Raw genomic sequence first — 56702 nt, forward strand, 5'->3', positions numbered from 1 at the left:
CGACTCGCCCAAGGCAAAAGCAAACGCGACATCATCCGCTGCCTCAAACGAGCCGTCGCCCGCGAAATGTTCCAGCTACTCACACAGAAAATCAGCAGTTGACACTCATAGGAGCATCACGGGTGGCAACGCCGCACCCCGCGTGCCTACCGCTCGGCGGCCCTGACAGGTGAGAAGGTGGATCGACCACACCCGCCGTTGACCGCTGGAGGACACTTCCGTGTTGCGCCGTTCCGTGACGACGTCTCGACCGATTCTGCTCGTATTCGGCGCACTCGCAGCGCTGACCGTCGCCGGCTGCGGCAGCAATGTCACCGGAACACCCGCCGCCAGCGACGCCGGAGCATCCCCGGCGCCCGGTAGTTCGGCGGGCGCGGACTCCGATCTGAATGCTCTGCTGATCGACCCGTCGCAGTTCCCGGCCCCGTACGAGGCCATCGTGCTCCCGCCCCAGGCCATCAGCCAGGCCTCTCCCGACCTGACGGGAATTCCCGCGGGCGCGGAGGTGGCGCCCGCCGGGTGCAAGCCGGCAGATCCGACGTCCGCGGCGCTGATCGTCGGCACCGACAACGCGAACCGCGCGACCATCTCGGTCGAGCTCACCTCCGTCGACGAGCCGCTGTCGGACCGCGAAGATCAGTTGACTCGGTGTGCCGAGGTCGAGGCCACCAAATCCGGTGCCACGTCGACCATTCGTTCGACGATCACACCCGCGCCCCCGATCGACGCGGACGAGACTCTGGCCGTGAAGCAGACGGTGTCGTCGGGATCGGGAACCGAATCGATCACGCAGTCCATGCTGACGTTGATGGCTCAGGTGGACGGAACGCGCATCGCCGCGACCTACATGTCGTTCGACGACTCCACTCCCGATGCGGCCACGCTGGACGAACTGTTCACCGCAGCCGTGCAGAAGGTCAAGGCAGGCTGATCGCGAGGGCGGTCTGTCCACAAGTTCGCTCGATCCACAGGGTTTCGCTCAGCCCCAGGTGACGGGCTGATCCCGTTCGGCCGGTGGTCCAGGCTCGTGCCCATGACGACACACTCCGACGACCGACCCGCCTCTTCCGTCACCGTCCGCCTCGACGCGCCAGGGGAGCTGATTGCTGCTCTGCCTGCGATGCTCGGATTCGTCCCGCAGCGCTCGCTTGTGCTGATCTGCCTCCGCATCGACGACGGGGGCACGATCACCGCGGGCACCGTCATGCGGCACGACCTCGACGTCCCGGAATGCCGCCGGTTCGCGGGCACGACCCTCTACGTGATCCCGGACAGGATGCTCGAGGTGATCGACCGGTTCGCCACGCAGTGCGAACGCGAGGACGTGCTCGACGCCATTGCCGTCGTCGTCGACGATCGAGGTGCGGCGACGATGTCGGGCCCGGTAGGCGACGCGCGTTACGAAGTGTTGGCGCAGTGCGTGATCGACGATTTCGGTGCCCGGGGAACCGACGTGCTTCGGGTGTTGTTCACGCCGGAGATCGCGGCAGGGGCGGAATGGGCGTCGTTGGACGGCATGGAGGAATGGGGGCGAGTGGGGGACCCGCGGACGTCACCGGTCGCGCTCGCCTACGCGATGGAGGGACGCTTCGTACAGCCGTCACGCGAGCGGCTGGCCGACGCGGTGCAGCCGGTCGACGACGAGACCAGCCGGCGGGTAGCGGATTTGATGCCCCAGGCGCGGGGTGAACGGCACGACTCGGACGGAACCCATCTCTCGCGGATTCTCGACATCCTCGACCGGGCGCACACGCATTCACCCGACGCCGCGCCTGTGCTGGACATCACGGCCGACACCGCGGCGACCATCGGAGCTGCTCTTGGCCGTCTTCCCGTGCGCGACAGCCTGCTCGCGCTCGTGCTCACCGAGATGGCCCACGTCGCCGAGATGTTGTGGGCGACGTTGACGCGTGTCCTCCCGGCGCCCGAACGCGCAACGGCCGCATGCCTTCTCGCGTTCAGCGCGTACTCGCGCGGGGACGGTGCCATGGCAGTGATAGCACTCGAGGTCGCGTTGGACGCCGACCCCGAGCACTCACTCGCCCGGCTGCTCGACCGATCGCTCTCCGCGGGCGCGGGCCCTGCGCTGATCCGTGAAGTTGCACTCAGCGGCTATGCGACAGCCGACAAGTGCGGCGTGCGCCTGCCGTTGCCGCTCGCCGCTCCCTGAGAAACCGTGTCAACGGCCGCTTGTCGCGGCGTGCGACCGATCGCCGAGCTCCTGCAGGAACGTCCAGGCATCGGACACGATGACGTCCAGATCGGTGAACTGTGGCTTCCACCCCAGATCGGCGATCGCTCGATCGCTCGACGCGATGAGGACGGCCGGATCGCCTGCGCGTCGCGGTGCTTCCTCCACCGGAATGTCCAGGCCGGTCACGCGTTTGCACGCCTCGATGACTTCCTTGACCGAGAATCCGGTTCCGCTGCCCAGGTTGTAGATCCGGTGCGTTCCTGCGGCCGACGATTCGAGCGCCAGGATGTGGGCCTCGGCCAGGTCGGCGACATGGATGTAGTCGCGCACCGCCGTGCCGTCGGGAGTCGGCCAGTCGGTGCCGAACACCGAGATCTTGGCGCGCTGGCCCAGTGCGGTCTGCAGCACCAACGGGATCAGATGGGTTTCCACGACGCGGTTCTCGCCGAATCCGGCGTACGCGCCCGCGACGTTGAAGTACCGGAGACTCGTCGCAGCGAGATCGTACGCGTGCGCGTACGACGTGATCGCATGGTCGATCGCCAGCTTCGTCGCACCGTACGGGTTGGTCGGGGCGGTGGGCATCGCTTCGGTGATCGGGGTCTGCTCCGGCTCGCCGTACGTTGCCGCCGTCGAGGAGAAGACGAGTCGGGGAGTGCCCGATTCACGCATCGCGTCCAGCAGCGCCAGAGTGGTCACGACGTTGCCGGTCCAGTACTTGTCCGGCGCGACGACGGACTCGCCGACGAGTGACTGTGCAGCGAAATGGAGAACACCGTCGAACTCCGCGCCGGTGAGGACGGACGCTGCCACGTCCTTGATGTCTGCTTCGACGAACGTGGCCTGTGGCGGCACCGCGTCGCGGTTGCCGGTGATCAGATTGTCCACGACAACCACTTCGTGGCCACGTTCGATCAACACCGCGGCGCACACACTGCCGACGTAGCCGGCGCCGCCGGTCACCAAAAGTTTCACTGTCCGCTCCTCGTCGGGCCGGCGGCCGGTCGTCGAGACAGGCCCCGGTACCCGACTGGAGGGATCTAGACCTGCTTGACCTGAACCGCGTGGGCCATTTCGTCCGAAATATCGATGCCTTCGTGACCGGGAACGGTGATCGTGACCGTTCCCGCCTTCGCCTCGACTGTAACCCGTGCATCAGGGACCACGCCTGCATCACGCAGCTGTGAGATCACTTCGGGATCCGACTGCACGTGCTCGGCCAGTCGACGTACGACGACGGCCGTCGCCTGTCCGTGGGGGAGATCGGTCAGCCGAATCAAGTCCTCGTGCTGCGCCGCCGGCTGTCCGAGACCCAGTTCTTCCAGCCCGGGAATCGGGTTGCCGTACGGAGACGTGGTGGGGTTGTTCAGCACGGTGACGAGGCGTCGTTCGACTTCCTCGCTCATCACGTGCTCCCACCGGCACGCCTCGGCGTGCACGTCCTCCCAGCGAAGTCCGATGACATCGACCAGCAGTCGCTCGGCCAGGCGATGCTTGCGCATCACCGACACCGCGAGGCTGCGGCCCTTCTCCGTCAGCTCGAGGTGGCGATCGCCCGCAACCGAGAGCAGCCCGTCGCGTTCCATACGGGCAACTGTCTGACTGACGGTGGGACCGCTCTGCTCGAGGCGCTCGGCGATACGTGCCCGCAGCGGCACGACGCCTTCTTCTTCCAAGTCGTAGATCGTCCGGAGGTACATCTCCGTGGTGTCGACCAGATCCTTCACACTCAACCCCTTCGTCTCGGGCGATTCTACCGTTGTCGAGCTCGAATCGGCGTCGTAGGTCGACCGCCCGCGTGCCCCGTTCGGGTACCCGTCGGTAACCGCGGGGCGACGCGCGCCGTTGCTCGCGCCGCCCCATGACGACAAGTAGCGTTGTCGTCATGGCAGACCTGGCGGCCGGACCGCCTCCGAGCACCGCGGCGGCCCAGGACGACATCGTCGTCTGGAGCCCCGATTACCTCTCGTATCGGTGGAGTGACGACCACCCGATGAATCCCACTCGCCTCGATCTGACGATGTCGCTGGCACGCAGCATCGGGGTGCTCGACGGAATCGAGCCCGTCGAACCGACGGCCGCGAGCGACAGCGAACTGCTGCGAATCCATACCCCTGCGTACATCGAAGCGGTCAAGAACGCTCCCGAAAAGGGACCGTCGATCGTCCATCCCGATGCGGTCGAGCACGGTCTCGGTTCCGACGACAATCCGGTGTTCCGACAGATGCACGAGGCCAGCGCGATGCTTGCCGGCGGAACGCTGGCGGCCGCGAGGGAGATCGCGTCGGGCAGAGCCCGTCGGGCCGTGAGCATCGGTGGCGGTATGCACCACGCGATGCCGGACTGGGCATCGGGATTCTGTGTCTACAACGACGCCGCGATCGCGATTTCCTGGCTGCTGGACAACGGGTTCGATCGCATCGCGTACATCGACGTCGACGCCCATCACGGTGACGGCGTCCAGCACGCGTTCGTCGACGACCCGCGGGTGCTGACGGTGTCGCTGCATCAACATCCTGCAACGCTGTGGCCGAACACCGGGTGGTCCACCGAAGTCGGAACGGGTGCCGCCGAGGGCACGTCGATCAACGTTCCTCTGCTGCCGAACACCGGAGACAGGCTGTGGCTGAGGGCATTTCACGCCGTCGTGCCGGGGGCTGTCGCGGCGTTCCGTCCTCAGATCATCGTCAGCCAGTGTGGCGTCGACAGTCATCGCGAGGATCCGCTGGCCGATCTCGCGCTCACCGTCGACGGTCAGAACGCGGCGTTCCTGGCGATGCGCGATCTGGCCGACAAGCACGCAGACGGGCGATGGATCGCTGTCGGCGGAGGCGGTTACGGTCTGGTCCGCGTCGTCCCTCGCGCGTGGACCTATCTGATCGCCGCAGCGCTCGGACGCCCGGTCGATGCCGGGCTCGCGCTGCCCGATTCGTGGCGGGAGCGGGTTCGGGCGATGGCACCGAGCATCGATCTGCCCCAGGTCATGGGCGACGGAGGCGACGTCGACTACCCGGCATGGGACGGCCCGGGGGGTGCGGCAACCGGATCGACGGAAGCGTCGGATCGAGCTCTCGAACGCGTCGACTCCGCGATTCTGGCAACCCGTCGAGCAGCGTTCCCGTTGCTCGGACTCGACCCGGAGGACCCTCGTGACTGACTCCACGGAAACCACGGAGACAGAACCCACCGCGAAGGAACGTGAACGGCTGAAGGCCGAGACGTCGTTTCCGAAGCATTGGGTTGCCGACGTGCTGGCCTCCGACGGCGGCGTCGTGCACCTGCGTCCGATCGTGCCGTCCGACGCCGATGCGCTGGTGGCGTTCCACGGCAGGCTGTCCGAACGAACCAGATACCTGCGGTACTTCGGTCCGTACCCGACGATGCCGCAACGGGATGTCCTGAACTTCACGACCGTCGATCACCGAGATCGCGTCGCGTTCGTGGCAATTCTCGGCGACGACATCATCGCCGTCGGCCGATACGAGCGGCTGCCGGAGGGCGACGGCAATTCCGCCGAGGTCGCGTTCGTCGTCGCCGACTCCCACCAGGGACGCGGGCTCGGTCCGATACTCCTCGAGCACCTGGCCGGTGCGGCGGCCGAGAACGGCGTCGGCATGTTCGTCGCCGAGGTGCTGGCCGAGAACCGCAACATGGTGACGGTGTTCCGTGAGGCGGGCTATCAGGTCAGCCGGAGCTTCGAAGGTGGTGTTCTACGGCTGGAATTCGCGATCGATCCCAGCGAAGCCCTTCTGTCGGTCCGCAATTCGCGGGAGCGCGCCGCTGAGGCGCGAAGCGTACGAAACGTGTTGAGCCCCAGCTCTGTTGCGGTCATCGGAGCATCGACGGACAGTTCGAAGGTCGGCAACGCGGTCCTGACGAACTTACTGTCGGCCGGTTTCACCGGTCCGGTCTATCCGGTGAACGCCGACCACCGATCGGTGCGTGGAGTGCGGGCGTATCCGACGGTGCACGACATCCCCGATTCGGTCGATCTCGCGATCGCGGCCGTGCCCGCCGAGGCGATCGACGAGGTGCTCGACGACTGCCTGGACAAGGGCGTCAAAGCGCTCGTCGTGGTGTCGTCCGGTTTCGGTGAGACGGGTTCGGCAGGCCAGGAGAAGGAACGTCGACTCGTGCGCGCCGCACGTGCCCACGGGATGCGCCTGATCGGCCCGAACGCGCTCGGCGTCGCGAACACCGATCTCGACTTCTCGCTGAACGCGACGCTGGCGCCGCACCTGCCGACGCCGGGACGCGTCGGCTTCTTCTGTCAGTCCGGAGCGCTGGGCATCGCCATTCTGGACCAGGCGGCCAAACGCCGGTTGGGGTTGTCGACGTTCGTCTCGGCGGGCAACAGGGCCGACGTCTCCGGTAACGACCTGCTGCAGTTCTGGGACTCCGATCCTGCGACCGAGGTCGTGCTGCTCTACCTGGAGAGTTTCGGTAATCCACGCAAGTTCACGCGAATCGCGCGGCGCGTTGCTCGGAACAAACCGATCGTCGCCGTGAAGAGCGGACGGGGTGCGGTGCCACCCGCGCTCGCGACCGGACCCGACATCGACGACACCATCGTGAAGGCGCTCTTCGAGCAGGCAGGCGTCATCCAGGTCGACACCATCGCGCAGTTGTTCGACTGTGCGGTGCTGTTCGGCTATCAGCCGCTGCCGACGGGCCCGCGGGTCGCGGTCGTCGGAAACTCGACTGCTCTTGGCGTGCTCGCCGTCGACGCCGCGCGGGCCGACGGTCTCCACGCCGGTGCGGCGATCGACGTGGGCCCGCAGGCAGGCCCGGACGAGTTCGCCGCGGCCGTGTCGAAAGCTCTCGCGGCCGACGACGTCGATTCGGTGATCGTCGTGTTCGTGCCGCCGGTCGCGGTCACGGTCGAGCCGTTCGCCGAGGCGCTCGGAGCGGCCGTGCGCGGCGCCGACAAGCCCGTCCTCACCACGTTCCTGGCGACCGAGGGAATTCCGGACGTGCTCGCGGTACGCGGGGACGAGGGTCATCCCATCCGCGGTTCGGTGCCCTCGTACTCCAGCCCCGAGCGTGCCGTCACGGCGCTGGCGAAGGCATGGCGTTATGCGTCGTGGCGCAGCCGTCCGGCGTCCGCACCGGTACGGCCGAACGGAGTCGATGCAGAACGCGCGGCGTCCCTCGTCCGCGGCTGGACCGGGCAGGACCGCTGGCTGTCCGATTTCGAGACCGCCGAGTTGTTGGCCTGCTACGGCATCGACGTCGTCGACTTCCGTGCCGTGACCGACGAAGCCGAGGCGGCAGCGGCCGCCGAGGAGCTCGGCTACCCGGTCGCGGTCAAGGCGACGGGCGAGCAGTGGCGTCACCGACCGGATCTCGGGGGAGTGCGCCTCGATCTCGCGAGCAGCGACGCGGTGCGTGCTGCGTATCGTTCGCTCGCCGCGGACTCGGGAGAGCCGTTGCTGCACGTGCAGAAGATGGCGGCGAAGGGAATCGGCTGTGTCGTGCGCGTGCAGGACGATCCGTCGTTCGGATCGCTGATCTCGTTCGGTCTGGCCGGGGTGATCTCGGATCTGCTGGGTGACCGCGCGTACCGGGTTCTGCCGCTGACCGAGGACGAATCCGTCCAGCTGATCGATGCCCCGAAAGCAGCGCCTCTCCTGTCCGGGTATCGAAATGCGGTGCCCGTCAACAAGAGTGCGCTGGTGGACCTGGTGCAGCGGGTGTCGGCGATGGCCGACGACATCCCCGAGATCAGGGAACTGGCCTGCGAACCGGTTCTGGCGTCGGCGCACGGAGCGCAGATCACCGATGCACGATTGCGTCTGGGGCCCGTGCCGTCACGAAACGATCTGGGTCCCAGGCGACTTCGGTAGAGACAAAACGAGCGGAGGCCGGGTCGACTTTCCCAAGAGGGGGAGAGAAAGCGACCCGGCCACCGCCTACGATGGAGCGCGCGGGAAACTGCACCGCTGCTCCACCAGTTCGGAGCCGACCCAGCCGAGGATCAGCTGGCGTACGACCTCAGCTTCTCGGCGCGGTCGCCCTGTCGCAGCTTGACCATCACCTCGCGCTCGATCTGACGCACACGCTCGCGCGACAGGCCGAAGAGCTTGCCGATCTGGTCGAGTGTGCGGGGCTGTCCGTCGTCGAGACCGTAACGGAGACGAATGACCTGCTGTTCACGCTCGTCCAGCGTCGCAAGGACGGTACGAACGTCGCTGTGCAGGAGGCCCGCGATGACGGCGTTCTCCGCCGACGTCGCCTCGGAGTCCTCGATGAAGTCGCCCAAGGGTGCTTCCTCGTCGCTGCCGACGGGCATGTCGAGGCTCACCGGGTCACGGCTGTGGTCCAGCAGATCGGCGATCTTCTCGACGGGAATACCCGACTCGTTCGACAGCTCCTCGTCGGTCGCCTCGCGGCCGAGCTGCTGGTGGAGTTCGCGCTTGATACGAGCCAGCTTGTTGACCTGCTCCACGAGGTGGACAGGGAGGCGAATGGTGCGGCTCTGGTCGGCCATGCCGCGAGTGATGGCCTGGCGGATCCACCAGGTCGCGTACGTCGAGAACTTGAATCCCTTGGCGTAGTCGAACTTCTCCATCGCGCGGATCAGTCCGAGGTTGCCTTCCTGGATCAGATCGAGGAGCGGCATGCCGCGGCCGGTGTAGCGCTTGGCGAGCGACACCACGAGACGAAGGTTGGCCTCGAGCAGATGGCTGCGCGCCGCACTGCCGTCACGCACGATGATCGCCAGATTGCGCTTCTTCGCAGCTGTCAGTCGCTTCGAGTTCTCCAGCACGTTCTTCGCGTACAGCCCCGCTTCGATTCGCTTGGCCAGGTCCACTTCCTCGTCCGCGGTCAACAGCGCGGTCCGGCCGATGCCGTTCAGGTAGACGCGAACGAGATCTGCTGCCGGGCTCTGCGCGTCGAGATCGGCGTCGGTGGGACGTGGGCGGGTCGTGGTGCTGGGGCTTGTCATGACTTGCCTCCTGATCGGTGGTGTCTCATAGGGATCAACGTCCGGTCGAGTTCGAAAAGTTCCCACCGCACCAACGCGTGATACCCGCTTGACCAGGCTTTATCCCCCCGACCCCCTGAGAAGTTGCTGAGAAGGCCCAGCACGGAACCTCAGGCGGGAACCAGTCCGGACGGCAGCACGAGGCCGTGCCTGACCAATCCCGTCGTCAGTTCGAGCGCCCCTGCCATGAGCGGCTCGAAATCCAGCCCGTGTGCGGCGGCGAGCAGGGCGACGAGTTCGTTCAACGGCATCCCGTCTGCCCGCATTCCCGCGAGCAGCATCGCGCCGACCTCGTCGATCTCGTGCTGCCAGTTCGGGCCGTTGCCGCGATGAACGCGGATGACCTCGGTGTGCCAACCCTCGTCGCCGGGCAGCGACACGTGTTCGAGGGCCGTCGCAGGATCGAGCTCGAACACCGAGTCGGCCGGATCGTTCTCCCGAAGCCACGTCAGTCGGTCGAAATATGCGATCGCCTCGTTGCCGAGCGGATCCTCGAACGCGTGCCGCAGATCCTCGGCGAGAACGTCGGTCGGTAGTTCCGTCTTGCGCAGGTAGACGAAGCCGAACCCGATGCCCCGGACGTCGGCCGCGGCGAAGTGGTCGAGCCACGATTGGGCGAGCGCCGCATTGGCCTCGTCGCGGGGATCGAGGCCGCCGTCGCGCATCCATGTGCCGACATACAGGGCAGGATCGGCGACGTCACGCTGCAGAATCCATGCGTCGACGCCGTGATCGGGCAACCACGACGCCACCCGTGCGCGCCAGTCCTCGCCGTCGACGTGCACCCACGACGCCAGGATGGCCGCGGTGCCTCCCGGCTTCAGGTACTTCGGCGCCTCGCCGATCATCAATCGCGACGCGCCGTCGAGATCGAGGCCGGAGTCGCGGTAGGTGTGCTCGACGGTGCCGCGACCGACGACGAAGGGCGGATTGGCCACGATGCGGTCGAACGTACGGCCCGCGACCGGTTCGAACCAGGAGCCCTCGATCAGTTCCAGAGACAGACCGTTCAGGGCAGCGGTCGCCGCAGCCAGTTGCACCGAGCGTGGACTGATGTCGGTGCCGGTCACCGTCTCGGCGTAGTCGGCCGCGTGCACGGCCTGAACCCCACAGCCCGTCCCGACGTCGAGAACCTCGGCAGCGGGCGTCGTCGGCGTGCCGCGCAACAACGACAGCGACGCCTGTCCGACGCCGAGAACGTGGTCGGGTGCAGTCGGTGCCGGGCGCATGCTGCCGTCGGGGTCGGACACGATCCAGCGGGAACCGTGGCCCGCGTCGAGCGGTCGGACGTCCAGCAGAGTTCGGACCGTGCCGTCCACGACGCGCGTGAGAAGTCCGGCATCGACTGCGTCGTCCAGGTCGACAGGTGCCAGGGCCCGCGCGGCGTCCTCCTCGACGACGTCGTCCACGAGGAGGAAAAGGCGGACCAGAACTCCGAGATCACCACCGTCCATGCTGGCGCGTCGCACCGGGACGGGTTCGCTGCGGCCGAGAGCGGCATGCGCGTCGTCGCCCAACATGTCGAGCAGCGAATCGGCGTCGTAGCCGGTTCGTTCGAAAGCGGTCCGTAGCGCCGGGCAGATCGAGAGCAGAGTTGCAGTCACGAGCCCAGTCTTTCAGCTGGGTCGTGACCTGTGCGAGGCGTGGGTTCAGTCGTCGTGCTGATCGATGACGTGATGCGCGCGGGCTTCGACCTGAGGTCTGCTCACGCGTCGGCCGTCGTATCTGCTGACTTCGTCCTTGGTGCGGGGTGGGCGGTCGTTCGCGATGAGAACCGCCATCCACGGCAGGGGGATCGACACTCCGACGATCGCCATGGCGATCCACGGGTTGGCCCAGATGCCGTACGAGATGGCGGCCAGCACGAGCGCGGGTATGCGGAACGACATGATGAACATGTACTTGCGCACTCGGGCGCGGTGCTGCTCTTCGACCGAACTCTTGGCTTCGGTGATCAGTACGGGGTTACGGGCCGAGCCGCTCTCGCTCGAGCCGGAAAACCCCGGTGTTCTCGTCATACCTCCACTGTGGCACTCGTGCCGCAGGATTGCACACGTGTTCTTGGCCTCGCCGAAGATGCGTGCGCCGTCGCGCGTGCGGAATAATCTTTCAGCATGAGCACACAGACCAAGGAACGTCCCGATATCGCACCCGACGACACCACGGACGACGACGCGCCCAAAGTCTTCCACTACGTCAAGAAGAACAAGATCGCCGAGAGCGCTGTGATGGGTACCCACGTCGTCGCGTTGTGCGGTGAGGTGTTTCCGGTCACCAAGTCGGCCAAGCCCGGTTCGCCGGTATGCCCCGACTGCAAGAAGATCTACGACGGCTTGAAGAAGGGCGACTGACCGGCCTGGTCTCCGCGCCTCGCCGAGTCGTTCTGCGTCGAATTCTTCCGGGCCGGACTCTTCTGGGGCGCACTGTTCTGGGTTGCATTGTTATGGGTCGCCGGCGTCGGCTCGGCTTCACGCTCGGCCCGGGCTGCGGGTGAATCGGTCGCAGCGCCGGGCTTGTTGCGGTCGCCGGCGATTCGGATCGGTCCGGTCGCGAGTCGCCGTGCGACGGCCGTCACCGGGTTCGACTCCTCGAAGGCGGCCTGGGCGGCGAGCCATTCCTTCATCTGTTCCAGGCGTGTCGCTCGCGCGGGAAAGAACTCCTGGATGGTCGCGTTGAACTCTGCTCCGAGCACGATCGCGAAGCCCAGAAAGAACGCGAACAGCAGCAGCGCGATCGGCGTCGCCAACGCGCCGTAGGTGTAGCCGGTGCCGGTCACCCAGGTCAGGTAGAACCGCAGCACCGCGCTGGCGATCATGAAGAACACGCCTGCCAGCAACGCGCCGCCCAGCAGACGGTGCCACGGTAGGGACTTGTGCAGCGCGACCTTGTACAGCGTCGTCAATCCCGCGATCAACAGCAGTCCGACGGCGGGGTAGTAGAGAAAGTCGATCAGTTCGCTCCCGATCTCGAACCACGACGCGGGCAGGATTCTCTGCACGAACGTCGGCCCGAGTGCGACGAGGGGGAGCACGAACACGGCGACGATCAGGAAACCGACGTAGAGCAGCAACGCGAAGATGCGTTGCCAGACGGGGTTACGAGCATCCTGCTGCCCGTGGGCCTCGACGATCGAGTCCACGAACGTCGAGATCGCCGACGAGCCCGCCCACAGTGACAGCAGGAATCCGGCGGACACGATCTCGCCGCGTCCCTGCTGCAGAATGTCCTGCACGGTCGGCTCGATGATTCCGTCGACAACCGAGTCGCTGAACACACTCGCGCTGAACGTGATGATCTTGGATTCGATGATGTCGATCGTGTTGGGCCCGAACCAGCCTGCGACGAACCCGAGGCTGCCGAGGACGCCGAGCAGCAGCGGCGGGAGCGAGAGCGTCTGCCAGAACGCCGCGGTAGCCGCCTTGCTGAAGATCGAGTCGTCCCAAGCCTTGCTCGCTGTGCGGAGGACCACAGTCCAGGCGACATGAAACGGCCGCCGCTTCGACAGCTCGCCCGTACGTCGTTCGCCTGCAGATTCGCTCATGATCTCTCCAGCATTCCTGACGACACGCCCGAATGCCCGTCTGGGGCGGTCCGTGTCGCCCACCGAGTCGATCGATGTGGCTCGTTACGATTCGGGTTCGGTCGGTGCCGACAGATAGGCTCCACCGCGGACATTGCACAGCTACGGCTTCTTCTTCCCATTGCCAGTGAGGACTCGATCGATGCCAGGAACAGGCGGCCAATGAGCGCAGAGACCACCGACGCCGACACACCCTCCGGGGCCACCCTCGGAACCGGGACTTCGCCGGGCGGAGCGCCGCTGCGTGCTTGGCAGAGGCGCGCACTGACGAAGTATCTGATGGCGTCACCGAAAGACTTCCTCGCGGTCGCGACGCCGGGTGCAGGCAAGACGACGTTCGCGCTCCGTGTCGCGTCGGAACTGCTCGCGCACCGCACCGTCGATCAGGTCACCGTCGTTGCGCCGACCGAGCATCTCAAGCACCAGTGGGCAGAGTCCGCGGCCAGGGCGGGCATCGCGCTCGATTCGAACTTCTCGAACTCCACCGGCCAGACGTCGAGCGACTACCACGGTGTCGTCGTGACGTACGCGCAGATCGCGTCGCACCCGTTCAAGCATCGCGTTCGCACCGAGGCCAGGCGCACGCTCGTCATCCTCGACGAGATTCACCACGGCGGCGACGCCAAGAGCTGGGGCGAGGGCATCCGCGAGGCGTTCTCGGATGCGACCCGTCGCCTCGCGCTGACGGGAACCCCGTTCCGAAGCGACGACAGTCCGATCCCGTTCGTGACGTACGAGCCGGACTCCGACGGGCTCATGCGCTCACGCGCCGACCATTCCTACGGCTACTCCGATGCGTTGCGGGACGGTGTCGTCCGTCCCGTCGTGTTCCTCGCGTACTCGGGCGAGGCGCGGTGGCGGGACAGCGCGGGGGAGGAGTTCACCGCGCGCCTCGGTGAACCGCTGAACGCCGAGCAGACGGCGCGCGCGTGGCGCACCGCTCTCGATCCGCAAGGCGACTGGATGCCGGCGGTGTTGCTGGCCGCGAACACCAGGCTCGGTCAGCTCCGCGCCGGAGGAGTGCCCGACGCGGGCGGACTCGTGATCGCCACCGACCAGACCGTCGCGCGCGCGTACGCCAAGCTGCTCGAGGTCATCACCGGCGAGACACCGTGCATCGTTCTGTCGGACGACCCGACGTCGTCGTCTCGCATCGCCGAGTTCGGCAAGAGCAACCAGAAATGGATGGTCGCGGTCCGCATGGTGTCCGAGGGCGTCGACGTTCCGCGTCTCGCCGTCGGTGTGTACGCGACGAGCGCGTCGACCCCGCTGTACTTCGCCCAGGCGATCGGTCGATTCGTGCGTTCGCGACGGCCCGGTGAGACCGCGAGTGTCTTCTTGCCGTCCGTCCCCGTCTTGTTGGACCTCGCGAGCCAGCTCGAGGCGCAGCGCGACCACATCCTGGGCAAGCCGCACCGCGAGAAGGACGGTCTCGACGACGACCTGCTGGCCGACGCGAACAAGCAGAAGGACGAGCCGGGCGAGGACGAGAAGGCGTACACGGCGCTCGGCGCCGACGCTGAACTCGATCAGGTCATCTACGACGGCTCGTCGTTCGGCACGGCCACGTTCTCGGGTAGTGACGAGGAAGCGGACTATCTCGGCCTCCCGGGGCTTCTGGACGCGCAGCAGATGCGCGACCTGCTCCGGCAGCGACAGCAGGAACAGCTCGACAAGACTCCTGCTGCACCGACGCCTGCGGTGCCGCCTCCCGCCGCAGCGGAGCGTGTCTCCTCTGCCGGTCAGCTGGCCGGTCTGCGGCGTGAACTGAACAGTTTGGTCGCGGTGTACCACCACCGCACCGGAAAACCGCACGGCGTCATCCACGGCGATCTACGACGCATCTGCGGCGGCCCTCCCACTGCGATGGCGACGGCCGAGCAGCTCGGGGAACGAATCGCGCAGCTGCGGAAGATGTAAGGCGCGTACACGATCGACGACACACGAAGAACGGGTGGCTCCGATTGGAGCCACCCGTTCTTCGTTGTTCATATGTTGGTGTCGAAAGCTACCGAGGCGAGCCGGTTACACCGCAGAGTCCGTTTCGGTCATCACCGTTGCGTTCATTTCACGCAGACGGTCTTCGTGCTCCTTGGCGTGGTGGTTGCAGAACAGGAGTTCTCCACCGGTCGAGAGCACAACACGTGCACGAGCCCCTGCACCGCACCGGTCGCACCGGTCGGCTGCTGTCAATTGTGGGCTGGTCAATGTTCCGGGCATGACTCCTCCGTACTGGCTTTCGGTGTTACCCGAGTGCCTGGGGCCGGTCCGCCGCGTCGGTATGGCGCGGTCCGTACACTCTGTCAGACGTTTGGGCTTCATGCGTTGTTCCCGAGGGTGTTTCTTTGTGTTGTCACTAACACGAAACTGGCTCGGCTGCTGCTGGTGACAGGTATGTCCACCGGTTCGTGTTCGCTCACAGCTGACCTTCCGCGCGCGTGTGCGGCCCTCGTAGGATCGAGGCGTGAGCAAATCCGGTGGTGTCCTGCTGCACATGTGCAGCTACGAAGAGTGGTTGTCGGCGCGGGCCGCGGGCAGCCGGCGTCCGGCCGATTTCGACGACGTCGGATTCGTCCACCTGTCGACGCCGGAGCAGGTCCACTTGCCTGCGAACCGTCTGTTCGCCGGACGCAAGGATCTGGTCCTGCTGGTCCTCGACCCCGAACGACTGGGATCACCCGTGCGATGGGAACCCGGCGTGCCGAGCGATCCCGACTCCATGCTGTTCCCGCACCTGTACGGTCCGCTTCCGGCCGGTGCGGTGACCTCGGTACGCGACTACGCGCCCGGCAGCGACGGCTCGTTCACGCCGCCCGCACTCTGACTGCCACCGACAAGACACCGCCGCCCCGCGAGCGGGACGGCGGTGTCGCGAACGGTGTGTGTCAGTCGAGGTAGTCGCGCAGAACCTGCGACCGGGACGGGTGGCGCAGCTTCGACATGGTCTTCGACTCGATCTGACGGATGCGCTCACGCGTGACGCCGTAGACCTGGCCGATCTCGTCGAGCGTGCGCGGCTGGCCGTCGGTGAGACCGAAGCGCAGACGCACGACGCCGGCTTCACGCTCGGACAGCGTCTCGAGTACCGACTGCAGCTGATCCTGCAGCAGCGTGAACGAGACGGCGTCCACGGCGACGACGGCTTCGGAGTCCTCGATGAAATCGCCGAGTTGGCTGTCGCCCTCGTCGCCGATGGTCTGGTCGAGGGAGATGGGCTCACGCGCGTACTGCTGGATTTCCAGCACCTTCTCCGGCGTGATGTCCATTTCCTTGGCCAACTCCTCGGGAGTGGGCTCGCGGCCCAAATCCTGCAGGAGCTCACGCTGGATGCGACCGAGCTTGTTGATGACCTCGACCATGTGCACCGGGATGCGGATGGTACGGGCCTGGTCGGCCATGGCGCGGGTGATGGCCTGACGGATCCACCAGGTGGCGTACGTGGAGAACTTGTAGCCCTTGGTGTAGTCGAACTTCTCGACCGCGCGAATCAGACCGAGGTTGCCTTCCTGGATCAGGTCGAGGAAGGCCATGCCGCGGCCGGTGTAGCGCTTGGCGAGCGAGACGACGAGACGAAGGTTCGCTTCGAGCAGGTGGTTCTTGGCGCGGTTGCCGTCACGGCAGATCCACGTGAAGTCGCGTCGCGCAGCGACGGGGAGCTTTTCGCCCTTCTCGGCGAACTCGCGCATCTTCTCGGTGGCGAACAGCCCGGCCTCGATGCGCTTGGCGAGCTCGACCTCTTCCTCGGCGTTGAGGAGGGCAACCTTGCCGATCTGCTTGAGGTAGGCGCGAACGGAGTCGGCCGACGCGGTGAGCTCGGCGTCCTTGCGTGCCTGTCGAAGAGCCTCGGATTCTTCTTCGTCCCAGACGAAGTCTCCCGATGCCTTGTCCTCGGCGGTGGGCTCGGACGTTCCGTCGTCTTCGCTGTCGTCGTCAGCCGCAACGACGTCGACGACGTCGTTGGCCGCGGCGGCGATGTCGCCGTCGGAGATGTCGATGTCGTCGATGCCGGGGGCGTCCTCGTCACCGTCGGTCGTCTGAGCGGGGTCTGCAGCCTTCTTGGCTGCGGCCTTCTTCGCCGGCGCCTTCTTGGCTGCGGCGCGCTTGGCGGGAGCCTTCTTGGCTGCTGCCTTCTTCGCCGGTGCCTTGGCCGGTCGGACAGTTCCGTTCGGCGCCTCCGCAGCAGGTGCAGGGGTCGCAGACTCTGTTTCTGAATCCACGGTCTGACGGATATCGGTGGCTGCCACGTACGCCCTTTCGTGACGGTGTCGTGCGGCGTCACGCCAGAGTTGTTTCCGGCGGAGAGGTCTTGTCGATTGTGCCGGCGTGCAGACCGGCATCAACCATTGTAACGACCCGCGGAGAGTTTGTTACCGAGCGTGGCCCTGCAACGCGGCTGTGTCGGCTGCCAGAGCTGCGCCGACGATGCCTGCGGTGTTCAACAATGTGGCCGCCACCACCGGAGTTCTGTTCGTCAGGTGCGGAATCCACTTCTCGGACTTGCGGCTGATTCCGCCGCCGGCGATGAACAGATCGGGCCACAGAAGCGCCTCGAACGTTTCGAGGACTTTGGACACTTCCTTGGCCCATTCCTTGTACGAGAGGTCCTTGCGTTCCTTGACCGACGACGCGGCGCGGTGCTCTGCCTCCTTACCGTCGACCTCGAGGTGACCGAGCTCGGTGTTGGGGAGGAGCACGCCGTTGTGCAGCACGGCCGATCCGATTCCGGTGCCGAACGTGAGCAGGATGACGACGCCGCTCTTGTCCTTGCCGCCGCCGTACTTGTCCTCGGCCACACCCGCGGCGTCGGCGTCGTTGAGGACGGTGATGTTCGGATGCCCGATCGCGCGGGCGAACAACGCCTTGGCGTCGGTGTCGATCCAGCCCTTGTCGATGTTCGCTGCCGAGCGCGCGATGCCTGCGGTCACGACGGCCGGGAGTGTGACGCCGACCGGACCCGACCAATCGAAGTACTTCACGATCTCCGCGACGACGCCCGCGACGGCCTCCGGCGTGGACGGCTGGGGGGTCTCGATCTTGTACCGGTCGCCGACGAGTTCACCCGTCACGAGATCGACGATGCCGCCCTTGATGCCGCTACCGCCGACGTCCACTCCGAAGCCGAGCCGCTGAGTGCCGTCGGTGGACTGTGGTCCCGAACCTGCCTGTGTCATGTGGCGCATGCTCCTGGTGTCGTGGGAACTGAGAAGGCGTGGACGTACCCTCCGAGAAGGATAGTGGGCGGACGGTGCATTGCGCGTTCGGAACGTCGAGGCGCGCCCGCGCGGGTGGTGCGCGGCGCATCTCGTGTGATCCGATAGACCCGTGTCCACTCCAGGTAATTCGTCCGAAGCGTCCCCGAATCCCGATGCGGCTCTGACGTCGTCACTACTGGACGTGGCGGTGGAGGTCGCGCGCGCCGCGGCCACTCACGTGCGGGTGCGACGTCCCGAGGTCTTCGGCCCGAACGCGCGACAGTCGGGTGTCGGCGGGCACGAGGAGTCCGTACAGACCAAGAGCACACCGACCGATCCCGTCACGGTCGTCGACACCGAGACCGAACAGTTGCTGCGTGGACTGCTGGCGGAACGGCGAAGCGGCGACGCGATTCTGGGGGAGGAGGGCGGCGGTCGAACCGATTCGGTCGCGGGTGTGCGCTGGATCCTCGATCCGATCGACGGGACCGTCAACTTCCTGTACGGGCTTCCCGCGTATGCGATTTCGGTCGCAGCGCAGATCGACGGCGTCAGCGTCGTAGGAGTCGTCGTCGACGTCGCACGTGACATCGTCTACACCGCGGCACGAGGCCGGGGAGCCTTCGCCACCACGTCGGACGGGACCGCGACGAGACTGGCGTGCAACCCGATCGAGGACGTCTCACTTGCGTTGGTGGCCACCGGTTTCGGGTACTCCTCGTCCCGGCGTACGGCGCAGGGCCGCATGATCGGACAGTTGCTTCCCCGGGTCCGGGACATCAGGCGTGTCGGGTCGGCGGCACTCGATCTGTGCATGGTCGCGTCGGGGGCGGTCGACGCTCACTTCGAGCACGGACTGAGTCCGTGGGACTGGGCCGCCGGGTCGTTGATCGCAGAAGAAGCGGGTGCCGTTCTTCGGTTGCCGTCGCCGAGTTCGTCGAGCGCCGAGGGTGCTGTCACCGTCGCTGTCGCAGCCGGGATCGACGCCGAATTCCTTGCGCTCCTGGGTGAAGTGGGAGCGCTGGCGCCGATCCCGACGGACTGACCCGAGCCGGACCGCCGGACGCGGTGTCGGTCAGCAGGTCGCTTGTCGAGCTGCGTCCAGAAGATCGATGTCGAGGGGCGCGGCGGGTGTACCGGGAGTGACTCCGGCCAGCGACTGCAGAACCGACTCCGCGTCCGAATTCGGCTGCAGATCCTTGAAATACGTTCCGAGGGCGAGGTCGACGGTGTCGTCGCCGCGTCCGTCTTCGATCAATTCGGCGCACGGTGCGACGAGCGAGACTGCGCTCGCGGCGGCAATTCCGTTCTGGCCGAACCGAATTTGGCCCTGGCACTGCATGTTCTGGTCCGTGTACACCGGATCGTTGCCGACCTGGATGTCGGGCGCGCTCGCGAACCCGTAGTCGCTCAGTTCTGCCGCGACGGTTGCGGCCTGGCCGGATTCGCCGTTCGCGTTGAAGACTCTGACGCGCGTGGCCGACAGCGCCGCAGGTTCGGTGTCCTCGAGAGTCGAGCGGTCCACGCGCTCACCGAGTTCGGCGGGCACGGTTCCATCCGCAGCCGGCGTCGTCGACGGCGCGTTGCATTCCACCGTCGCGGTGACCGCCTCGCCCGCGGTGAAGACGCGTATCCAGGTGAACACGCCCAGCAGGGCGAGAGCGAGCAGCACGACGAGGATGGGCATTGCGCGCCTACGGCGGAACGGCCGTCCGCGATCGTCGACCGAACTACCCTCGGTGATCAGAGAAACCACGGTGTGGATACGCCTTTCCGTCGTCCGGTTCGAAATGCGGCGCTACCGGCGACCGGTCCCAGCGCGCTCGCTCACTGTAGTTGCCTCCCGAACGGACGGCTGCGTCTGTCGGCAAGTCGTCGGCGAAATTCACTCGGGCCGGGGTGGGAATGAGTCGGTGGCTCGTGTTGTTCATGCCCGGTGCACGACCGATTTCGGCGCTTTCGGCGGTTCGGTTTCGTCAAACGGCAAAGCTTCGGCTATTGTCTGGCGGCCCCGGTGGTTTCAGACCAGAGACGCATCGGTGCGAATCGGGATCGTCGCGTAGGTGTCGAAGAGGGTTTCGAGCCGAGATCGATCGGGCATTACCCGGTGTTTTCGGGCACCTTACGAGGTTCTCGTGCGTTCAACACGAACAAGGACGGTGGGAGCAACGCAAACGCCTCCTCACAGCCGGCGACCGAGCTAGGACGTCGTCAGCAGCAACCACCGGAAATCAAGCAAGAAGACGAGGGGTTAGAGGAACAATGGCAACCGACTACGACGCACCGAGAAGAACAGAATCCGACGACGTCTCCGAGGACTCTCTCGAAGAACTGAAGGCACGTCGCAACGAGGCGCAGTCCGCGGTCGTCGACGTGGACGAGTCCGACACGGCGGAATCGTTCGAACTCCCAGGTGCAGACCTGTCCGGAGAAGAACTGTCCGTGCGAGTCGTCCCGAAGCAGGCCGACGAGTTCACGTGCTCGAGCTGCTTCCTGGTCCATCACCGGAGCAGGCTGGCCAGCGACGCGAACGGCGTGCTCGTGTGCCGAGACTGCGCTGCTTGATCGCTGAGCAGCAGGCGTAGCACGTACTGGAATCGACGCCGAGATCGCCTAGTGGCGATCTCCGGGGGTGGGCGCGGCCAGTGCAGCTACCAGATCGTCAGGTCGTTTCGAACTGACCAACCAGTAGGGGGTGGGGTCGTCGGGATCATCGAGAACTACCAGGACCATCGGTTTGACCCAAGTGCGGTGCTGAACGAAGGCAAGTGGATCCAATTGCCTTCCCAGTGCCGCACTTTTTGCCGTTCCAGGCACCACGGCGACCCGGTCGACGACGTCGAGCGGTAAGTGAGCACGCCCGGCGTGCAGCTCCCGAGTGCCGTCCGCGTCGACGACGACCTCGATCTTCATCCGGCTGAGCCAGTAGAGGGCCCACAGCGGGAACGGCAGCAACAGAACGTAGGGGAGCCACGCGCGCAGCCCCGGGGCACCCATGTGCACCTCGGCGGCCAGCAGCGCTGCGACGGCCAGACCGACGGGCCACCACCACAGCGGGACCCACAGTTTCTCCGAATACACGACGGTGCGTGTGTCGGCGTGAGAAGAGTCCGCGGTCGGTTCGAGGTCGGGCTGGCGATCGTGAGGCACGCCTTCCAGACTACGTGGCCAAGGGAAAGGTGCCGCATGCCGTGCAGCGCGTCACGGGCCGTACGGCGTAGTCTCGGACCACGTGAGCGACGATGCACGACGTGACGACCATCAGGCGAATTCGCCGAACCCGCCGGTGATTGCGCTGAAACGACTCGACGAGGGACTGCCGTTGCCGACGCGAGCCCACGAGGGCGACGCGGGAGTGGACCTGCACATCACCGCGGACGCGAGCATCGCGCCGGGCGAGCGTCGTGTCGTCGGAACCGGCATCGCCGTGGCGCTTCCGCTGGGTACCGTCGGACTCGTTCATCCCCGTTCGGGGCTCGCCGCACGTTCGGGTCTGTCCATCGTGAACGCGCCCGGCACCATCGACGCGGGCTATCGCGGAGAGATCAAGGTCTGCCTGATCAACCTCGATCCGCGTGAGACCATTCACCTGGTCCGCGGTGACCGCATCGCGCAGCTACTGGTGCAGCGCGTCGAACTCTGCACGTTCGAAGAGGTCGATTCGCTCGACGACACGACGCGCGGGAGCGGCGGATACGGTTCGAGCGGAGGCCACGCCAGTCTGGTCGACTCGGCGGTTGCCGGAGCGACGAGCACCATGACGAAGCAAGAAGAGGACTGATCATGTTCGGACGGCGTAAGAAGAACGCAGCCACCGACGACTCGCGTGTGAGCGGCGTCGCAGACGACACGGCGGCCGACGCCTCGGCGCCCGACGCCGACGACACCGAGCGCGCGAACGTCGACCCCACGGTCGGACCGTTCGACCTGACCGAGGTCGACGACAGCCGTGACGCACTCGTGGAAACCCGTCTCGACCTCGGCTCGGTGCTGATTCCTCTGCCCGAGGGTGGTCAGCTGCAGGTCGAGATGAACCGGTCCGGCGCGCCGCAGGCCGTGCACGTCGTCACGCAGCACGGCCGCATCACCATCGCCGCCTACGCCGCTCCGAAGTCGCCGGGACAGTGGCGCGAGGTGACAGGCGACCTCGCGACGTCGCTACGAGCGGACAAAGCAGACGTCAGCATCGAGACCGGCCCGTGGGGGCGTGAGCTGCACGCCGTCACGACGAACGCCGACCTCCGTTTCATCGGCGTCGACGGCTACCGCTGGATGGTGCGCTGTGTGCTCGCCGGGCCCGCCGGAGCGGTCGGCAGCGACGCCCCGCTCGTCGCGATTGCCCGGAACGTGTTGTCGCAGACGATCGTCGATCGTGGCAGCGATCCGCATCCGGTGCGCACCCCGCTTCCGGTGGTTCTGCCCGCGGCTCTGACGGCTCAGCTCGCGGCGGCTCAGCAGCAGCAGGCCCAGCAGGCCGCGGATCGGCAAGCGCCGGGCCAACCGACGGGACAGGCGGCCCCTCAGCCGGCTGCACCCACTGCGCCGACCGAGGGGCCGCGCCGCGGCACGTCGGGATCGGCCATGCAACAGCTCGGCTGAACTCGGCTTTCGGCTCACGTCAGGAGCGATGAGAGCGCCGACACGGTCCTGATCCCGAGAATGCCTGCGTCGCGACCGATGTCGTCGAGCGTGATGGTGGCGAGCGACGACGTCGGGAGCGCGGTGTGCCACGTGTCGGCGACGGCACGCGGGTGGACCGGGTCGTCGACGGCCGCGACGATGGCCGTCGGAACGAACGTACGACGCAGGTCGTCGATCGTGGGAGCGGCGTAGCTCGCGGCCTCGTTCAGTGCAAGCGGCAGATCCGGCCACTGCGACGCCCACGAACGGGTGAGCGTGGCGGAGAGCCACCCGGGTGTCGACGCGACCATCGCCGCGGTCACGTCGTCGAGGCCCGATTCGCCCAGGCGAGCCGACGTGAAGCGGGCGCTCAGCGCTGCAGGCGCATCGCCGGGTTCGCCGAGCCACGGCGGCAACGCGGCGAGCACGCCGACGATCGACTCCGGGTGACGGCGAGCCCAGGACAGTGCGACAGCAGCACCTATCGAGATGCCGCCGACGATGATTCGACCGTGGCGTCGAGCTGCGTCGTCGAGTGCGTCCTCGTATCCCGCGACGACGCGTCGAGGGTCGGGATCGACCGCCGACGTCACAGTGCCCATCGTCTCGAGGGCAGGGGAGAAGGCGTCGCGCGCGAAGACGGCGTCCGATCCCGTTCCGGGAAGAACGACGGCGTGTGTGGCCCATGTCATTCCGTCGATTGTGCCGGTAGAGCCGGCACCCCGGACAGCGGGACCGTGAGTCGTCACATGCAGGGCGAGGCCGGTTGGCCACAGCAGGTTCGCGGGTCTACAGTGGCCGATGTACAGGCCTTTACGCGACCGACCCGGTCGCAGAATGCTCCAGGAGCTCACCATGGCACCCGCTGCCGCAGGATATTTCCGCCGACTCACGCGGAAGCTGACCGAGGACGTCGACCAGCTCGACGCCGAAGAGATGGCTGAGACGTCGGAAGCGTCGGGAGCACGCCGGGCATGTGATTGCTCGCGCGGCGAGGAAGTCACGATGCTGGGTCGCCTTCGCAGCGTCGAGACGTGCTCCAAGGCTGCGAACGCCAACGTCGAAGCCGAATTCTTCGACGGCACCGCCCCCGTCACGCTGGTGTGGATCGGCCGCCGCAAGATCGCAGGCATCGAGCCCGGCAAGACGGTGATGATCAAGGGCCGCGTCGGAGAGCGCGACGGTCGCAAGATCGTCTACAACCCCTACTACGAACTACGCGACGAATCCTGATTCACCGCGTATGGCACTCTCGACGTCGTGACCGACAGAGACGGTAAAGCACCCGACGCCCCGGAAGTACAGCAGACACCGGAGGTCGATGCGCCGCCCGTGCCGACGAACGCGGCTGCGAAGAAGGAGACCGTCCTCGAGCAGATGGGCGGACTGTCCGGGCTGGTGTCCTCGACTCTGCCGGTCATCGTGTTCGTCCCGGCGAACAGCCTGTTCGACCTGACGGTGGCGATCTGGACTGCTCTCGCCGTCGCACTCGGCGTCACGATCTGGCGGCTCGCCAAGCGCACCCCGATCCAGCCGGCCATCTCCGGTTTCTTCGGCGTCGGTATCTGCGCCTTCATCGCGTATCGCACCGGAGACGCCAAGGGCTACTTCCTGTTCGGCATCTACACCAGCCTCGTCTACGGCGCGGTGTTCGTGCTGTCGATCGTCGCGCGGTGGCCACTCGTCGGCGTCGTGTGGGGATACCTCAACGGTGGGGGCACGTCCTGGCGATCGAACCGACGGTCGGTGTACGCCTACGACATCGCGACGCTCGCCTGGGCGGTCGTCTTCGGTGCGCGGTACCTCGTGCAGTCGCAGCTCTACGATTCGGACCAGACCGGCTGGCTCGCGGTCGCCCGTATCGGAATGGGATGGCCGCTCACCGGCGTCGCGCTGCTCGTCACGTTCTGGGCTGTGCGACGCGCGGATCGTACGTCGGCTGCGTGATTCAGGTCGTCTGGACCAGTCCGACCGCTGCACGCAGCTCGGCCTCGACCTCGACGGACGCGACGAACAGCAGTTCGTCGCCGCCTTCGAGCGGGTCGTCCTGTTGGGGGACGATCACCCGCCCTCCGCGCAGAATCGTCACCAGCGCAGCGTCTCTCGGCAACGACAGCTTCTTGACGGGCTTGCCCGCGAGGGGTGTGTTCTCGGGAAGCGTGACCTCGACGAGGTTCGCCTGACCCTTGCGGAACGTCATGAGGTGCACCAGATCTCCGACCGACACCGCTTCCTCGACGAGGGAGGCGAGCATTCGCGGGGTGGACACCGCGACGTCGACGCCCCACGACGAGTCGAACAGCCATTCGTTGCGCGGATCGTTCACGCGTGCGACGACGCGGTTGACCCCGAATTCGGTCTTCGCCAACAGGCTCAGGACGAGGTTCGCCTTGTCGTCACCGGTAGCGGCGATCACGACGTCGTAGGTCTCGAGCGCCGACGCCTCGAGCAGTCTCAGCTCGCACGCGTCGGCGAGCACCCACTCGGCCTCGGGGATGGCGTCGGGGTCGAGGTGGTCGAGCTTGCGCTCGAGGAGCATGACCGTGTGGTCGCTGCGAATCAGCTCGCGGGCAATGGATCTGCCGACGGCGCCGGCTCCTGCGATTGCGACTCTCATGGGTTCCCGTTCGTTCTCGAGGCGGATGTGGCCAGCGTACGACTAGTCGTCCGACGGCGGCGGGTTGCTTGCCAGGGCAATGGCCTCGGCCACCGTCCCGGACACCGCCGCGACGTAGATCTCGTCGTCGGCCTGGATGATCGTCTTCCGGTCCGGGAGGAGTCCGGTCCCGAACCGGATGATGAACGCGACGCGTGAGCGCGTCGCTTCCTCGAGCAGCGACAGCTTCTTGCCGACCCAACCGTCGTCGATCTCGAGGAGAACCACCGCGACGTTGCCGGACGGATCACGCCACTTCGTGGTCGGGTCGTCACGCAACAAGTTGTGCAGGAACCGGTCCGTGGCCCACGGAACAGTGGCCACCGTCGGGATACCGAGACGCTCGTAGACCGCGGCGCGTTTCGCGTCGTAGATCCGGGCGACGACCTTGTCCACGCCGAACGTCTCCCGCGCCACACGCGCCGCGATGATGTTCGAGTTGTCGCCCGACGAAACGGCGGCGAACGCTTCGGCTTTCTCGATGCCTGCTTTCACCAGCACATCACGGTCGAATCCCATACCGACGACCCGCACACCGTCGAACGTCGGGTCGAGCCGGAGGAACGCATTCTCGTCACGGTCGATGATCGCCACGTCGTGGCCGATCCGCTGGAGCGCGCCGGCCAGTGATGCGCCGACGCGGCCGCACCCCATCACCACTACGTACACCGCTGCTGCTCCCCTCGGATCACGACTGCCCGTCGATGCGCGTTCGCATCGGCCTGCACCAACGTATCGGGCCGCGCGTCGCGAATCGAGCGGAGGTGGCATCGAATTCGAGTTTCGATGCTCCTGGTACTCGCTTACTCGGCACGAGCGCCTAGGCTCTCACCGTGCCCAAGCTTTCGACCGCCGCGAAGCGGCTCGTGCTCGGCAGGCCGTTCCGCAGCGACAAGCTCGGTCACACGCTCCTTCCGAAGCGCATCGCACTACCCGTGTTCGCCTCCGACGCGATGTCGTCCGTTGCGTACGCGCCCGAGGAAATCTTCCTGGTGCTGTCGGTTGCCGGAATCTCGGCCTATGCCTTCACCCCGTGGATCGGCCTTGCCGTCTGCATCGTCATGGCCGTCGTCGTCGCGAGCTACCGACAGAACGTCCACGCGTACCCGTCGGGTGGCGGCGATTACGAGGTGGCCACCACCAACCTCGGGCCGAACGCCGGGCTGACCGTCGGCAGCGCGCTCCTCGTCGACTACGTGCTCACGGTGGCCGTCTCGATCTCGGCGGCCGCGTCGAACATCGGGTCCGCCGTTCCGTTCGTCGCGCAGCACAAGGTGCTGTTCGCGGTCGTCGCGATCGTGCTCATCACCGCGATCAACCTTCGCGGCATCCGTGAGTCGGGTGCGGCGTTCGCGATCCCGACCTACGCGTTCATGATCGGCATGGTCCTGATGCTGGCGTGGGGTCTGGTCCGTGTGTTCGTTCTCGGTGAGGACCTGCAGGCCGAGTCCGCGTCCTTCGAGCTGAAGGCCGAGGATTCGCATCTGTACGGGATCGCGTTCGCGTTCCTGATCGCGCGGGCGTTCTCGTCGGGTTGTGCGGCGCTGACCGGTGTCGAGGCGATCAGCAACGGCGTTCCCGCGTTCCGGAAGCCGAAATCACGCAACGCGGCGACGACGTTGCTCATGCTCGGTGTCATCGGCATCACGCTGCTGATGGGCATCATCGTTCTGGCCGAGAAGATCGGCATCAAGTACGCCCTCGACCCGCATGAGCAGCTGATCGGTGCGCCCGCGGACTACCACCAGAAGACGCTCATCGCGCAGCTCGCCGAGACCGTCTTCCAGGGCTTCCCGATCGGGTTCTTCTTCATCACCATCGTCACCGCCCTGATCCTCGTGCTCGCCGCCAACACCGCGTTCAACGGCTTCCCGGTTCTGGGATCCGTCCTCGCACAGGACCGTTACCTTCCACGGCAGCTGCACACGCGCGGTGATCGCCTCGCGTTCAGCAACGGAATCCTGTTCCTGTCCGGTGCCGCCATCGCCTTCGTCGTCGTCTTCGGCGCCGAGGTGACCAAGCTCATCCAGCTGTACATCGTCGGCGTGTTCGTGTCGTTCACGTTGAGCCAGACCGGCATGATCCGGCACTGGACGCGGTTGCTTCGCACCGAGCAGGACCCCGATGTTCGACGCCACATGTTCCGCTCCCGCATCGTCAACGGTGTCGGTCTCGCGATGACGGGCGCGGTGCTGGTGATCGTGCTGATCACCAAGTTCGCCGCGGGAGCGTGGATCGCCATCGTCGCGATGGTCGCGATCTTCGCGTTGATGCGGATGATCCGTCGCCACTACGACACGGTCGCCCGCGAGCTCGAGAACGAGGAGTGGGACGGCGTACTGCCGAGCCGCACGCACTCGATCGTGCTGGTGAGCAAGCTGCACATGCCGACGCTGCGTGCACTCGCCTATGCACGGGCCACCCGCCCGGACACGTTGGAGGCCGTGACGGTCAACGTCGACGAGGCCGACACGCGCACTCTGGTCCGCGAGTGGGAGGACAGTGACGTCACCGTCCCGCTCAAGGTCGTGGAGTCGCCGTACCGCGAGATCACGAAGCCGGTGCTCGACTACGTCAAGCGAGTACGCCGTGACTCGCCGCGTGACGTCGTCACGGTGTTCATTCCCGAGTACGTCGTCGGACACTGGTGGGAGCAGATTCTGCACAACCAGAGTGCGCTGCGACTCAAGAGCCGCCTGCTGTTCCAGCCGGGCGTGATGGTCACCAGCGTGCCGTGGCAGCTGCATTCGTCCGAGAAGGCGAAGCGCGAGTCGATCGAGAACGCGCCGGGAGCGTCCCGTCGCGGCTACGAACCCCCGAACGCGTCGTGACGGGACAGATGTCGATGACGGAGAACTGGTTCGGCCGCACGATCGAGGTCACCCTGGGACCACCCGGGCACGGCGGGTTCTGCGTCGCCCGCCACGACGGGCGCGTGATGTTCGTCCGGCACGGACTGCCGGGCGAAGTCGTCCGAGCCAAGGTCACCGAGGATCGAGGCGGATCGTTCTGCCGCGCGGACGCCGTCGAGATCGTTTCGCCGTCGCCGGACCGGATCCCGCAGGTCTGCCCCATCTCCGGACCCGGTGGTTCGGGCTGTTGCGACTACTCGCACGCCACTGTCGACGCCGGTCGGGCGATGAAGGCTGCTGTCGTCGCCGAGCAACTGCGTCGAATCGCGGGTATCGATCGCGACGTCACCGTGGAGGGTCTCCCTGGTGACGACGACGGCACCCGGTGGCGTACGCGAGTGCGGTTGGGTGTCGACGGCGCAGGCCGCGCCGGTTTTCACCGGTTCCGTAGCTCGACGCTGGTGACCGATCTCGGCTGCCCACAGGTGGTTGCGGGTGCACTCGACGGTCTCGACGCCGAACGATGGCGTCCGGGAAGCGAACTCGCCGTCGCGGTCGACGGGGACGATGTGCGCCACGTCGTCGAGGTCGCTCCTGCTGCGGTGTCACGTACAGGTCGTCGATCGCCGGGTCGTCGCGGCGCTGCGGCACGTCGGGCAGCCGCGTCGCGACCACGTCCGGAGAAAGTCGTCGAGGGAACCGGGCGTCCGCACGAGTACGTCTCGGGGCGGCAGTGGGAACTCGACGCCACCGGGTTCTGGCAGGCCCATCGGAACGCCGCACAGGTCTACAGCGACGTCGTGTCCGAGTGGGCCGACGCTGCCGCGGGCTCGGTGGCCTGGGATCTCTACGGGGGAGTCGGGGTGTTCGCGGCGAGCGTCGCCGACGCAGTCGGTCCGTCGGGCCGGGTCGCCAGTGTCGAATTCTCCCGTCGCGCAGCCGCGGACGGTGCTGCGGCACTTGCCGATTCACCGCAGATCGAATTCGTTCCCGGCCGGGTCGAACGCGTCGTCGCGTCGCTTCCGTCTCCATCCGTCGTCGTCCTCGACCCGCCGAGATCGGGCGCGGACAAGGACGTGGTGTCGGCGATCGAAGCGACGGACGCCCACCGGGTGGTCCACATCGGTTGCGACCCAGCATCGTTCGCCCGTGACACTGCGCTGTATCGAGCCGCGGGTTTCGAGTTCGCGGACATGCGGGCGTTCGACGCGTTCCCCCTCAGCCATCACGTGGAATGCATCGGATTGTTCGTTCGCTGACGAAAATCGTGGCACCCCCACGGCGACACCGGGTGTCGTAGCGTGGGCGGGTGCTGTCCAGAATGCGAACTTCGTCCCTGTCCACCCTCGCCGTAGCGGTTCTCGCCGTCGGCGCGGTGGTCTCGTGCTCGTCGTCGGAGGTCGGTGAGTCGCCCGATACGACGGGTGCGTCCGCCGAGGGTGCTTTCCCGGTGACGATCGACACCAAGTTCGGCGAGGTGACCGTCGAATCGAAGCCCCAGCGCGTCGTGGCTCTCGGCTGGGCCGACGCGGAAACCGCTCTCGCGCTCGGTGTCCAGCCCGTCGGTGCGAGCGACTGGCTTGCGTTCGGGGGAGACGGGGTCGGCCCGTGGGCCGAGGGCTTGTACGACGCGTCGCCCGAGATCATCGGCACCCAGGAGCCGTCCTACGAGGCCGTCGCCGCGCTCGAACCCGACGTCATTCTCGATACCAAGAGTTCCGGCGACCAGGACAGATACGACCGGCTGTCGCAGATCGCGCCGACCATCGCACTGCCCGAGGGTGCCGACAACTATCTGACCTCGCTCGATCAACAGGTCACCATGGTGTCGGCGGCACTGGGCGAGTCGGCGACAGGAGCCGAGCTGTTGTCCGAGGTCGAGGCGAATTTCGCCGCGGCTGTCGAGCAGAATCCGGAATTCGTCGGCAAGACGATTACCGTCGGCGCGTACAGCGGAACCGGTTACGGCGCATACGTTTCCGACAGCACGCGCATGCAGTTCATGAAGAAGCTCGGGTTCGTGTCCAATCCGACGATCGATGCGCTACCGCCGCAGGGGTTCTCGGTGCCCATCTCCGACGAGGAGCTCGGCCTGCTCGACGCGGACCTCGTCGTGATCTTTCCGATTCAGACGTCGCCGTCCGACGTCACCGACAATCCGCTGTTCCGGGCGATACCGGCAGTGCAGGACGGTCGGTCGCTGGTGTTCGACGACCCCGTCGTCGCGAAGTCGTACTCGACCAGTTCGGTGCTGTCGCTGCAGTACGCGGTGGAGCAGGTCGTTCCGCTGCTCGCCGACAGACTCCAGCAGTAGGCATCAGGGCAGGACGACGGCGAGCTGTGCGCGCTCCGGATACGCCGGAGCGAGGATTCGCTGGGCGCCGCAGGGGCAGTGCTGGTAGCTGATGCGGCCCTCGCTGGTGTCGTGTCGGCTCGTGGTGGTCCAGGTGTGGTCGTGTGTGGTCATACGCCCACTGTGCTGTAATGGTCTTATGCACATCAACCCTTACGGAACGTATGCGGTGCAATTGGGCGTCGACCTCTACAACACGCCGCCTGAATCGGCCGCCGAACTCGGACGGCGCTGCGTCGACGGAGGGCTCGTCGTCGACACCGAACCGACCGACGCCGATCTCGCCGACGCGATGCAGTTCCTCCGTGAATGGGCAACCGTCGTCGACGCGACGACCGACGAGGCACGCGCGGACATCGTCAACGGAATGCTCGCCCGCGCATCGGCCTATCCACGCCTCACCGACCACGCGGGCGACGGGTGGCACATGCATTACCGTGATCCGAACATCCCGCTCGGCGCAGTCATCAGGGCGCTCGTGAGTGTGGGTACCGCACTGCACCTGACGACGCGCGGAATGACGCGGCTGGGACGCTGTGCCGCAGAGGGCTGTTCGAACATCTTCGCCGACGTCTCGCGCACCGGACGCCAACGTTATTGCGGTACAGCGTGTTCCAACCGCGACGCGGTTCGGCGCCACCGCGCACGAGCCGCGTCGCGTGCCTGACGTCAGGTCTTGCGGTTGTAGAGACGCATCGTCAGCGGCCCGAAGATCACCAGGAAGCCGGCGCACATCACCGCGGTGACCAACAGCTTCGAGGAGTCGGGTTCGCCTGCCATCAGGGACCGAATCGACGTGACGAGGAAGCTGACCGGGTTGACCTCGACGAAAGCGCGCAGCCAGCCCGGCATCGTCTGCGGATCGACGAAGATGTTGCTGGCGAATGTCAGCGGGAACAGGATGAACATCGAGACGCCCATGACGGCGGCCTCCGTCCGGACGATCATCGCGATCATCGTCCACACCCACGAGAGGCAGAACGAGAACACCAGCAACAGCACGACCGACGCGACGACGCCCACGACTCCACCCTCGGGCCGGAAACCGATGATCAGGCCGAGAATCAACACGATGACCGACGCCAGCGAATAGCGCACGACGTCACCGAACAGGGCGCCGACGAGCGGCGACGGACGCCAGATGGGCAGCGATCGGAAGCGGTCGAAGACGCCCTTCTCGATGTCCTTGTTGATGGTGACGCCGGTGTACATGGTGATCATGACGACCGTCTGCACCAGGATGCCGGGCAGCAGAAACTGGATGTAGGCGCTCGTCGAGCCGGCCAGTGCCCCGCCGAACAGGTACGTGAACAGCAGCGTGAACATGATCGGGAACATCGTCACGTCGAACAGCTGCTCGGGAACGTGCTTGATCTTCAGCAGCGCGCGCCACCCGAACGACAGCGACGTGGACAGAGCGGACGGCCTCGCGGGTCGGGGACCCGATGCCCGAAGGACGTCGGACACCGCGTCGGTCGACGCCGCGATCTCGGTGGGGGAAGTGGTCATGACGCACGCTCCGTGGTGTCGGTGGTGTGTCCGGTCAGGGCGAGGAAGACCTCGTCGAGACTCGGTTGGCCGATGGCGAACGACGCGATGCCGATTCCCGCTTCTTCGAACGCGGGCAGAGCCGATGCGACCGACGACGTCGAGTCGAGACGCGCCGACAGAGCCGCAGGATCTGCTTCCTCGACGACCTGCTCACGCAGAATCGTGCGCAGGATCCTCGCCGCGGAGTCACGCTGCAGGGGATCGGAGACGCGTACGTGCAGCGATCCCGCGCCGACGGACGCCTTCAGTTCGCTCGTGGTGCCCTCGGCGATGACCTGTCCGCGATCGATGACCGCGATGCGGCCTGCGAGCTGGTCGGCCTCGTCGAGATACTGGGTGGTCAGCAGGACCGTCGTGCCGCCCGCGACGAGTGCGCGCACGATCTCCCACACCTGATTTCGGCTGCGGGGGTCGAGGCCGGTGGTGGGCTCGTCGAGAAAGATCAGTTCGGGGGTGACGATGATGCTCGCCGCGATGTCGATACGCCGACGCATACCGCCGGAGTAGGTCTTCACCTGTCGCCCACCGGCATCGGCGATGCCGAAGGCCGACAACAGCTCGTCCGAGCGCGAGCGGGCGGCCGGGCGAGAATAGCCGTACAGGCGTGCGAGCAGCACCAGGTTCTCGGTGCCGGTGAGGTCCTCGTCGAGCGACGCGAACTGCCCGGTGAGGGACACTTTGCTGCGCACCGCGTCGGGCTCGGCGGCGATGTCGTGACCGAGTACCCGCGCGGTGCCACCGTCGATCGGCAGCAGGGTCGCGAGCATCCGAATGGTCGTCGTCTTGCCTGCCCCGTTCGGGCCGAGCACGCCGTACACCCCGCCCGACGGGACCCGTAGGTCTATTCCATCCACGGCGACGTTGTCGCCGAAGCGTTTGATCAGGCCTGACGTCTCGATTGCCGCCTCGTGTCCCATTCGTCCAAGATTGTCCGAGTTCACGCAGTTCCGCAAATGAATTTCCCGGTCGGCCATCCATTTCGTGACATGTACCGAATGTGTTGTGCGGCGGGAAAACGCGGAGGTTTCGGTGTGAAGGCAATATGAGCACTACTCTCTTGATCAATGAACGCGATCAGAGTCGAAGCAGTTGGGACCTCGTTCCGGTGAGCAGCAACCCGAGCCAGGGTTCGCCGTATCAGGGAATACCAGGCTCAGAAGAGAACCCGTCGACACCCGAGGGCGGCGACGGCCCCGCCTGTGCCGTGCCAAGCGCGCAGCTACGCAATCTGCGCGCGGACGAGGCCGAACGTCTACGTCGACTGATGGTCGCCGTCGCCGCTGGAGATCAGCGCGCCTTCGGCGAGTTGTACGACGCCACATCGGCTCGGGTGTACGGCATGGTGCTGCGGGTTCTGCGCGACCCGGGGTACAGCGAGGAGACGACGCAGGAGGTCTTCCTGCAGATCTGGCGGTCGGCGCCGAACTACGACCCGGCCCAGGGGAGTCCGCTCGCCTGGATCATGACGCTGGCGCATCGACGTGCCGTCGACCGCGTCAGGTCCGAGCAGTCGGGAACCGATCGTGAGGCGGCGTACGGGGCGATCAGCCAGTCCTCGGAACACGACGAGGTGCTCGAGGCGGTGACGCAGCGACTCGAATCCGAGGCCGTGGTTGCGTGCCTCGACACACTGACCGATACGCAGCGCGAGTCGGTACGAATGGCTTACTACAGCGGATGGACCTACCGCGAGGTGGCCGAGCGGCTCGGAGTGGCCGTGCCCACCATCAAATCGCGAATAAGAGATGGACTGATCAAGTTGAAGACATGTCTGGGGGTGACACCCTCATGAGCGACGCATCCCGACAACGGCTGCTCGGCGCGGCGGAGGTGTACGCCCTGCACGCGGTCAGCGAGGCCGAGCACGCCGAGATCGAGAACGACCTGCGGTCCGTCGACGACACGGCGCGCGTTCAGTTCAACATCCTCGTCAGCGAGATTCAGGAAACGCTGGCTCTGGTGTCGGTGCTCGACGCCGTCGAACCCCCGGCGGAGCTGAGAACCCGTGTGCTGGACGAGATTCCGAACACTCCGCAGGCGGCGCCGACTCCGCGCGAGAAGTCGAACGTGACGAGCATGGCAGGCCATCGCGAACGTCGAAAGTCCAAGTGGCGCACCACGGTGATGGCCGCTGCGGCAGCGGTGGTCGTCGCGGTCGGCGGCGTCGTCGTGGCTACCCAGGTGCTGCAGAACGAGCCGACGCCGACGCAGGCCGAGCAGATCGTCGCGGCCCCGGATGCGCGCGAGGCCGTCGCCGAATTCCCCGGTGGCGGAACGGCAACCGTCTCGTATTCGCGCGAGTCCGATTCGGTCGTCGTGAAGCTCGACGGCGTTCCGGCTCCCGAGCCGGGCAAGGACTACCAGATGTGGTTCGTGGACGGGACCCCGCGATCGGTGGGTCTGGTGACTGCGGATCAGTTGTCCGGCGACGGAGACACCGTCATCGACGGCATGGGTGCGTCGACCAACTTCGCGTTCTCGCTCGAGCCTGCGGGTGGTTCACCGCAGCCGACCGAGGTGCTGACGATGGTGTCGCTGACGGCCTAGACCGCACGAGAGAGTTCGGCGTCGGGAATCATCTCCCGACGCCGAACTGTCCCAACGACTTGATGGCGATGTTCATCTGGGCGTACGCACCCGCGGCGAGGTTGCCCAGCACGGCCAGTTTCGTCGCGGGTGCGTCCACGGTGAGCGCGTGGAAATCGGCGACGGTCACGACGGCGACGGTCAGGTCGGTGTCGGCGCGGAAATTCAGCAGAAACGGTGTGTTCGCCAACAGAGGCATTTCTCCGAAACTCATGCCGGGGGACAGCGTCGAGATCCGCTGATGGAATCCGTCGGGTGTGTCGTAGGTGGAGCTGACTTCCCCGACGAGAACGAGGAACAGACCGGCAGCGGGGTCGCCCGCCCGCACGATGACGTCGCCCGCTGCGTAGTGCCTGGTGTCGGTCACTGCCTCGACCCGCGCGTACTGCTCCTCGGTGAGTCCGGCCAACACCGGATGTTCGACGGCCGAGATCCTCACGGGCTGCCGCGGGCCCACGCAGTATCGGTCGAGCACCAGTTCCTCGGCCCATCCGATGCCCGAGCCGATGTCTCCGAACACTCGTCCACCGGGATCCTTCGGATCGATGCTGGACGATGCATGACCCAGGACGCCTCGTGGGTCGACGAACGCCGCGTGACAACGCTTGGCGGCGAGCTGGGTGCGCAGGTCGTCGAACATGCTGCGCGCGATGTCGCTGACGTCGTCGACGCCCCGGACGTCGAGCACGAGTGCGTCGAGGTCCTCGTCCAACGTTCCGATCTCACGCACCGCGGTCTCCGCGCCCGAGAACAGCAGATCGCCGTGCAGTTCGTACACCCGCGCGCGGTGACCGAACTTCGCCAGCGCGTCCTGCTCGATGTCGCTTCTCCGTTTACGCGACGGGGCCTCGGCGACGGTGTAGCGCCCACGGACCGCCGACGCCGCGGCGCGGGGCACGTGCAGGAAGTGCAGCTCCAGCGTGCGAGAGAGCTGACGGCACGCGGCCACCCCGCGGACGCTGTTGCCGTGTCCGTCCAGGCGCGGCGAGTAGACGGCGATGCCCATCTGACCCGGCAGGACCGCAAGTACCCCGCCGCCGACCCCGCTCTTCGCGGGCAAACCGACTTTGGCGACCCAGTCGCCTGCGCCGTCGTACATTCCGCAGGTCGTCATGACGCTGAGCACTCGCTCGACAAGAACGGGGGACAGGGCGCGTTCACCCGTTCGCGGATTGACGCCGTTGTTGGCCATGGTCGCGGCCATCATCGCCAGGTCGGCGGCGGTGACGTCGATGGAACACTGACGGAAGTACAGGTCGACGGCCTCGTCCGGGTCGCCGGCGATGATGTCGAACGACCGGAGCATGTATCCGATCGCGCGGTTCCGATGACCGGTTCTCGCCTCGGACCTGTACACGGCGTCGTTGAACGTCAGTTCGCGTCCCGCGTACCGCGAATAGGCCTTTCTGATGCGTTCGAAGCGCTGCTCGGCAGTCCGACCGTGGATCAGCGATGCCGAAGTGATGGCGCCGGCGTTGATCATCGGATTTCGTGGACGTTCGGTAACGGGGTCGAGGCTGATCTCGTTGAACGGTTCGCCGGACGGCTCGATGTCGATCTTCGCGGCGACCGCGTCCTCCCCGTTGTCGGCGAGCGCGAGACCGTACGTGAACGGCTTCGAGATGGACTGAATGGTGAACGGCGCGCGCGTGTCGCCGATTTCGTAGACGTACCCGTCACTCGTGGCCAGCGCGATTCCGAAGCCGTCGGGGGACACCGCGGCCAGTTCGGGTATGTAATCGGCCACGGCGCCCGAGATTTCGTCGCGGCACGCCTCGTGGATGCGGTGCAGAATGTCGTCGACCACGGTCGTCATGAGGCAACCCTATGCTGCAGCTACGGGATTCGATGTGACCACGGACGCGCCATCCGTGGTTGGGCGCACCGAGCAGACCACAGTATTGTCGATTGGAACGTGTTGTCGAGGGCTTCGCTCGCGACAGGCTACGTAGACTGTGCTGATCGTGACTCGCAAGAGTCCGGCCGAAGGGAGCGATCTCGGTGGGTGTCCTAGCTCGTGTTCAGACGCCCGAGGACCTGCGCCGTCTGGCCCCGTCCGAGGTTGCCGACCTGGCCGGCGAAATTCGCGATTTCCTCGTCGAGAAGGTGTCCGCCACAGGAGGCCATCTCGGCCCGAACCTCGGCGTCGTCGAACTGACACTAGCCGTGCACCGCACCTTCGATTCGCCGAACGACCCGATCATCTTCGACACCGGTCATCAGGCGTATGTCCACAAGATGATCACCGGTCGCGCGGGAGCGTTCGACTCCCTGCGCAAACAGGGCGGGCTGTCCGGCTACCCGGCTCGTTCGGAGAGCGAGCACGACTGGGTCGAGTCCTCGCACGCGTCGGCATCGTTGTCGTACGCCGACGGTCTCGCCAAGGCGTTCCAGTTGACCGGGCAGAACGATCGTCACGTCGTCGCCGTCGTCGGCGACGGCGCACTCACCGGCGGAATGTGCTGGGAGGCACTGAACAACATCGCAGCGGGCAAGGATCGCTCGCTCGTCATCGTCGTCAACGACAACGGCCGCTCCTACGCGCCCACGATCGGCGGGCTCGCCGAGCACCTCGCGGCCCTCCGACTCCAGCCCGGCTACGAGAAAGTCCTCGACAACGGTCGACGGATCGTGCGCAGGATTCCGTTGGTCGGAAAGACGGCGTACGCGATGCTGCACGGCATGAAAGCCGGTGTGAAGGACGCGATCAGCCCTCAGGTCATGTTCACCGACCTCGGGATCAAGTATCTCGGGCCGGTCGACGGTCACGACGAGCCTGCACTCGAGGCCGCACTGCGACGAGCCAAGGCGTACGGCGGGCCCGTCATCGTGCACGCTGTCACCCGCAAGGGGATGGGCTACGCGCACGCCGAGAATCACGTTGCCGACCAGATGCACGCCACCGGCGTCATCGACCCGCTCACAGGTCTCGCGCGGTCGAAAGCAGGGCCGGACTGGACGTCGGTGTTCTCACAGGAACTCATCGATCGGGCCGCGGTGCGCGAGGACGTCGTGGCCATCACCGCGGCGATGGCAGGCCCGACGGGACTTGCCGCCTTCGGAGAGGCCTATCCCGACCGTTTGTTCGACGTCGGCATCGCGGAGCAGCATGCCGTCACCTCGGCGGCGGGTCTCGCGCTCGGTGGACTGCATCCGGTCGTCGCGGTCTATTCGACGTTCCTCAACCGTGCCTTCGACCAGCTGCTCATGGACGTGGCGCTGCTGAAGCTTCCGGTGACACTCGTGCTCGACCGTGCGGGTGTCACCGGTGCGGACGGGGCGAGCCACAACGGTATGTGGGACATGTCGCTCCTCGGTATCGTGCCCGGCATGCGCGTCGCGGCGCCCCGTGACGGCGCCACGTTGCGGGAGGAACTCGGCGAAGCCCTTGCGATCGACGACGGTCCGACCGCTCTGCGATTCCCGAAAGGTTCGGTCACCGAGGACGTTCCGGCGATTCGCCGGCTGGACGGCGTGGTCGACGTGCTCGCCGAGCCGGAAACGGACGACCGTGACGTTCTGATCGTTGCGGTCGGAGCGTTCGCCGGCTTGGCGCTCGACGCAGCGAAGAAGCTGACGGCACAGGGACTTTCGGTTGCCGTCGTCGATCCGCGCTGGGTGCTTCCGGTCCCGGACTCGCTGACGGCGCTCGCCGCCGATTACCGCCTCGTCGTCACGCTCGAGGACTCGGGTGTGCACGGCGGTGTCGGATCGAGCGTATCCGCAGCTATCCGAGCCGCAGGAGTCGACACGGTCTGCCGCGACATCGGTGTGCCGCAACGCTTTCTGGATCACGCCTCTCGCGAGCAGATTCACCGCGAACTGGGTCTCACGTCCGAGGACGTCGCTCAGAACATCGTCGACTGGGCCAAGACGGTCTGATCACCCGAGCGTCGCGTCGAGCCAGTCGAACATGCGTTGATCGGTCAGTAGTCGGGCCATCGGCTGGCAGTGATAGTTGGCGCCCTCGGCCGCGGTGAAGTCGCACAGATGCACCGGGGCGACGACGGCGTCGGCCAGTTGCTTCGGCTGGCCCGGCCAGAACTGTTCGTCCTCGGGGTTCGCCACGAACAATGGGGTGTCGATCTTGCCGAGCAGACCGTTCATGGTGTACCTGCGTACTTCCATCACGGTGTCGAAGTAGCCGTCGCGCAGGTACGGTCTGGCGCGGAAATTCCATTCGCGTGCAGTCTCTTTCGAGACTTTCATTCCCATCGCCATGTCGCGGTCGAATGCCGAGCGGTTACCGTCGTCGAGCATGCGGATCATGTTCTTCGGGAAGTGATCCGTCCACGAGGTGGCGACGTCGACGACGCCCGGATCGAGTATCGCTGCCGCGAAACGGTGTTCGAACGCGAGCGCCCGCGGTACCCAGAACCCTCCCTGGCTCAGCCCGTACAGCGCCAGCTTGTCCGCGTCGACGTCGGGACGGCCGACGAGGGCGTCGACGACCGGCGTCACGACGGCTTCCCAGTCGGGTCGGAACCCGATGCCGCGTTCGAACAGCATCGACTGTTGTCCGGGTCCGTCGAACACGAGCACGTTGTACCCGCGCGCCAGCGCGCCCGCCGCCCCCGACGACCACAGCGCACTCATCGACCCGTCGCTGCCGTTGACCATGACGAACGTCTTCCGGCGACCGTCACCCGGTGCGTGGAAGAAATAGCCGGGCATGTGCCCGTCCTCGTACGGAATCTCGATGCGGTCCACCGAGTACGACGTCGTGTCCACGAAACGATCCCACGCCGAGCGATGCTGCCGGAACGTCGGCAGCAACTGGTCGTCGCTGCCCAGTCCCGCGATCGAATTGACTGCGACGGCGAAATACGTCGACGCGCGCAGATACGCCTGTGCCGCGCTGACGTCGTGGCCGGACTCGGCCGAACGGTCGGCGAGAGCCTTCACACGCGTTCCGAGTGCGACCCAGGCGTCGAACCAGGCGTCGTGGTCGTTGTCGCGGACGTGCGCGATCGCGGACATGACCTCACCGGCGTCGGTCGCACCGAACGCGGCTGCGCCGAGCGCGATGCGGACTTCGAAGTCGAAATCGTCGTTGCGGTAGAACCCGGCGGTGAACGCCTGATGGGGATGCGTCAGGAACGATGGTGTGCGGGGCATGGTGTCACGATGCCTGTCGGCGGGTGCGGCATCGGCGCACACTCCGAAAAATCACCCTCCGAAATCACCCCGCGCCGGTGTCCATTCGGACACCCGGACATCCTCGACGAGGTGCGCGCGCGCGAACGGATCGTGGGCGAACAAGCGTCTGACGGCGTCGGCGTCGTCGGCCTGCACGATGAATGTCGCTCCGGCGTGGTCAGCCGTCGGCCCGGACGATCGAACGACCTTGCGGCGAACGAGTTCGGTCAGCCACGCGCGATGATCGGTGCGGTGGTCGTCGCGGCCGGCGGACGATTCGTCGGTGTACGAGTACTCGACGACGAACATTCCCATGACATCTCACTCCCTTCGGAGTGCTTCTCGATTCACTACAGGACCATGTCCTCGAGTTCCATACCCTTCGTCTCGCGAATCTTGAACCTGACGAAGAAGAACGACAGGAGCGCGAAGAACGCGAAGAAGGAATAGATGAAACCGAGGCCGATGGATTGCGACAGCGGTGGAAACGCAAGTGTGATGGCGAAATTCGCGATCCAGTTCGCTGCGGTACTGAGGCCGAGGGCCACAGCACGAATGTTGTTGGGGAACATCTCTCCGAGCATCACCCACATGATCGGACCCCACGTGGCGGCGAAGAAGATGACGAACAAGTTGGCGCCGGCCAACGCGACGACGCCCCACGGTTCCGGGAGGGTCAGATCGTCGCCGGATCCCACCGCCTGAGAGAACGACACCGCCGCGAGTACCAGCCCGACGAACATTCCGATCGACCCGATCGACAGAAGCTTCTTGCGACCGACCCTATCGACGAACAGAATGGCGACGAACGTCATGCTGACGTTGATGATCGACGTGATCACCGACGTGACGAACGACTGATTCTCGCTGAAGCCGACCGACTTCCACAGCGTCGTCGAGTAGTAGAAGATCGCGTTGATGCCGACGAACTGTTGAAGGATCGCCATCGCGATTCCCACCCAGACGATCGGCTGCAATCCGAATTTCGGTCCTCGGATGTCGCGGAACGACGACCGGGATTCCTTCCGCAACGTCAGCCGAATTTCCTGAACTCGCTCACCGGGATTCAGCTCGCCGGACACTTCGCCGAGAATGCGCGCGGCCTCCTCGTCGAGATGCTTGCCGACGAGGTATCGAGGCGATTCGGGGATGAGCGTCGCAAGAAAGCCGTAGACGAGTGCCGGTACGACGCCGACGAGGAACATCCACCGCCATGCTTCGAGGCCGAACCACAGATCGTTCGACGGCCCACCCGCGGCGTTCTGCAGGACGGCGTCGGACAGCAGGGCTGCGAAGATGCCGACGGTGATCGCCAACTGCTGCAGCGACGCCAACCCGCCACGGAATCGAGCAGGGGCGATCTCGGAAATGTACGCCGGGGCGATCACCGACGCGATACCGATTCCGAGACCGCCGAGCACGCGCCACAGCATGAGATCGGGCACGCTGAAGGCGAATCCGGACCCGAGCGACGAAATGGTGAACAGAGCAGACCCCAGCAGCATGACGCGTTTGCGGCCCCAGCTGTCGGCGAGTCTGCCCGCGAACCACGCGCCGACCGCACACCCGAGCAGCGCGATCGCGACCGCGAATCCGGTGACGAACGACGACAGGGCGAAGTTCTCCTGAATGGAATCGACGGCTCCGTTGACCACCGAGGAATCGAAGCCGAACAGGAAGCCGCCGACTGCGGCCGCGACGGTGACCCCGATGACCTTCGCAGTGTGACGTTCTGCAGATTGCGTCATGGCGAGTCCTGCTTTCGCGGTCGGGACCAGCAGCGGCGATGGTCTGAACGTCATCATGGACCCGACCCGAGCACGGCGTGTGCGAAATCGTGCGATTCTCGTTCGAACAGTTACCGGGCCTGTTGCGTCCCGAGCCACTCGTCGAACGTCTGGGTTCCGTGGTCCGCGTCCGCGCCCGTCAGCAGGGTGCCGTCGCGCATCGCTTTGCCGTAAGCGCCCGGTATCGGGAGTTCGACGATCCGGCCGCCGAGGTGTGCCTGCGTTCCCTCGATCGAGGCGGCGTAGTCGCGCACCATCCTGGACATCAGTTCCGTGTGAGGGCCGCCGAGATCCTTCACACGCCCTTCCGGCGTGCCCTCGGCCAGTTGGACGAGGCGTGCAGCGACCTCTCGCGCCGCGATGGGCTGCGACCGCATCTTCGGCACGACGATGATCGGACCGATCTTGATCTGTCCGTAGATCTGCGACGCGAACTCGTGGAATTGAGTCGCACGCAGAATCGTCCACGGCACGTCACCGCTCGTGACTTCTTTCTCCTGGGCGACCTTGCCTGCGTAGTACATGTGCGGCGCGTCGTCGATGCCCACGATGGACAGGGCGACGTGATGCCGCACCCCCGCGGTTTTCTCCGCCGCGAGAAGAGTGCGCGTCACCGTCGTGAAGAACGCCGTGGAGTCCTTCGCCGACATCGTCTGGGTGGACGAGACGTCGATCAGTACGTCGACGCCGTCCAACGCGCCGGCCAGTCCTGTTCCGGTGGTGAGGTCCACTCCCGACGAGCGCGAAAGAACCACGACGTCGTGTCCGTTCTCCTTCGCCACTCGGACGACGTGACGGCCCACGACGCCGGTGCCCCCTGCAACTGCGATTCTCATGTTCTGTGTCATACCACCTCGGACGAGACAGTCCGGGCGAATGTGACAGGGTGCCGCTGCGCGACCCGTGCGCGGATAGTTGGCCTGGAGGCCAACCATCCGCGCACGGGCGGCTACGCCGCAGCTACACGCTGGCGACGCCCGGAGCCAGGAAACGCTTGCCGGTCACCGCTTCCGACGTTCCGGTGCGGTCGAGGTACGGCGTGATGCCGCCGTTCCAGAATCCGAATCCACCACCGAGGAGCAGGCAGAGATCGATGTCCTCGGGTGCTGCGACGACGCCCTCGTCGAGCATGATGCGGATCTCGTCGGCGAAGGCCCGACGCGTCCGGTCGAGCACCTCTTCAGCGGTAGAGGGCGTGTCACCCTGCGGCCACAGCGCGGCGACCTCGGGGTCGACGACCTGGCCTTCCGGTCCCCAGGTCCACACGCCGGGCTTCTTGGCGTCGACGAGAGCGCGGAAACCTGCGGAGTCCTTGAACCGATCCGGGTACGCCTCGCCGAGCGTCTCGGCGGTGTGCAACGCCACGGCAGGTCCGACGAGGCCGAGCAGCGTCAGCGGGCTCATCGGCATGCCGAGTTCACCGACGGCACCGTCGGCGACCTCGAACGGGGTGCCTTCGTCGATGGCGGCGATGATCTCGCCCGACGCACGCGTCACGAGTCGGTTGAACACGAAGCCAGGAAGGTCGGCGGACAGTACCGCGGACTTCTTGAGCGTCTTGGCCGTCGCGAACGCCGTTGCGAGCGTGGCATCGTCGGTCTTCTCGCCCTTGACGACCTCCAGAAGCGGAAGCACGGCAACGGGATTGAAGAAGTGGAAGCCGACGACGCGTTCGGGGTGCGACAGGTCGGCAGCCATCTTCGTGATCGACAGCGACGACGTGTTGGTCGCGAGAATCGTTTCCGGAGAGACGAACTCCTCGACCTCGGCGAAGACCTTCTTCTTCACGTCGAGGTTCTCGAACACGGCCTCGATGACGAAATCGGTGTTCGCGAACGCAGCCTTGTCGATGGATCCGGACACCAACGCCTTCAGGCGGTTCGCGGCGTCGGGGGACAGGCGCTTCTTGCCGAGAAGCTTGTCGATCTCGTCGTGGACGTAGCCGACGCCCTTGTCGATGCGCTCCTGATCGATGTCGGTGAGGATGACCGGCACCTTCAGCTGGCGTACGAACAGCAGAGCCAGCTGGCTGGCCATCAAGCCCGCTCCGACGATGCCGACGCCGGAGATCTTGCGCGCCAACGACTTGTCTGGTGCGCCCGCCGGACGCTTCGCGCGCTTCTGCACCAGGTCGAACGCGTACAGGCCTGCGCGCAACTCGTCCTTGACGAGAAGCGTCGACAACGCTTCGTCCTCGGCGGCGAATGCCGTGTCGAGCGACGCCGAGTCGGTGATGTCCGTCGATTTGGCGAGCTCGATGAGCTCGACGGCAGCGACCGGTCCCGGTGCGAAGTTGCCGGTCTTGCCTGCGACGATTCCCTTGGCTCGGGCGACGGCGTCGTCCCATGCCTGGCCGCGATCGATGTCCGGGCGTGCCGGGGTGATCTCGCCCTTGACGACCTGTGCGGCCCATGCGAGGGACTGCTCGATGAAGTCGGCCCCACCGAGCACGACGTCGGCGATGCCGAGGTCCAGTGCCTGCTGCGGCTTGAGGGTGCGGTTCTGGTTGAGCGAGTTCTCGATGATCACCGTGACCGCGTTCGATGCACCGATGATGTTGGGCAGCAACTGAGTTCCGCCCCAGCCGGGAACGAGGCCGAGGAAGGCCTCCGGAAGGCCCAGTGCCGCAGCGTTGTCGGCGACCGTGCGGTAGTGCGAGTGCAGACCGACCTCGAGGCCGCCACCCAATGCTGCGCCGTTGATGAACGCGAACGTCGGAATCTCGGACTCGCGCAGGCGTCGGAACACCTTGTGGCCGAGCTGCCCGATCTGCAGCGCCTCATCCTTGGTCTCGATGTTCGGTACGCCGTTGAGATCCGCGCCGACGGCGAAGATGAACGGCTTGCCGGTGACCGCGATGGCAACCGGGTTTGCCGCGAACGCCTCGTCGAGGGCCGCATCGAGCTGCGTCAGTCCGCCGGGACCGAACGTCGACGGCTTGGTGTGGTCGTAGCCGTTGTCCAACGTCACCAGTGCGATCGGGCCGTCGAGACCAGGGACGGCAACGAGCTTGGTGAACGCGTTCGTGACTACCTCGTCCGTGAACGCCGTGGTGATGTCGCTCATTTGGAAGCTCCTGAGTAATCGGCGTGGTTCGGGTTCTCCCAGATGACGGTTCCGCCCATGCCGAGACCGATGCACATGGTCGTCAGGCCGTAGCGGACCTCCGGCTGCTGCGCGAACTGACGGCTCAGCTGCGTCATCAGTCGCACGCCCGACGAGGCGAGTGGGTGACCGCACGCGATCGCGCCACCCCACTTGTTGACGCGGGGGTCGTCGTCGGCGATGCCGTAGTGCTCGAGGAACGCCAGAACCTGGACGGCGAACGCCTCGTTGATCTCGAACAGGCCGATGTCGTCGATGCCGAGGCCCGTCCGTGCGAGCACCTTCTCGGTGGCCGGGACCGGACCGATGCCCATCACAGCAGGATCGACGCCTGCGAAGGAGAAGCCGACCATCCGCATGCCGACGTTCAGGCCCAACTCGTGGGCCGTGTCCTCGCCTGCCAGGATCGCGGCGGTGGCCCCGTCGTTCAGGCCTGCGGCGTTGCCGGCGGTGACGCGCCCCGCGGGACGGAACGGCGTCTTCAGCTTCGCGAGATCCTCCACGGTGGTGCCGGGGCGAGGCGGCTCGTCCTCGGTCGCCAGGCCCCAGCCTGCGGCGGACTTGGTCGCGACGGGTACGAGCGTGTCGGCGATGAAGCCGGCCTTCTTCGCGGCGTCGTACTTCTCCTGGCTCGCGGCGGCGTAGGCGTCGGTGCGATCCTTGGTGATCGACGGGAAGCGATCGTGCAAGTTCTCGGCCGTGTTGCCCATGACGAGGGCGCTCGGATCGACGAGCTTGTCGGCGAGGAAGCGCGGGTTCGGGTCGACGCCCTCGCCCATCGGGTGCCGTCCCATGTGCTCGACTCCGCCGGCGATGACGACGTCGTACTGGCCGAAGCCGATGCCCGAGCCGGTCGTGGTGACCGACGTCATCGCGCCGGCGCACATGCGGTCGATCGCGAATCCGGGGACGCTGCGGGGGAGTCCGGCGAGAAGTGCCGAGGTACGACCGATGGTCAGTCCCTGATCGCCGGTCTGGGTGGTCGCAGCGATGGCGACCTCGTCGATCCGCTCGGGCGGCAGATTCGGATTCTTGCGGAGCAGCTCGCGGATGGCCTTGACGACGAGGTCGTCGGCGCGGGTGTCGGCGTAGATGCCCTTGGGGCCTGCTTTGCCGAACGGGGTGCGGATGCCGTCGACGAACACGACATTCCGCTGTGAGTTGGACGCGGGTACAGACACGCTTCGATCCTCCCGACTGATGCGGACGTTCTTGCCCGGCCGACGCCGGGCTGCCCCCACTGTAGCCGGTATTACCGGTCGGTAACTTGAGGAGGGGTCAGTGCCTCGACGAGGACCGGAACGACCAGCTCACGCTGCCACGGCCGGGCGCCTGCTACCGTGAGCCTCGACTCGAACGACGCGGCGTCGTCCGACGGTTGCCAGTCCCAGACCAGACGGCGCAACTGATCCGGCATCAGAAGGTTCTCGACGGGCACCGACACGTTCTCGCTCAACTCCGACATCGCAGCACGCACAGCGGAGAGGCGGTCGGCCGCGTCGGGGTCCTTGCGGGCCCACCGACTCGGCGGCGGCGGACCGTCGAACGGAAGCGTCTTGGGTGGCAGGTCACGCGCGTCCAGAGAGCGCGCACGCTCGAGCGCGCTCAACCACAGGCGCGTCGACCTGCGTTGACGCGGACCGCCGAACACCGGAAGGGCGCGTAGTTCGCTCTCGGTCTTGGGGTCTGCGGTCGCCGCGGCGATGATCGCGGAGTCCGGAAGGACGCGGCCGGCCGCGAGGTCGCGACGGTGCGCGACCCCGTCGCGTGTCTGCCACAGCTCACGCACCGCGGCGAGCACGCGGGGTGACTTCACGGAGTGGATGCCCGACGTCTTGCGCCACCGATCGCCCTTCGGCTTGGGCGGTCCGAGAGTAAGGATGTGCTCGAATTCCTGACGTGCCCATTCGGTCTTGCCCTGGCTTTCCAGTTCCGCAGCCATCGCATCGCGTAGTTCGACGAGGACCTCGACGTCGAGAGCGGCGTAATTCAGCCACGTCTCGGGCAGTGGACGCGTCGACCAGTCGGCTGCGCCGTGGCCCTTCTGCAACGACAGACCGAGCATCCGCTCGACGATGGCACCGAGCCCGACGCGTTCGAATCCCGCGAGACGGCCCGCGAGCTCGGTGTCGTAGAGAGAGGCAGGCACGAGGCCGAGTTCGGCGAGGCCCGGTAGGTCCTGATCGGCCGAATGCAACACCCATTCGAGCGGGTTGACGACCTCGGCGAGAGGAGCGAGCGCGTCGGCGACCGGGATCGGATCGAGCAGCACCGTCCCCGCACCACGCCGTCGGAACTGAAGCAGGTAGGCGCGTTGGGAGTAGCGAAATCCCGACGCGCGTTCCGCGTCGACGGCCAGTGGTCCGTCGCCGCCCGCGAGCAGTTCGGCAGCGGCGCGTACACCGTCGGCCGTCGTGACGACGTCGGGCACACCGTCGGCCGGGGCGAGCAGAGGTACCGGGTTCGGTGTGTCCGAGGAGTCGTCGGAACTGGTCACTGACATGAGAGGAGACTCTAGGCCCTCACGAGTGACCTGCGTACCGCGCTACGTGCGGCTCGCGTCCCGTCCCTTCAGCTCGGTGATGCCTGCCGGCGGCAATCCGGCGGCGTACGCCAGCACTTCGCAGAACGCTTCGACGTGCGATGCCAACTCGATCGACGTCGCCGTCCACGACGCGCGCAGCTCGAGCTGGTGAGCCTTCGGTGGGCCGGCGATGTCGCCGTAGCGCACCGAGCTGGTGGACGTCACCGTGCCCCCGAGCGCGGTCAGCGGCTCCGATCGACTCTCGAGCGCGTCGACGAGCCAGCTCCATCCGACCTCGGGGAGAAGGGGGTCCGACGCGAGCGATTCGTCGACGTCGGCCTGGATGTAGGCCACGAGACGCATCGTGCCGTTCCAGGCTTCGTCCCCGTCGGGGTCGTACAGCAGGATCAATCGGCCGAATGCGTCGCCGTCGAACTGCTCGTCGGTGTTCTCGCGCGCCTGCTGTTGCACCTCGGCGCCCACTGCATAGCTGTAGGGGGCAAGACGCTGCGGAGGCCGGATCGGCCCGATCTCGATCGCCGGGTGCACGACGGCCCGGTGCATCGCCTCGATCGCCGATCGAAACGGCGCAGGCTCGGCAGAGGGTCCGGGTTTGGTCACGACTCCGGACGTTAGACTTCTCACGTATTTCGGCGTCGGAGGCGCGCCGATTCGGAACAAATGTCGCTTCTGGTTCGTTCGCGTGACCCGAAACCGTGGCGTACCTGCATGAAGGAAGTGTCGCCGCCGCGTGGCAGCATGGACGGCGATGAACAACGACACGCCTTCGACCCGTCGCCAGCTGCCCGACGCCCCTCTTCTGGCGGCCGCCGCCGGAAGGAAGGCGTCGCGACGACCTGTCTGGTTCATGCGACAAGCAGGACGTTCGCTTCCCGAGTACCGGAAGATTCGTGCCGGTATCGGAATGCTCGACTCGTGCTTCGATCCGGCGCTCGTCGCCGAGATCACGATGCAGCCGGTGCGTCGCCACGACGTCGATGCGGCAATTCTGTTCTCCGACATCGTCGTTCCGCTCAAGGCTGCGGGTATCGATCTCGACATCGTCGCCGGCACCGGCCCGGTCGTCGCGAATCCGGTGCGTTCGGCGGCGGACGTCGCCGCGCTGCCCACGCTGCACAGCGAGCAGGTCGAGCCGGTGGCGAAGGCAGTGACGTTGCTGACCGAGGAGCTCGGGCAGACCGCCCTCATCGGGTTCGCCGGCGCGCCGTTCACACTGGCGTCGTACCTCGTCGAGGGTGGTCCGAGCCGCAACCACGAGAAGACCAAGGCGCTGATGCGTTCGGATTCCGCGACGTGGCATGCACTCCTCGACACCCTCGCGGACACCACGATCACGTTCCTGCAGGCTCAGATCGACGCGGGCATCGATGCCCTGCAGCTGTTCGACTCCTGGGCCGGCGCACTGTCGCTGGCCGACTACCGCGAATTCGTGCTTCCGCACTCGACCAAGGTGTTCGACGCCGTCAGCGCGGCAGGCATTCCCAAGATCCACTTCGGCGTCGGCACCGGTGAACTACTGGGCGCGATGGGCGAGGCAGGTGCGGACGTCGTCGGCGTCGACTGGCGCATCCCGCTCGACGACGCCGTCCGACGCGTCGGCCCCGGAAAAGCGTTGCAGGGCAACCTCGATCCCGCGGTGCTGTTCGCAGGCTGGGACGCCGTGGAATCCGAGGTGCGACGCATCGCCGGCGAGGCGGATCGTGCCGTGGCGGCCGGCGCCACCGGGCACGTGTTCAACCTCGGGCACGGCGTGCTGCCGGACACCGACCCGGACGTGCTGACTCGCGTCGTGGAGCTGGTGCATTCGCTGTGACCGTGCGGCGGGTAGCGGTCGTCGGCGGCGGTATCACCGGCCTCACCGCGGCGTATCGGCTGCGTTCGACACTCGGTCCGGACGCCGTCGTCACGGTCGTCGAAGGGTCGGATCGGCTCGGTGGCACGCTGCGGACGGTGCACCTCGAAGACGGCCCTCTCGACGTCGGTGCCGAGGCGTTCATCGGTCGTCGACCCGAGATTTCCGCCCTGATGGAGGAGCTGGGTCTCGCGAGCCAGCTCGTGCATCCCGCAGGCAAGCGGCCACTGATCTACTCGCAGAATGCGCTGCATCCGCTGCCCGGCGGCACGCTGATGGGCATTCCGGCGTCCGCGTCGTCGGTCGTGGGACTCGTCGACGACGCGACCGTGCGCGCCATCGAGGCAGAGCCCGAAACCCCGCTGCAGTGGAATCGAAACACGGACGTCAGTGTCGCCGAGCTGGTGGGCGGACGGTTCGGTGAGCAGGTGCTGCACCGGTCGGTCGATCCGCTGATCGGCGGTGTGTACTCGGGCCTGTCCGCGTCGATCGGTGTGCGCGCAGCGCTCCCGACTCTGGCTGCCGCACTGGACGATTCGGCGACGAGTCTCACCGCGGCGGTTGCCGCAGCAATTCCGCCGCCGAGCGCAGGGCCGGTCTTCGGTGCACTGCGTGACGGCTACGGCGTCCTGATCGACGCGCTCGTCGCTGCCGCGGACGCGCGCATCGTCCTCGGAACCGCGGTCACGTCTCTCCGTCGCACGTCCGGCGGTTGGGTTATCGACCCGATCGGCGAGGTCGACGCCGTCGTTCTCGCAGTTCCGGCGCCCGCGCTCGCAACCATTCTCTCCGCTGCCGTGCCCGAGGCGTCGGCAGCCGCGGCCGACATCGAACTCGCATCGGCCGCGGTCGTCGCGATGGCACTTCCGTCGGACGCCGAACTACCCGACAACTCGGGTGTACTCGTGGCGACGGACGCAGGTCTCGAGACCAAGGCGTTCACGCTGTCGAGTCGCAAATGGGGGCACCTCGCCGACCGGTCGGTCTCGCTGGTTCGTGCGTCGTTGGGTCGATTCGGTGACACCAGGGCGCTCGACTGGACGGATGACACGCTGACCGATGTTGCGCGTCAGGATCTACGGCGCGTGACCGGCATCGAGATCGACCCGTCGTCGAGCGTCGTCCAGCGATGGCGCGGGGGACTGCCGCAGTACGCGCCGGGGCATCTCGATCGCGTCGCCGCGATCTTCTCGGCTGTCGAGGACGTCGACGGGGTGGCCGTTGCAGGCGCGTGGAGCAACGGCGTCGGTGTGCCCGCGTGTGTCGCGTCCGCCACCAGGGCGGCCGCGGCCATATGCGAAGTGGCACGATAGAGCTCATGGCACGCCTCGACTATCAAGCGCTCAACTCGACTCTTCGCTATTCGATGTTCTCGGTGTACAAGGTCACGCCAGGAGTCCTGGGTGAGGACCGCGAGGACGCCGCGAAAGAGGCGCGATCGTTCTTCGAGAACCGCGGCGAGGACGTCGTCGTCCGCGGCATCTACGACATCGCGGGCATGCGGGCCGACTCCGACTTCATGGTCTGGACGCACGCAGAGCGTATCGAGGACCTGCAGGCGACGTACTCGGACTTCCGTCGCACCACGGCGTTGGGTCGCGCGAGCACGCCGGTGTGGAGCAACTCGTCGCTGCACCGGCCTGCCGAATTCAACAAGAGCCACGTGCCGTCGTTCATCGCGGGCGAGGAGCCGGGCGCGTACATCTGCGTGTACCCGTTCGTCCGGTCCATCGATTGGTACCTGCTGCCCGACGAGGAACGCAGGACCATGCTCGCCGATCACGGCAAGGCTGCACGCGGCTATGCGGACGTCCGCGCCAACACCGTGCCCGCGTTCGCGCTCGGTGATTACGAGTGGATCCTGGCCTTCGAAGCGCCACAGCTCGACCGCATCGTCGATTTGATGCGCGACCTGCGTGCCACCGAAGCGCGGCGGCACGTGCGCGAGGAAACGCCGTTCTTCACCGGACCTCGTGTCGACATCGAGACCCTCGTGGCCTCGCTGCCGTGACGGAGCGCGAGATCCAGGCGGTCATTTTCGACTTCTCCGGAACGCTGTTCCGACTCGACGAGGACGATTCCTGGTTCGACGGGGTGACGCGTGCCGACGGGTCGCCCCTCGACGGGCATCACGTCGCCGAGCTGATGCGCCGGATGACTGCCCCCGTCGGCGAGGTCGTGGAGTTCGACGACGTGTCGCGGCATGCCTGGCAGAACCGCGATCTCGATCCGGCGCTGCACCGTCAGGCGTACCTGCACGTATTGCGCGAGTCGGGTGTCACCGAGGCCTCGCAGGCGGAGTCCGTCTACGGACGCGTCATTGATCCCTCCTGCTGGACGCCGTATCCCGACACCGCCGACGTGCTCGAATCGCTTGCGAGTCGGTCTGTTCCCGTCGCGGTGCTCAGCAACATCGCGTTCGACATCCGGCCCGCGTTCGAGGCGCTGGGGATCGACAAGTACGTGACGGAATTCGTCCTCAGCTACGAGGTCGGCGTCGTCAAACCTCGGCCGGAAATCTTCCAGCACGCGACGCAGGCGCTCGGCGTCGATCCGGCTCGGACGTTGATGGTCGGCGACAGCGTGGAAGCCGACGGCGCTGCGACGGCCATCGGATGTTCGTTCGCGCTGGTCGAGCCGCGTCCGACGGCCGAACGTCCCACCGCGCTGCGCGACGCGCTTGCTCGATACGGACTCTGACCCCGAGGTGAGCGTCGAGGGTGCCGCGCAGCACATGGCCCACTGGGGCATGTTCCGTGCCTCGGCGACCGACGGGGAGATCACCGAGGTCCACCCGGACCGGAACGATGCCAGTCCGTCGCCGGTACTGGGGAATATTCCAGGTTCGGTGCGTCACCGCTCGCGTATCGCCGGGCCCGCGGTGCGGCGCGGATGGCTGGAGAACGGCCCTGGCCCGTGCGATCGTCGGGGCAACGACGAGTTCGTCGCTGTGTCCTGGGACGAACTCACCGATCTGCTCGCGACCGAGCTCCGGCGCGTCGTCGACACATTCGGGAACGGGGCGATCTACGGCGGCTCCTACGGATGGGCCAGCGCGGGCCGATTCCATCACGCGCAGAGCCAGGTTCACCGCTTCTTGAACTGTCTCGGCGGCTATACGCGTTCGGTCGACAGCTACTCGACCGGCGCGACGAGCGTGATCATGCCGCACGTCGTCGGCGCGCACTGGAAGATGTTCTCGCGCTCCACATCCTGGGACGTCATCGCCGAGAACACCGAGTTGCTGGTCGCGTTCGGCGGCGTCCCGTTGAAGAACACCTCCATCAACCACGGCGGCACGTCGAATCACCCGACCCAGGATGCGTTGACCGCGCTGCGTGCTCGTGGCGGCAAGATCGTCACGATCAGCCCGCTCCGTGACGACATGACCGGCGCCGCAACGTGGTTGGCTCCCATTCCCGGCAGCGACGTCGCCGTCATGCTGGGTCTCGCCCACGTGCTGGCGACCGAGAATCTGCACGACACAGCGTTTCTCGACACGTACTGCACCGGCTACGACAGGTTCGAGCGATATCTGCTGGGGCACAGCGACGGTATACCGAAATCCGCTGCCTGGGCATCGGGCATCTCGGGTCTTGCCGAGCAGACCATCGTGGATCTCGCGCGCGAGATGGCGTCGCATCGAACCTTGGTGACGGTCACGTGGTCGCTACAGCGCGTCAAGAGCGGTGAGCAGGCGCCGTGGATGGGGCTGACGCTGGCGTCGATGCTCGGCCAGATCGGTATTCCCGGAGGGGGATTCGGCCACGGGTACGGATCGATGAACGAACCAGGACTCGCCCCGGTACCGTATCCGCTGCCGACGCTGCCGCAAGGGCTCAACCCGGTGTCGACGTTCGTTCCCGTCGCGGCGGTCTCGGACATGCTGCTGCACCCAGGCGACGAATTTCGTTACAACGGCCGACGTCTGACCTATCCGGATATCAAGCTCGTCCACTGGGCAGGCGGCAATCCGTTCCATCACCACCAAGACATCGGACGGCTTCGGCGTGCGCTGGCACGTCCGGACACGATCGTCGTGCACGATCCGTACTGGACGCCGATGGCGAAACACGCCGACATCGTCGTCCCGTCGACGACGTCACTCGAACGCAGCGACATCAGTTGCACCCGCAACGACCCGCTTCTCGTCGCGATGCACCCGGCCGTACCCCGTTTCGCCGACGCGCGCGACGACTACGACACGTTCGCCGCCGTCGCCGAGAAGTTGAGCGTCGCACGGGAATTCACCGAGGGCCGGACGTCAGGGGAGTGGCTCCGACATCTTTACCGGCAGTGGCAGGGCTATCTCGCGTCGGCGGGCGTCACGACACCGACGTTCGACGACTTCTGGGCCGACGGCTCGTTCCGCATGTCGACCGAAGACGGGCTGACGCTGCTCGGGGACTACAGAAAGGACCCGGTCGCCGCGCCGCTTCGTACTCCGAGCGGCAGAATCGAGATCTTCTCCGAGGTCGTCGACGGCTTCGGGTACGACGACTGCGTCGGACACCCGGCCTGGTACGAACCCGACGAGTGGCTGAACGGCGAACGCGCAGAAGCGTTTCCGCTGCATCTCATCGCGAACCAACCGCGCACGAGGCTGCACGGTCAGATCGACCACGGCGCCACGAGCCAGGCGTCGAAAGTGCAGGGCCGCGAGCCGATTCGACTGCACCCGGCCGTGGCGCGGGCATACGGTGTCGCCGACGGTGACGTCGTGCGTGTGTTCAACGACCGTGGCTCCTGTCTCGCTGGGGTCGTCGTCGACGACGGGATGCTCGAGCGCGTCGTGCAGCTGTCGACGGGTGCGTGGTACGACCCGGAGGACCCGTCGGACACGGCGTCGATGTGCAAGCACGGCAATCCCAACGTGCTGACGGCAGACGTGGGCGCGTCGTCGCTGTCGCACGGTTGTACCGGCCAACACGTCCTCGTGCAGATCGAACGCTACGACGGCGAGCTGCCGCCGATCACGGCGTTCGATCCGCCGACGATCGTCACTCGAACACGAATCGGGTGATGGTCTCGGCGACCAGGGCCGGCTTGTCGACGCCCTCGATCTCCAGCGTCTGCGTCGTGACGATCTGGACCGCGCCCCCGGCAACGTCGTCCACCGACGCCAGCGTCGTCTGCAGCCGTACGTGCGACCCCACCGTGACGGGGTTGACGAACCGAACCTTGTTGGATCCGTAGTTGATTCCGAGCTTCACGTTCTCCACGGAGTAGATCTCCGCATTGAGCAGTGGGATCAGCGACAGACTGAGGTAGCCGTGCGCCACCGGTGCACCGAAGGGGCTTTCCTTCTTCGCTCGTTCGACGTCGACGTGAATCCATTGATGGTCACCGGTCGCGTCGGCGAACGTGTTCACCCGATCCTGGGTGATCTGCAACCAATCGCTGGTCCCGAGATCCTCGCCGACGGCGGCTTTCAACTGCTCTGCTGACGAAAAAGTGCGCATGGTCACATTATGCCTTCGCGATACGGGAAGGCAGCAATGAGATTGTCCTGAATCTCCGTCAGGTTCGGGATCGGCCGGTATTCGATTCGCAATCGGGCGATTTCGTCATCGTCCCGTGTGAGATCCGACGAGTGTTGAACTGCTTTCCCGTCGAACACCGAGTAGTAGTCCTCGAATTTGTATCCGGCCCCGCCGATTTCCCGGTCGAGCTCGATCCACGCGTTCGGAATGCCGTAGGAGTCGGCGACGATCAACCCGTGCAGGCTCGTGGACATGACGAAGTCGCACGACGTGATGTCGGCTATGACCTTGGCGGGCTTACGAGACGGGTCGATCAGTGTGATCTTCTTGTCGCGCGCAAGAGCGAGCACAACAGGGTCGGTCTTGTGCATCCAGTGGTAGACCAGGCCGATTCGGCCGGCCACGGAGGTGGAACGTGGGTAGACCCTGCTCGCCAATAGCCCCGGATCCCCCACGGCCACTTCACGGTCCGACTTGACGCGCTCCAACGAGAGATACCCGCGCACGGCATAGAAGTCGAAATTCGGGAAGTCGAAGATCCGACCGTCGAGCCCGTCCTTCAGCATGAAACCGGAACCCCAGATCTTCAACGTGTCGGGGGCGTTCATCAACTGGACCATCTCCAGCGTCGAACCAGCTCCTGTCATGTCGCTGTTCTTCGGGCGTCTCCACGAGCACTTCTTACCGAAGAGCGCGTCGACGAGGCCCGGCGTCAGTTCATCGCCGAAATTGGGGCGAATACCGGTGACCTTGAGCTGGCGCCACCAGAATGTCTTGATCGAGTTCGGCACTCGATAAAGATACTGCACTACAGGACCGTGAGGTCGGTTTACGTTCGACAGGGTTCGCAGCCGGCGTAGCCGCACCTACTCCTGATTCGTCGAGGGCTGCAGCGTCAGCGAGATCGAGTTGATGCAGTACCGCTGGTCGGTCGGTGTCGGGTAGCCCTCACCCTCGAACACGTGGCCGAGATGGCTGTGGCAGTTCCTGCAGACGACCTCGACACGACGCATGCCGAGCGAGTTGTCCTCTTTCAGGATGACGGCGTCGCTGTCGGCGGGATCGTAGAACGACGGCCAACCGCAGTGGGATTCGAACTTCTCGGTGCTGCGGAACAGTTCGGCTCCGCAGGCGCGGCAGTTGTAGACGCCTTCGGTCTTGGTGTCGGTGTACTCGCCGACGAACGGCCGTTCGGTACCGGCCTGCCGCAGCACCGCGAACTCCTCGGGAGTGAGCTTCTCGCGCCACTCCGCATCGGTGTGCTGGACGGCGGGCACGGAATTGTTGTCGGTCGCTGAACTCATGCCACCACGCTAATACGATTCCGTTGCCCGTGCGGTTTTCGCAGCTCGGTCGCCGTTCGTGGTTGCCTCCGCGTCGATGCGACGATTCTCGGCCTCGATCCATTCGGGTTCGATTCCTCGATCCAGGCGGCCGTCGCTGCGTGCAGCGAAATACCGTCCGACGAGCACGCCGAAGATGACGATGATCAGCAAGCTCCACCCGAACGTCGTCCGCATGTAGTCGAACGCTCTGCCCGTGGTGTAGAAGCGACCGGACAGCCATCGGTCGTAGCTCATGAACCCGTAGATCGCGAGCCATGCGGGCCAGTTCCTGAGCACCGAATTCTTCAGCACCACCGTCATCAGCAGCGGGAACAGCATCATGGAGTAGTACATCTGGCCCAGCGAGCCGAGCAGCCAGTGGGCCGTGAGGACCAGACCCGACGTCGTAGCGACGAAGAACAGGCGATCTTCGCGGCAGTAGCGGTACAGGATCCACAGCGAGACGAGCACCATGACGCCGAGGACTCCGCGGAGGCCGAAAATCATCCACTCCGGCAGACCGTAGTAACGGCCGTTTCCGACGATGGCGCTGTTGAAGTAGTCGCGCGATTCGAGCAGGTACGGGACGGTGCGTCGAACGAAGTCCATCGGATCGACCGACAGCGGCCACGCGATCGCAGTGAACACCAGAGGTATCGCCGCCGCGGTGACGAACACCTTCCACTGCTTCGTCATCAACGGGATGATGAGCAGCGGCACCAGAATCGGTTTGACGACGATGGTGAGACCGATCGCGACACCGGCAGTCAAGTCCTTGCGCTTCAGCAGGAAGTAGACGAACGCGATCTCGCCGAGCAGGACGAACCCGTTGAAGTTCGTGAACACGAGGGTGTTCGTCACGGTTTCGCTGGCGAACGCCGCCAGGAGCAGCGC

General features: G+C 66.1%; 55 protein-coding genes (1 of these 55 running past the window's edge). 25 read left to right on the forward strand and 30 right to left on the reverse strand.

All coding sequences use genetic code 11. The features are described 5' to 3' along the window. The first annotated feature begins 283 nt into the window (after positions 1 to 283). Positions 284 to 931 (forward strand): sensor domain-containing protein, encoded by a 648-nt coding sequence (locus RhoFasB10_RS14535; RefSeq protein WP_167677021.1) that lies wholly within the window; start codon positions 284 to 286, stop codon positions 929 to 931. A 102-nt stretch (positions 932 to 1033) separates the two neighbouring features. Further along, the gene (locus tag RhoFasB10_RS14540) at positions 1034 to 2170 is read left to right on the forward strand and encodes a DUF4192 domain-containing protein (protein ID WP_068424514.1); all 1137 of its coding nucleotides are present in this window, start codon (positions 1034 to 1036) and stop codon (positions 2168 to 2170) included. A gap of 9 nt (positions 2171 to 2179) precedes the next feature. Here the strand turns inward: RhoFasB10_RS14540 and galE are convergent, their stop codons facing one another. Beyond that, positions 2180 to 3169: a UDP-glucose 4-epimerase GalE gene (gene galE, locus RhoFasB10_RS14545; protein WP_068424511.1), complete on the reverse strand. Its 990-nt coding sequence runs from the start codon at positions 3167 to 3169 to the stop codon at positions 2180 to 2182. Positions 3170 to 3234: 65 nt separating this feature from the next. Beyond that, complete coding sequence (locus RhoFasB10_RS14550; RefSeq protein ID WP_068424508.1) at positions 3235 to 3921, reverse strand: metal-dependent transcriptional regulator; 687 nt, start codon at positions 3919 to 3921, stop codon at positions 3235 to 3237. Between the two features lie 158 nt (positions 3922 to 4079). Here RhoFasB10_RS14550 and RhoFasB10_RS14555 point away from each other — a divergent pair, with 158 nt between their 5' ends. Both RhoFasB10_RS14555 and RhoFasB10_RS14560 read left to right on the forward strand, forming a co-directional pair. Next, on the forward strand, positions 4080 to 5351 hold the full coding sequence (locus RhoFasB10_RS14555; protein ID WP_068424504.1) for an acetoin utilization protein AcuC: 1272 nt from the start codon (positions 4080 to 4082) through the stop codon (positions 5349 to 5351). 49 nt (positions 5352 to 5400) lie between these two features. Then, the gene (locus RhoFasB10_RS14560; RefSeq protein ID WP_174551417.1) at positions 5401 to 8040 is read left to right on the forward strand and encodes a bifunctional GNAT family N-acetyltransferase/acetate--CoA ligase family protein; all 2640 of its coding nucleotides are present in this window, start codon (positions 5401 to 5403) and stop codon (positions 8038 to 8040) included. 131 nt (positions 8041 to 8171) lie between these two features. Here RhoFasB10_RS14560 and RhoFasB10_RS14565 read toward each other — a convergent pair whose 3' ends face one another. The 3 genes from RhoFasB10_RS14565 to RhoFasB10_RS14575 form a co-directional block, all read right to left on the reverse strand. Then, on the reverse strand, positions 8172 to 9143 hold the full coding sequence (locus tag RhoFasB10_RS14565) for a sigma-70 family RNA polymerase sigma factor (protein WP_068424498.1): 972 nt from the start codon (positions 9141 to 9143) through the stop codon (positions 8172 to 8174). Positions 9144 to 9292: 149 nt separating this feature from the next. Then, positions 9293 to 10786 (reverse strand): class I SAM-dependent methyltransferase, encoded by a 1494-nt coding sequence (locus RhoFasB10_RS14570; protein WP_068424496.1) that lies wholly within the window; start codon positions 10784 to 10786, stop codon positions 9293 to 9295. A 45-nt stretch (positions 10787 to 10831) separates the two neighbouring features. Continuing rightward, on the reverse strand, positions 10832 to 11200 hold the full coding sequence (locus RhoFasB10_RS14575) for a DUF3099 domain-containing protein (protein WP_068424493.1): 369 nt from the start codon (positions 11198 to 11200) through the stop codon (positions 10832 to 10834). Positions 11201 to 11296: 96 nt separating this feature from the next. Between RhoFasB10_RS14575 and RhoFasB10_RS14580 the strand changes: the two genes are divergently transcribed. After that, on the forward strand, positions 11297 to 11533 hold the full coding sequence (locus RhoFasB10_RS14580; RefSeq protein WP_068424491.1) for a DUF3039 domain-containing protein: 237 nt from the start codon (positions 11297 to 11299) through the stop codon (positions 11531 to 11533). On the opposite strand, the gene RhoFasB10_RS14585 is transcribed toward RhoFasB10_RS14580, so the two are convergent. Then, positions 11506 to 12723, reverse strand: coding sequence for a YihY/virulence factor BrkB family protein (locus tag RhoFasB10_RS14585; protein WP_206030950.1), 1218 nt, complete (start codon positions 12721 to 12723; stop codon positions 11506 to 11508). The two genes, RhoFasB10_RS14580 and RhoFasB10_RS14585, sit on opposite strands and share 28 nt — an antisense overlap. Positions 12724 to 13041: 318 nt before the next feature. On the opposite strand from RhoFasB10_RS14585, the gene RhoFasB10_RS14590 reads away from it, so the two are divergent. Continuing rightward, positions 13042 to 14682, forward strand: coding sequence for a DEAD/DEAH box helicase (locus RhoFasB10_RS14590; RefSeq protein ID WP_240931114.1), 1641 nt, complete (start codon positions 13042 to 13044; stop codon positions 14680 to 14682). Between the two features lie 105 nt (positions 14683 to 14787). On the opposite strand, the gene RhoFasB10_RS26345 is transcribed toward RhoFasB10_RS14590, so the two are convergent. After that, entirely contained in the window at positions 14788 to 14982 is a 195-nt protein-coding gene (locus RhoFasB10_RS26345; RefSeq protein ID WP_068424479.1) for a hypothetical protein, read from the reverse strand. Positions 14983 to 15256: 274 nt separating this feature from the next. Between RhoFasB10_RS26345 and RhoFasB10_RS14600 the strand changes: the two genes are divergently transcribed. Continuing rightward, positions 15257 to 15586, forward strand: a complete 330-nt coding sequence (locus tag RhoFasB10_RS14600) for a DUF952 domain-containing protein (protein ID WP_167677027.1) — start codon at positions 15257 to 15259, stop codon at positions 15584 to 15586. Positions 15587 to 15647: 61 nt separating this feature from the next. On the opposite strand, the gene RhoFasB10_RS14605 is transcribed toward RhoFasB10_RS14600, so the two are convergent. Both RhoFasB10_RS14605 and ppgK read right to left on the reverse strand, forming a co-directional pair. After that, a complete protein-coding gene (locus RhoFasB10_RS14605) occupies positions 15648 to 17099 on the reverse strand; it encodes an RNA polymerase sigma factor (RefSeq protein WP_167676970.1) in 1452 nt (483 codons plus the stop codon). Between the two features lie 30 nt (positions 17100 to 17129). Further along, positions 17130 to 17933, reverse strand: coding sequence for a polyphosphate--glucose phosphotransferase (ppgK, locus tag RhoFasB10_RS14610; RefSeq protein WP_167676972.1), 804 nt, complete (start codon positions 17931 to 17933; stop codon positions 17130 to 17132). Between the two features lie 202 nt (positions 17934 to 18135). On the opposite strand from ppgK, the gene RhoFasB10_RS14615 reads away from it, so the two are divergent. After that, positions 18136 to 18999, forward strand: coding sequence for an inositol monophosphatase family protein (locus RhoFasB10_RS14615; RefSeq protein ID WP_206030958.1), 864 nt, complete (start codon positions 18136 to 18138; stop codon positions 18997 to 18999). Positions 19000 to 19029: 30 nt separating this feature from the next. On the opposite strand, the gene cei is transcribed toward RhoFasB10_RS14615, so the two are convergent. Then, complete coding sequence (gene cei, locus RhoFasB10_RS14620; RefSeq protein ID WP_167676975.1) at positions 19030 to 19710, reverse strand: envelope integrity protein Cei; 681 nt, start codon at positions 19708 to 19710, stop codon at positions 19030 to 19032. A 506-nt stretch (positions 19711 to 20216) separates the two neighbouring features. On the opposite strand from cei, the gene RhoFasB10_RS14625 reads away from it, so the two are divergent. After that, on the forward strand, positions 20217 to 20519 hold the full coding sequence (locus tag RhoFasB10_RS14625; RefSeq protein WP_019664051.1) for a DUF4193 domain-containing protein: 303 nt from the start codon (positions 20217 to 20219) through the stop codon (positions 20517 to 20519). A gap of 48 nt (positions 20520 to 20567) precedes the next feature. Here RhoFasB10_RS14625 and RhoFasB10_RS14630 read toward each other — a convergent pair whose 3' ends face one another. Beyond that, positions 20568 to 21035, reverse strand: a complete 468-nt coding sequence (locus RhoFasB10_RS14630; protein ID WP_068425993.1) for a DUF3093 domain-containing protein — start codon at positions 21033 to 21035, stop codon at positions 20568 to 20570. 205 nt (positions 21036 to 21240) lie between these two features. Here RhoFasB10_RS14630 and dut point away from each other — a divergent pair, with 205 nt between their 5' ends. Beyond that, positions 21241 to 21735, forward strand: a complete 495-nt coding sequence (dut, locus tag RhoFasB10_RS14635) for a dUTP diphosphatase (protein WP_346764404.1) — start codon at positions 21241 to 21243, stop codon at positions 21733 to 21735. Between the two features lie 2 nt (positions 21736 to 21737). Then, entirely contained in the window at positions 21738 to 22553 is an 816-nt protein-coding gene (locus RhoFasB10_RS14640) for a DUF3710 domain-containing protein (RefSeq protein ID WP_167676979.1), read from the forward strand. A 14-nt stretch (positions 22554 to 22567) separates the two neighbouring features. On the opposite strand, the gene RhoFasB10_RS14645 is transcribed toward RhoFasB10_RS14640, so the two are convergent. After that, entirely contained in the window at positions 22568 to 23266 is a 699-nt protein-coding gene (locus RhoFasB10_RS14645) for an alpha/beta hydrolase (protein WP_167676981.1), read from the reverse strand. Between the two features lie 163 nt (positions 23267 to 23429). On the opposite strand from RhoFasB10_RS14645, the gene RhoFasB10_RS14650 reads away from it, so the two are divergent. Continuing rightward, a complete protein-coding gene (locus RhoFasB10_RS14650; RefSeq protein WP_068425992.1) occupies positions 23430 to 23807 on the forward strand; it encodes an OB-fold nucleic acid binding domain-containing protein in 378 nt (125 codons plus the stop codon). Between the two features lie 144 nt (positions 23808 to 23951). Further along, positions 23952 to 24521: a DUF3159 domain-containing protein gene (locus tag RhoFasB10_RS14655; protein WP_167677029.1), complete on the forward strand. Its 570-nt coding sequence runs from the start codon at positions 23952 to 23954 to the stop codon at positions 24519 to 24521. Position 24522: 1 nt separating this feature from the next. On the opposite strand, the gene RhoFasB10_RS14660 is transcribed toward RhoFasB10_RS14655, so the two are convergent. Both RhoFasB10_RS14660 and RhoFasB10_RS14665 read right to left on the reverse strand, forming a co-directional pair. Beyond that, positions 24523 to 25191, reverse strand: coding sequence for a TrkA family potassium uptake protein (locus RhoFasB10_RS14660; protein ID WP_068424461.1), 669 nt, complete (start codon positions 25189 to 25191; stop codon positions 24523 to 24525). 42 nt (positions 25192 to 25233) lie between these two features. Further along, a complete protein-coding gene (locus RhoFasB10_RS14665; RefSeq protein WP_068424458.1) occupies positions 25234 to 25899 on the reverse strand; it encodes a TrkA family potassium uptake protein in 666 nt (221 codons plus the stop codon). A 164-nt stretch (positions 25900 to 26063) separates the two neighbouring features. On the opposite strand from RhoFasB10_RS14665, the gene RhoFasB10_RS14670 reads away from it, so the two are divergent. The 3 genes from RhoFasB10_RS14670 (at position 26064) to RhoFasB10_RS14680 (ending at position 30396) form a co-directional block, all read left to right on the forward strand. Then, a complete protein-coding gene (locus RhoFasB10_RS14670) occupies positions 26064 to 28061 on the forward strand; it encodes an APC family permease (protein ID WP_068424455.1) in 1998 nt (665 codons plus the stop codon). A gap of 14 nt (positions 28062 to 28075) precedes the next feature. Next, complete coding sequence (locus tag RhoFasB10_RS14675) at positions 28076 to 29341, forward strand: TRAM domain-containing protein (RefSeq protein WP_068425987.1); 1266 nt, start codon at positions 28076 to 28078, stop codon at positions 29339 to 29341. A gap of 62 nt (positions 29342 to 29403) precedes the next feature. After that, complete coding sequence (locus tag RhoFasB10_RS14680) at positions 29404 to 30396, forward strand: iron-siderophore ABC transporter substrate-binding protein (protein ID WP_174551395.1); 993 nt, start codon at positions 29404 to 29406, stop codon at positions 30394 to 30396. A 3-nt stretch (positions 30397 to 30399) separates the two neighbouring features. On the opposite strand, the gene RhoFasB10_RS14685 is transcribed toward RhoFasB10_RS14680, so the two are convergent. After that, a complete protein-coding gene (locus RhoFasB10_RS14685) occupies positions 30400 to 30549 on the reverse strand; it encodes a hypothetical protein (RefSeq protein ID WP_167674272.1) in 150 nt (49 codons plus the stop codon). A 25-nt stretch (positions 30550 to 30574) separates the two neighbouring features. Between RhoFasB10_RS14685 and RhoFasB10_RS14690 the strand changes: the two genes are divergently transcribed. Continuing rightward, a complete protein-coding gene (locus RhoFasB10_RS14690; protein ID WP_068424453.1) occupies positions 30575 to 31102 on the forward strand; it encodes a CGNR zinc finger domain-containing protein in 528 nt (175 codons plus the stop codon). A 2-nt stretch (positions 31103 to 31104) separates the two neighbouring features. Here the strand turns inward: RhoFasB10_RS14690 and RhoFasB10_RS14695 are convergent, their stop codons facing one another. Next, positions 31105 to 31944 carry an ABC transporter permease gene (locus RhoFasB10_RS14695; RefSeq protein WP_068424452.1) on the reverse strand — a complete coding sequence of 280 codons (840 nt, stop codon included), beginning with the start codon at positions 31942 to 31944 and terminating at the stop codon, positions 31105 to 31107. Beyond that, entirely contained in the window at positions 31941 to 32903 is a 963-nt protein-coding gene (locus tag RhoFasB10_RS14700) for an ATP-binding cassette domain-containing protein (RefSeq protein WP_068424450.1), read from the reverse strand. Before RhoFasB10_RS14700 ends, RhoFasB10_RS14695 begins: the two co-directional genes overlap by 4 nt. Positions 32904 to 33028: 125 nt before the next feature. On the opposite strand from RhoFasB10_RS14700, the gene RhoFasB10_RS14705 reads away from it, so the two are divergent. Together RhoFasB10_RS14705 and RhoFasB10_RS14710 are read left to right on the forward strand one after the other, a co-directional pair. Further along, on the forward strand, positions 33029 to 33778 hold the full coding sequence (locus RhoFasB10_RS14705; RefSeq protein ID WP_068424447.1) for a sigma-70 family RNA polymerase sigma factor: 750 nt from the start codon (positions 33029 to 33031) through the stop codon (positions 33776 to 33778). After that, the gene (locus RhoFasB10_RS14710; RefSeq protein ID WP_167676983.1) at positions 33775 to 34533 is read left to right on the forward strand and encodes an anti-sigma factor; all 759 of its coding nucleotides are present in this window, start codon (positions 33775 to 33777) and stop codon (positions 34531 to 34533) included. The genes RhoFasB10_RS14705 and RhoFasB10_RS14710 overlap by 4 nt, the downstream gene beginning before the upstream one ends. Before the next feature lie 28 nt (positions 34534 to 34561). Here RhoFasB10_RS14710 and glsA read toward each other — a convergent pair whose 3' ends face one another. Further along, positions 34562 to 36388 carry a glutaminase A gene (glsA, locus tag RhoFasB10_RS14715; RefSeq protein WP_068424443.1) on the reverse strand — a complete coding sequence of 609 codons (1827 nt, stop codon included), beginning with the start codon at positions 36386 to 36388 and terminating at the stop codon, positions 34562 to 34564. Between the two features lie 185 nt (positions 36389 to 36573). On the opposite strand from glsA, the gene dxs reads away from it, so the two are divergent. Next, entirely contained in the window at positions 36574 to 38454 is a 1881-nt protein-coding gene (gene dxs, locus RhoFasB10_RS14720) for a 1-deoxy-D-xylulose-5-phosphate synthase (RefSeq protein WP_167676985.1), read from the forward strand. Here the strand turns inward: dxs and RhoFasB10_RS14725 are convergent, their stop codons facing one another. From RhoFasB10_RS14725 to RhoFasB10_RS14760, 8 genes are all read right to left on the reverse strand, one after another. Next, on the reverse strand, positions 38455 to 39690 hold the full coding sequence (locus tag RhoFasB10_RS14725; RefSeq protein ID WP_167676987.1) for a prolyl oligopeptidase family serine peptidase: 1236 nt from the start codon (positions 39688 to 39690) through the stop codon (positions 38455 to 38457). It abuts the gene before it with no gap. Between the two features lie 51 nt (positions 39691 to 39741). Beyond that, positions 39742 to 40026, reverse strand: coding sequence for a YciI family protein (locus tag RhoFasB10_RS14730; protein ID WP_167676989.1), 285 nt, complete (start codon positions 40024 to 40026; stop codon positions 39742 to 39744). Positions 40027 to 40061: 35 nt separating this feature from the next. Then, positions 40062 to 41459, reverse strand: coding sequence for a sugar porter family MFS transporter (locus RhoFasB10_RS14735; RefSeq protein ID WP_167676991.1), 1398 nt, complete (start codon positions 41457 to 41459; stop codon positions 40062 to 40064). 110 nt (positions 41460 to 41569) lie between these two features. Continuing rightward, entirely contained in the window at positions 41570 to 42334 is a 765-nt protein-coding gene (locus tag RhoFasB10_RS14740) for an NAD(P)H-binding protein (protein WP_167676993.1), read from the reverse strand. A 124-nt stretch (positions 42335 to 42458) separates the two neighbouring features. Further along, positions 42459 to 44564: a 3-hydroxyacyl-CoA dehydrogenase NAD-binding domain-containing protein gene (locus tag RhoFasB10_RS14745; protein WP_167676995.1), complete on the reverse strand. Its 2106-nt coding sequence runs from the start codon at positions 44562 to 44564 to the stop codon at positions 42459 to 42461. After that, positions 44561 to 45784 (reverse strand): acetyl-CoA C-acyltransferase, encoded by a 1224-nt coding sequence (locus RhoFasB10_RS14750; protein WP_068424430.1) that lies wholly within the window; start codon positions 45782 to 45784, stop codon positions 44561 to 44563. The genes RhoFasB10_RS14745 and RhoFasB10_RS14750 overlap by 4 nt, the downstream gene beginning before the upstream one ends. A 71-nt stretch (positions 45785 to 45855) precedes the next feature. After that, positions 45856 to 47106: a ribonuclease D gene (locus RhoFasB10_RS14755; RefSeq protein WP_068424429.1), complete on the reverse strand. Its 1251-nt coding sequence runs from the start codon at positions 47104 to 47106 to the stop codon at positions 45856 to 45858. 42 nt (positions 47107 to 47148) lie between these two features. After that, positions 47149 to 47748, reverse strand: coding sequence for a DUF3000 domain-containing protein (locus tag RhoFasB10_RS14760; protein ID WP_068424428.1), 600 nt, complete (start codon positions 47746 to 47748; stop codon positions 47149 to 47151). Between the two features lie 148 nt (positions 47749 to 47896). Here RhoFasB10_RS14760 and hemE point away from each other — a divergent pair, with 148 nt between their 5' ends. From hemE to RhoFasB10_RS14785, 5 genes are read left to right on the forward strand one after another with little or no spacing between them, the layout of a single operon-like run. Further along, positions 47897 to 48961: a uroporphyrinogen decarboxylase gene (hemE, locus tag RhoFasB10_RS14765; RefSeq protein WP_167677031.1), complete on the forward strand. Its 1065-nt coding sequence runs from the start codon at positions 47897 to 47899 to the stop codon at positions 48959 to 48961. Beyond that, on the forward strand, positions 48958 to 50313 hold the full coding sequence (locus tag RhoFasB10_RS14770; protein WP_167676997.1) for a protoporphyrinogen oxidase: 1356 nt from the start codon (positions 48958 to 48960) through the stop codon (positions 50311 to 50313). The genes hemE and RhoFasB10_RS14770 overlap by 4 nt, the downstream gene beginning before the upstream one ends. Before the next feature lie 5 nt (positions 50314 to 50318). Continuing rightward, positions 50319 to 51011, forward strand: coding sequence for a hydrogen peroxide-dependent heme synthase (gene hemQ, locus RhoFasB10_RS14775; protein ID WP_114329665.1), 693 nt, complete (start codon positions 50319 to 50321; stop codon positions 51009 to 51011). Continuing rightward, positions 51008 to 51700 (forward strand): HAD family hydrolase, encoded by a 693-nt coding sequence (locus tag RhoFasB10_RS14780; RefSeq protein WP_167676998.1) that lies wholly within the window; start codon positions 51008 to 51010, stop codon positions 51698 to 51700. The genes hemQ and RhoFasB10_RS14780 overlap by 4 nt, the downstream gene beginning before the upstream one ends. A gap of 34 nt (positions 51701 to 51734) precedes the next feature. Further along, a complete protein-coding gene (locus tag RhoFasB10_RS14785; protein ID WP_167677033.1) occupies positions 51735 to 54023 on the forward strand; it encodes a molybdopterin-dependent oxidoreductase in 2289 nt (762 codons plus the stop codon). On the opposite strand, the gene RhoFasB10_RS14790 is transcribed toward RhoFasB10_RS14785, so the two are convergent. From RhoFasB10_RS14790 to RhoFasB10_RS14805, 4 genes are all read right to left on the reverse strand, one after another. Then, the gene (locus RhoFasB10_RS14790) at positions 54001 to 54462 is read right to left on the reverse strand and encodes a MaoC family dehydratase (RefSeq protein WP_206030953.1); all 462 of its coding nucleotides are present in this window, start codon (positions 54460 to 54462) and stop codon (positions 54001 to 54003) included. The two genes, RhoFasB10_RS14785 and RhoFasB10_RS14790, sit on opposite strands and share 23 nt — an antisense overlap. 2 nt (positions 54463 to 54464) lie before the next feature. Continuing rightward, a complete protein-coding gene (locus tag RhoFasB10_RS14795; RefSeq protein WP_167677000.1) occupies positions 54465 to 55274 on the reverse strand; it encodes a polysaccharide pyruvyl transferase family protein in 810 nt (269 codons plus the stop codon). 75 nt (positions 55275 to 55349) lie between these two features. Then, entirely contained in the window at positions 55350 to 55787 is a 438-nt protein-coding gene (msrB, locus tag RhoFasB10_RS14800) for a peptide-methionine (R)-S-oxide reductase MsrB (protein WP_068424416.1), read from the reverse strand. Between the two features lie 9 nt (positions 55788 to 55796). Continuing rightward, positions 55797 to 56702, reverse strand: the 3' portion of a protein-coding gene (locus RhoFasB10_RS14805; RefSeq protein ID WP_346764402.1) for a glycosyltransferase family 87 protein. The gene runs 387 nt beyond the window's last position; the window shows 906 of its 1293 coding nt (coding positions 388-1293); its start codon lies off the right edge, out of view; it ends in the stop codon at positions 55797 to 55799.

Source organism: Rhodococcus sp. B10 (assembly GCF_011770055.1).
Lineage (GTDB): Bacteria > Actinomycetota > Actinomycetes > Mycobacteriales > Mycobacteriaceae > Rhodococcoides > Rhodococcoides kyotonensis_B.

Coding starts and splice junctions, on each gene's coding strand:
- RhoFasB10_RS14540 (WP_068424514.1), top strand. CDS start 1,034: ATGACGACACACTCCGACGACCGACCCGCCTCTTCCGTCACCGTCCGC.
- RhoFasB10_RS14555 (WP_068424504.1), top strand. CDS start 4,080: ATGGCAGACCTGGCGGCCGGACCGCCTCCGAGCACCGCGGCGGCCCAG.
- RhoFasB10_RS14565 (WP_068424498.1), bottom strand. CDS start 9,143: ATGACAAGCCCCAGCACCACGACCCGCCCACGTCCCACCGACGCCGAT.
- RhoFasB10_RS14575 (WP_068424493.1), bottom strand. CDS start 11,200: ATGACGAGAACACCGGGGTTTTCCGGCTCGAGCGAGAGCGGCTCGGCC.
- RhoFasB10_RS14580 (WP_068424491.1), top strand. CDS start 11,297: ATGAGCACACAGACCAAGGAACGTCCCGATATCGCACCCGACGACACC.
- RhoFasB10_RS14585 (WP_206030950.1), bottom strand. CDS start 12,723: ATGAGCGAATCTGCAGGCGAACGACGTACGGGCGAGCTGTCGAAGCGG.
- RhoFasB10_RS14590 (WP_240931114.1), top strand. CDS start 13,042: ATGGCGTCACCGAAAGACTTCCTCGCGGTCGCGACGCCGGGTGCAGGC.
- RhoFasB10_RS26345 (WP_068424479.1), bottom strand. CDS start 14,982: ATGCCCGGAACATTGACCAGCCCACAATTGACAGCAGCCGACCGGTGC.
- RhoFasB10_RS14600 (WP_167677027.1), top strand. CDS start 15,257: ATGTGCAGCTACGAAGAGTGGTTGTCGGCGCGGGCCGCGGGCAGCCGG.
- RhoFasB10_RS14605 (WP_167676970.1), bottom strand. CDS start 17,099: ATGCCGGTCTGCACGCCGGCACAATCGACAAGACCTCTCCGCCGGAAA.
- ppgK (WP_167676972.1), bottom strand. CDS start 17,933: ATGACACAGGCAGGTTCGGGACCACAGTCCACCGACGGCACTCAGCGG.
- RhoFasB10_RS14625 (WP_019664051.1), top strand. CDS start 20,217: ATGGCAACCGACTACGACGCACCGAGAAGAACAGAATCCGACGACGTC.
- RhoFasB10_RS14640 (WP_167676979.1), top strand. CDS start 21,738: ATGTTCGGACGGCGTAAGAAGAACGCAGCCACCGACGACTCGCGTGTG.
- RhoFasB10_RS14645 (WP_167676981.1), bottom strand. CDS start 23,266: ATGACATGGGCCACACACGCCGTCGTTCTTCCCGGAACGGGATCGGAC.
- RhoFasB10_RS14650 (WP_068425992.1), top strand. CDS start 23,430: ATGGCACCCGCTGCCGCAGGATATTTCCGCCGACTCACGCGGAAGCTG.
- RhoFasB10_RS14655 (WP_167677029.1), top strand. CDS start 23,952: ATGGGCGGACTGTCCGGGCTGGTGTCCTCGACTCTGCCGGTCATCGTG.
- RhoFasB10_RS14660 (WP_068424461.1), bottom strand. CDS start 25,191: ATGAGAGTCGCAATCGCAGGAGCCGGCGCCGTCGGCAGATCCATTGCC.
- RhoFasB10_RS14675 (WP_068425987.1), top strand. CDS start 28,076: ATGACGGAGAACTGGTTCGGCCGCACGATCGAGGTCACCCTGGGACCA.
- RhoFasB10_RS14680 (WP_174551395.1), top strand. CDS start 29,404: ATGCGAACTTCGTCCCTGTCCACCCTCGCCGTAGCGGTTCTCGCCGTC.
- RhoFasB10_RS14685 (WP_167674272.1), bottom strand. CDS start 30,549: ATGACCACACACGACCACACCTGGACCACCACGAGCCGACACGACACC.
- RhoFasB10_RS14690 (WP_068424453.1), top strand. CDS start 30,575: ATGCACATCAACCCTTACGGAACGTATGCGGTGCAATTGGGCGTCGAC.
- RhoFasB10_RS14695 (WP_068424452.1), bottom strand. CDS start 31,944: ATGACCACTTCCCCCACCGAGATCGCGGCGTCGACCGACGCGGTGTCC.
- RhoFasB10_RS14700 (WP_068424450.1), bottom strand. CDS start 32,903: ATGGGACACGAGGCGGCAATCGAGACGTCAGGCCTGATCAAACGCTTC.
- RhoFasB10_RS14705 (WP_068424447.1), top strand. CDS start 33,029: ATGAGCACTACTCTCTTGATCAATGAACGCGATCAGAGTCGAAGCAGT.
- RhoFasB10_RS14710 (WP_167676983.1), top strand. CDS start 33,775: ATGAGCGACGCATCCCGACAACGGCTGCTCGGCGCGGCGGAGGTGTAC.
- glsA (WP_068424443.1), bottom strand. CDS start 36,388: ATGACGACCGTGGTCGACGACATTCTGCACCGCATCCACGAGGCGTGC.
- RhoFasB10_RS14725 (WP_167676987.1), bottom strand. CDS start 39,690: ATGCCCCGCACACCATCGTTCCTGACGCATCCCCATCAGGCGTTCACC.
- RhoFasB10_RS14730 (WP_167676989.1), bottom strand. CDS start 40,026: ATGGGAATGTTCGTCGTCGAGTACTCGTACACCGACGAATCGTCCGCC.
- RhoFasB10_RS14735 (WP_167676991.1), bottom strand. CDS start 41,459: ATGACGCAATCTGCAGAACGTCACACTGCGAAGGTCATCGGGGTCACC.
- RhoFasB10_RS14740 (WP_167676993.1), bottom strand. CDS start 42,334: ATGAGAATCGCAGTTGCAGGGGGCACCGGCGTCGTGGGCCGTCACGTC.
- RhoFasB10_RS14745 (WP_167676995.1), bottom strand. CDS start 44,564: ATGAGCGACATCACCACGGCGTTCACGGACGAGGTAGTCACGAACGCG.
- RhoFasB10_RS14755 (WP_068424429.1), bottom strand. CDS start 47,106: ATGTCAGTGACCAGTTCCGACGACTCCTCGGACACACCGAACCCGGTA.
- hemE (WP_167677031.1), top strand. CDS start 47,897: ATGAACAACGACACGCCTTCGACCCGTCGCCAGCTGCCCGACGCCCCT.
- hemQ (WP_114329665.1), top strand. CDS start 50,319: ATGGCACGCCTCGACTATCAAGCGCTCAACTCGACTCTTCGCTATTCG.
- RhoFasB10_RS14785 (WP_167677033.1), top strand. CDS start 51,735: ATGGCCCACTGGGGCATGTTCCGTGCCTCGGCGACCGACGGGGAGATC.
- RhoFasB10_RS14790 (WP_206030953.1), bottom strand. CDS start 54,462: ATGCGCACTTTTTCGTCAGCAGAGCAGTTGAAAGCCGCCGTCGGCGAG.
- msrB (WP_068424416.1), bottom strand. CDS start 55,787: ATGAGTTCAGCGACCGACAACAATTCCGTGCCCGCCGTCCAGCACACC.